Origin of the sequence: Nonomuraea sp. NPDC052116, from assembly GCF_040680035.1 — a bacterium.
Classification (GTDB): domain Bacteria; phylum Actinomycetota; class Actinomycetes; order Streptosporangiales; family Streptosporangiaceae; genus Nonomuraea; species Nonomuraea angiospora_A.
In genome coordinates this window covers 113859-163814 of sequence record NZ_JBFAWA010000019.1, presented here as the reverse complement: position 1 = coordinate 163814, position 49956 = coordinate 113859, and the positions used below count along the sequence as shown (strand labels likewise).

The 49956-nt window shown below is 67.6% G+C and carries 82 protein-coding genes, 1 tRNA gene and 2 pseudogenes (1 of these 85 cut by a window edge); 8 read left to right on the top strand and 77 right to left on the bottom strand.

All coding sequences use genetic code 11. From position 1 onward, the window contains the following. The 28 genes from AB0L65_RS33060 to AB0L65_RS32925 form a co-directional block, all read right to left on the bottom strand. Nucleotides 1-1390 carry the 5' portion of a hypothetical protein gene (locus AB0L65_RS33060; protein WP_364253262.1) on the bottom strand. It extends 74 nt beyond the left edge of the window, so only the first 1390 of its 1464 coding nucleotides appear in the window; it begins with the start codon at nucleotides 1388-1390; its stop codon lies off the left edge, out of view. 13 nt (nucleotides 1391-1403) lie between these two features. After that, entirely contained in the window at nucleotides 1404-1550 is a 147-nt protein-coding gene (locus tag AB0L65_RS33055; RefSeq protein WP_364253259.1) for a hypothetical protein, read from the bottom strand. A gap of 23 nt (nucleotides 1551-1573) precedes the next feature. Next, a complete protein-coding gene (locus AB0L65_RS33050) occupies nucleotides 1574-2659 on the bottom strand; it encodes a hypothetical protein (protein ID WP_364253256.1) in 1086 nt (361 codons plus the stop codon). A gap of 3 nt (nucleotides 2660-2662) precedes the next feature. Beyond that, nucleotides 2663-4357, bottom strand: coding sequence for a hypothetical protein (locus AB0L65_RS33045; protein ID WP_364253253.1), 1695 nt, complete (start codon nucleotides 4355-4357; stop codon nucleotides 2663-2665). A 14-nt stretch (nucleotides 4358-4371) separates the two neighbouring features. Then, the gene (gene terL, locus AB0L65_RS33040) at nucleotides 4372-5619 is read right to left on the bottom strand and encodes a phage terminase large subunit (protein WP_364253566.1); all 1248 of its coding nucleotides are present in this window, start codon (nucleotides 5617-5619) and stop codon (nucleotides 4372-4374) included. Then, on the bottom strand, nucleotides 5616-5921 hold the full coding sequence (locus AB0L65_RS33035) for a hypothetical protein (protein WP_364253250.1): 306 nt from the start codon (nucleotides 5919-5921) through the stop codon (nucleotides 5616-5618). The genes terL and AB0L65_RS33035 overlap by 4 nt, the downstream gene beginning before the upstream one ends. A gap of 14 nt (nucleotides 5922-5935) precedes the next feature. After that, complete coding sequence (locus AB0L65_RS33030) at nucleotides 5936-6454, bottom strand: hypothetical protein (protein WP_364253247.1); 519 nt, start codon at nucleotides 6452-6454, stop codon at nucleotides 5936-5938. Between the two features lie 110 nt (nucleotides 6455-6564). Beyond that, nucleotides 6565-6798: a hypothetical protein gene (locus tag AB0L65_RS33025; protein WP_364253244.1), complete on the bottom strand. Its 234-nt coding sequence runs from the start codon at nucleotides 6796-6798 to the stop codon at nucleotides 6565-6567. A 117-nt stretch (nucleotides 6799-6915) separates the two neighbouring features. Continuing rightward, a complete protein-coding gene (locus AB0L65_RS33020) occupies nucleotides 6916-7170 on the bottom strand; it encodes a hypothetical protein (RefSeq protein ID WP_364253241.1) in 255 nt (84 codons plus the stop codon). A 285-nt stretch (nucleotides 7171-7455) separates the two neighbouring features. Then, complete coding sequence (locus AB0L65_RS33015; RefSeq protein ID WP_364253238.1) at nucleotides 7456-8055, bottom strand: hypothetical protein; 600 nt, start codon at nucleotides 8053-8055, stop codon at nucleotides 7456-7458. A 119-nt stretch (nucleotides 8056-8174) separates the two neighbouring features. Further along, nucleotides 8175-8705: a hypothetical protein gene (locus AB0L65_RS33010; protein WP_364253235.1), complete on the bottom strand. Its 531-nt coding sequence runs from the start codon at nucleotides 8703-8705 to the stop codon at nucleotides 8175-8177. Between the two features lie 495 nt (nucleotides 8706-9200). Beyond that, on the bottom strand, nucleotides 9201-9389 hold the full coding sequence (locus AB0L65_RS33005; protein WP_364253563.1) for a DUF6011 domain-containing protein: 189 nt from the start codon (nucleotides 9387-9389) through the stop codon (nucleotides 9201-9203). 124 nt (nucleotides 9390-9513) lie between these two features. After that, the gene (locus AB0L65_RS33000; protein WP_364253232.1) at nucleotides 9514-9687 is read right to left on the bottom strand and encodes a hypothetical protein; all 174 of its coding nucleotides are present in this window, start codon (nucleotides 9685-9687) and stop codon (nucleotides 9514-9516) included. Beyond that, a complete protein-coding gene (locus AB0L65_RS32995; protein ID WP_364253229.1) occupies nucleotides 9680-9880 on the bottom strand; it encodes a hypothetical protein in 201 nt (66 codons plus the stop codon). The genes AB0L65_RS33000 and AB0L65_RS32995 overlap by 8 nt, the downstream gene beginning before the upstream one ends. 59 nt (nucleotides 9881-9939) lie before the next feature. Continuing rightward, nucleotides 9940-10263, bottom strand: coding sequence for a hypothetical protein (locus tag AB0L65_RS32990; RefSeq protein WP_364253226.1), 324 nt, complete (start codon nucleotides 10261-10263; stop codon nucleotides 9940-9942). Next, nucleotides 10256-10504: a hypothetical protein gene (locus AB0L65_RS32985; protein WP_364253223.1), complete on the bottom strand. Its 249-nt coding sequence runs from the start codon at nucleotides 10502-10504 to the stop codon at nucleotides 10256-10258. The genes AB0L65_RS32990 and AB0L65_RS32985 overlap by 8 nt, the downstream gene beginning before the upstream one ends. Before the next feature lie 3 nt (nucleotides 10505-10507). Then, nucleotides 10508-10783, bottom strand: coding sequence for a hypothetical protein (locus AB0L65_RS32980; protein ID WP_364253220.1), 276 nt, complete (start codon nucleotides 10781-10783; stop codon nucleotides 10508-10510). 4 nt (nucleotides 10784-10787) lie between these two features. Further along, nucleotides 10788-11093: a hypothetical protein gene (locus tag AB0L65_RS32975; protein ID WP_364253217.1), complete on the bottom strand. Its 306-nt coding sequence runs from the start codon at nucleotides 11091-11093 to the stop codon at nucleotides 10788-10790. Between the two features lie 132 nt (nucleotides 11094-11225). Continuing rightward, nucleotides 11226-11354: a hypothetical protein gene (locus AB0L65_RS32970; RefSeq protein ID WP_364253214.1), complete on the bottom strand. Its 129-nt coding sequence runs from the start codon at nucleotides 11352-11354 to the stop codon at nucleotides 11226-11228. A 3-nt stretch (nucleotides 11355-11357) separates the two neighbouring features. After that, on the bottom strand, nucleotides 11358-11597 hold the full coding sequence (locus AB0L65_RS32965) for a hypothetical protein (protein WP_364253211.1): 240 nt from the start codon (nucleotides 11595-11597) through the stop codon (nucleotides 11358-11360). A gap of 83 nt (nucleotides 11598-11680) precedes the next feature. After that, the gene (locus tag AB0L65_RS32960) at nucleotides 11681-12295 is read right to left on the bottom strand and encodes a hypothetical protein (RefSeq protein WP_364253208.1); all 615 of its coding nucleotides are present in this window, start codon (nucleotides 12293-12295) and stop codon (nucleotides 11681-11683) included. 41 nt (nucleotides 12296-12336) lie between these two features. Next, on the bottom strand, nucleotides 12337-12540 hold the full coding sequence (locus AB0L65_RS32955; protein ID WP_364253205.1) for a hypothetical protein: 204 nt from the start codon (nucleotides 12538-12540) through the stop codon (nucleotides 12337-12339). Nucleotides 12541-12603: 63 nt separating this feature from the next. Next, the gene (locus tag AB0L65_RS32950) at nucleotides 12604-12876 is read right to left on the bottom strand and encodes a hypothetical protein (RefSeq protein ID WP_364253203.1); all 273 of its coding nucleotides are present in this window, start codon (nucleotides 12874-12876) and stop codon (nucleotides 12604-12606) included. A 5-nt stretch (nucleotides 12877-12881) separates the two neighbouring features. Then, nucleotides 12882-13187, bottom strand: a complete 306-nt coding sequence (locus AB0L65_RS32945) for a hypothetical protein (RefSeq protein WP_364253200.1) — start codon at nucleotides 13185-13187, stop codon at nucleotides 12882-12884. 70 nt (nucleotides 13188-13257) lie between these two features. After that, nucleotides 13258-13545: a hypothetical protein gene (locus AB0L65_RS32940; RefSeq protein ID WP_364253197.1), complete on the bottom strand. Its 288-nt coding sequence runs from the start codon at nucleotides 13543-13545 to the stop codon at nucleotides 13258-13260. Further along, nucleotides 13542-13859, bottom strand: coding sequence for a hypothetical protein (locus AB0L65_RS32935; protein ID WP_364253194.1), 318 nt, complete (start codon nucleotides 13857-13859; stop codon nucleotides 13542-13544). The genes AB0L65_RS32940 and AB0L65_RS32935 overlap by 4 nt, the downstream gene beginning before the upstream one ends. Before the next feature lie 93 nt (nucleotides 13860-13952). Further along, a complete protein-coding gene (locus AB0L65_RS32930; RefSeq protein WP_364253191.1) occupies nucleotides 13953-14678 on the bottom strand; it encodes a hypothetical protein in 726 nt (241 codons plus the stop codon). Nucleotides 14679-14787: 109 nt separating this feature from the next. Then, nucleotides 14788-14946, bottom strand: coding sequence for a hypothetical protein (locus tag AB0L65_RS32925; protein WP_364253188.1), 159 nt, complete (start codon nucleotides 14944-14946; stop codon nucleotides 14788-14790). 89 nt (nucleotides 14947-15035) lie between these two features. Here AB0L65_RS32925 and AB0L65_RS32920 point away from each other — a divergent pair, with 89 nt between their 5' ends. After that, on the top strand, nucleotides 15036-15314 hold the full coding sequence (locus AB0L65_RS32920; RefSeq protein ID WP_364253185.1) for a hypothetical protein: 279 nt from the start codon (nucleotides 15036-15038) through the stop codon (nucleotides 15312-15314). A 4-nt stretch (nucleotides 15315-15318) separates the two neighbouring features. Here the strand turns inward: AB0L65_RS32920 and AB0L65_RS32915 are convergent, their stop codons facing one another. The 12 genes and pseudogenes from AB0L65_RS32915 to AB0L65_RS32860 all read right to left on the bottom strand — a co-directional run. Further along, nucleotides 15319-15684 (bottom strand): hypothetical protein, encoded by a 366-nt coding sequence (locus tag AB0L65_RS32915; protein WP_364253182.1) that lies wholly within the window; start codon nucleotides 15682-15684, stop codon nucleotides 15319-15321. Beyond that, complete coding sequence (locus AB0L65_RS32910) at nucleotides 15681-16115, bottom strand: hypothetical protein (protein WP_364253180.1); 435 nt, start codon at nucleotides 16113-16115, stop codon at nucleotides 15681-15683. Before AB0L65_RS32910 ends, AB0L65_RS32915 begins: the two co-directional genes overlap by 4 nt. Beyond that, on the bottom strand, nucleotides 16112-16462 hold the full coding sequence (locus AB0L65_RS32905) for a hypothetical protein (RefSeq protein ID WP_364253178.1): 351 nt from the start codon (nucleotides 16460-16462) through the stop codon (nucleotides 16112-16114). Before AB0L65_RS32905 ends, AB0L65_RS32910 begins: the two co-directional genes overlap by 4 nt. A 127-nt stretch (nucleotides 16463-16589) precedes the next feature. Then, nucleotides 16590-16856, bottom strand: coding sequence for a DUF397 domain-containing protein (locus AB0L65_RS32900; protein WP_364253175.1), 267 nt, complete (start codon nucleotides 16854-16856; stop codon nucleotides 16590-16592). Further along, nucleotides 16853-17713, bottom strand: a complete 861-nt coding sequence (locus AB0L65_RS32895; RefSeq protein WP_364253173.1) for a phage Gp37/Gp68 family protein — start codon at nucleotides 17711-17713, stop codon at nucleotides 16853-16855. The genes AB0L65_RS32900 and AB0L65_RS32895 overlap by 4 nt, the downstream gene beginning before the upstream one ends. Before the next feature lie 84 nt (nucleotides 17714-17797). After that, on the bottom strand, nucleotides 17798-18574 hold the full coding sequence (locus tag AB0L65_RS32890; RefSeq protein WP_364253170.1) for a hypothetical protein: 777 nt from the start codon (nucleotides 18572-18574) through the stop codon (nucleotides 17798-17800). Next, nucleotides 18571-18864: a hypothetical protein gene (locus tag AB0L65_RS32885; RefSeq protein ID WP_364253167.1), complete on the bottom strand. Its 294-nt coding sequence runs from the start codon at nucleotides 18862-18864 to the stop codon at nucleotides 18571-18573. The genes AB0L65_RS32890 and AB0L65_RS32885 overlap by 4 nt, the downstream gene beginning before the upstream one ends. Continuing rightward, nucleotides 18858-19130, bottom strand: a complete 273-nt coding sequence (locus AB0L65_RS32880) for a hypothetical protein (protein WP_364253164.1) — start codon at nucleotides 19128-19130, stop codon at nucleotides 18858-18860. The genes AB0L65_RS32885 and AB0L65_RS32880 overlap by 7 nt, the downstream gene beginning before the upstream one ends. Further along, nucleotides 19127-19750 (bottom strand): ATP-binding protein, encoded by a 624-nt coding sequence (locus tag AB0L65_RS32875; RefSeq protein WP_364253161.1) that lies wholly within the window; start codon nucleotides 19748-19750, stop codon nucleotides 19127-19129. The genes AB0L65_RS32880 and AB0L65_RS32875 overlap by 4 nt, the downstream gene beginning before the upstream one ends. Next, nucleotides 19737-20663 carry a hypothetical protein gene (locus AB0L65_RS32870; RefSeq protein ID WP_364253158.1) on the bottom strand — a complete coding sequence of 309 codons (927 nt, stop codon included), beginning with the start codon at nucleotides 20661-20663 and terminating at the stop codon, nucleotides 19737-19739. The genes AB0L65_RS32875 and AB0L65_RS32870 overlap by 14 nt, the downstream gene beginning before the upstream one ends. A 76-nt stretch (nucleotides 20664-20739) precedes the next feature. After that, complete coding sequence (locus AB0L65_RS32865; RefSeq protein ID WP_364253575.1) at nucleotides 20740-21396, bottom strand: hypothetical protein; 657 nt, start codon at nucleotides 21394-21396, stop codon at nucleotides 20740-20742. 60 nt (nucleotides 21397-21456) lie between these two features. After that, a pseudogene (locus tag AB0L65_RS32860) lies at nucleotides 21457-21792 on the bottom strand (HNH endonuclease); the annotation flags it as partial. A gap of 38 nt (nucleotides 21793-21830) precedes the next feature. Between AB0L65_RS32860 and AB0L65_RS32855 the strand changes: the two are divergent. Continuing rightward, a complete protein-coding gene (locus tag AB0L65_RS32855) occupies nucleotides 21831-22025 on the top strand; it encodes a hypothetical protein (protein ID WP_364253155.1) in 195 nt (64 codons plus the stop codon). 184 nt (nucleotides 22026-22209) lie between these two features. Here AB0L65_RS32855 and AB0L65_RS32850 read toward each other — a convergent pair whose 3' ends face one another. From AB0L65_RS32850 to AB0L65_RS32720, 27 genes and pseudogenes are all read right to left on the bottom strand, one after another. Then, nucleotides 22210-22389: a hypothetical protein gene (locus AB0L65_RS32850; protein ID WP_364253152.1), complete on the bottom strand. Its 180-nt coding sequence runs from the start codon at nucleotides 22387-22389 to the stop codon at nucleotides 22210-22212. Then, a complete protein-coding gene (locus AB0L65_RS32845; RefSeq protein WP_364253560.1) occupies nucleotides 22386-22628 on the bottom strand; it encodes a helix-turn-helix transcriptional regulator in 243 nt (80 codons plus the stop codon). Before AB0L65_RS32845 ends, AB0L65_RS32850 begins: the two co-directional genes overlap by 4 nt. Before the next feature lie 182 nt (nucleotides 22629-22810). Then, nucleotides 22811-23077 (bottom strand): annotated as a pseudogene (locus AB0L65_RS32840) (WhiB family transcriptional regulator); the annotation flags it as partial. Then, nucleotides 23074-23817, bottom strand: coding sequence for a hypothetical protein (locus tag AB0L65_RS32835; protein WP_364253149.1), 744 nt, complete (start codon nucleotides 23815-23817; stop codon nucleotides 23074-23076). The pseudogene AB0L65_RS32840 and the gene AB0L65_RS32835, both read right to left, overlap by 4 nt. Beyond that, on the bottom strand, nucleotides 23810-24571 hold the full coding sequence (locus AB0L65_RS32830) for a hypothetical protein (protein WP_364253146.1): 762 nt from the start codon (nucleotides 24569-24571) through the stop codon (nucleotides 23810-23812). Before AB0L65_RS32830 ends, AB0L65_RS32835 begins: the two co-directional genes overlap by 8 nt. Nucleotides 24572-24992: 421 nt before the next feature. Further along, on the bottom strand, nucleotides 24993-25283 hold the full coding sequence (locus AB0L65_RS32825) for a hypothetical protein (protein WP_364253143.1): 291 nt from the start codon (nucleotides 25281-25283) through the stop codon (nucleotides 24993-24995). Next, nucleotides 25280-25576, bottom strand: coding sequence for a hypothetical protein (locus AB0L65_RS32820; RefSeq protein ID WP_364253140.1), 297 nt, complete (start codon nucleotides 25574-25576; stop codon nucleotides 25280-25282). Before AB0L65_RS32820 ends, AB0L65_RS32825 begins: the two co-directional genes overlap by 4 nt. Further along, nucleotides 25569-25937 (bottom strand): hypothetical protein, encoded by a 369-nt coding sequence (locus AB0L65_RS32815; RefSeq protein ID WP_364253137.1) that lies wholly within the window; start codon nucleotides 25935-25937, stop codon nucleotides 25569-25571. Before AB0L65_RS32815 ends, AB0L65_RS32820 begins: the two co-directional genes overlap by 8 nt. Next, a complete protein-coding gene (locus AB0L65_RS32810) occupies nucleotides 25934-26134 on the bottom strand; it encodes a hypothetical protein (RefSeq protein ID WP_364253134.1) in 201 nt (66 codons plus the stop codon). Before AB0L65_RS32810 ends, AB0L65_RS32815 begins: the two co-directional genes overlap by 4 nt. After that, a complete protein-coding gene (locus AB0L65_RS32805; RefSeq protein ID WP_364253131.1) occupies nucleotides 26134-26268 on the bottom strand; it encodes a hypothetical protein in 135 nt (44 codons plus the stop codon). The genes AB0L65_RS32810 and AB0L65_RS32805 overlap by 1 nt, the downstream gene beginning before the upstream one ends. Continuing rightward, the gene (locus tag AB0L65_RS32800; protein WP_364253128.1) at nucleotides 26265-26708 is read right to left on the bottom strand and encodes a hypothetical protein; all 444 of its coding nucleotides are present in this window, start codon (nucleotides 26706-26708) and stop codon (nucleotides 26265-26267) included. The genes AB0L65_RS32805 and AB0L65_RS32800 overlap by 4 nt, the downstream gene beginning before the upstream one ends. Next, nucleotides 26705-27109, bottom strand: a complete 405-nt coding sequence (locus AB0L65_RS32795; protein WP_364253125.1) for a hypothetical protein — start codon at nucleotides 27107-27109, stop codon at nucleotides 26705-26707. The genes AB0L65_RS32800 and AB0L65_RS32795 overlap by 4 nt, the downstream gene beginning before the upstream one ends. A gap of 40 nt (nucleotides 27110-27149) precedes the next feature. Beyond that, complete coding sequence (locus tag AB0L65_RS32790) at nucleotides 27150-27557, bottom strand: hypothetical protein (protein WP_364253122.1); 408 nt, start codon at nucleotides 27555-27557, stop codon at nucleotides 27150-27152. Then, nucleotides 27554-27874 (bottom strand): hypothetical protein, encoded by a 321-nt coding sequence (locus AB0L65_RS32785; RefSeq protein WP_364253120.1) that lies wholly within the window; start codon nucleotides 27872-27874, stop codon nucleotides 27554-27556. The genes AB0L65_RS32790 and AB0L65_RS32785 overlap by 4 nt, the downstream gene beginning before the upstream one ends. A gap of 77 nt (nucleotides 27875-27951) precedes the next feature. Then, nucleotides 27952-28416 carry a hypothetical protein gene (locus AB0L65_RS32780; RefSeq protein WP_364253117.1) on the bottom strand — a complete coding sequence of 155 codons (465 nt, stop codon included), beginning with the start codon at nucleotides 28414-28416 and terminating at the stop codon, nucleotides 27952-27954. Nucleotides 28417-28426: 10 nt separating this feature from the next. Further along, the gene (locus AB0L65_RS32775) at nucleotides 28427-28735 is read right to left on the bottom strand and encodes a hypothetical protein (protein ID WP_364253115.1); all 309 of its coding nucleotides are present in this window, start codon (nucleotides 28733-28735) and stop codon (nucleotides 28427-28429) included. Next, nucleotides 28735-29394, bottom strand: a complete 660-nt coding sequence (locus AB0L65_RS32770; protein WP_364253113.1) for a hypothetical protein — start codon at nucleotides 29392-29394, stop codon at nucleotides 28735-28737. The genes AB0L65_RS32775 and AB0L65_RS32770 overlap by 1 nt, the downstream gene beginning before the upstream one ends. Continuing rightward, nucleotides 29391-29894, bottom strand: a complete 504-nt coding sequence (locus tag AB0L65_RS32765) for a hypothetical protein (RefSeq protein ID WP_364253111.1) — start codon at nucleotides 29892-29894, stop codon at nucleotides 29391-29393. The genes AB0L65_RS32770 and AB0L65_RS32765 overlap by 4 nt, the downstream gene beginning before the upstream one ends. Continuing rightward, nucleotides 29891-30862 (bottom strand): AAA family ATPase, encoded by a 972-nt coding sequence (locus AB0L65_RS32760; protein WP_364253108.1) that lies wholly within the window; start codon nucleotides 30860-30862, stop codon nucleotides 29891-29893. The genes AB0L65_RS32765 and AB0L65_RS32760 overlap by 4 nt, the downstream gene beginning before the upstream one ends. A gap of 50 nt (nucleotides 30863-30912) precedes the next feature. After that, the gene (locus tag AB0L65_RS32755; protein WP_364253105.1) at nucleotides 30913-31185 is read right to left on the bottom strand and encodes a hypothetical protein; all 273 of its coding nucleotides are present in this window, start codon (nucleotides 31183-31185) and stop codon (nucleotides 30913-30915) included. Further along, nucleotides 31182-31490, bottom strand: a complete 309-nt coding sequence (locus AB0L65_RS32750) for a hypothetical protein (protein ID WP_364253102.1) — start codon at nucleotides 31488-31490, stop codon at nucleotides 31182-31184. The genes AB0L65_RS32755 and AB0L65_RS32750 overlap by 4 nt, the downstream gene beginning before the upstream one ends. Continuing rightward, nucleotides 31487-31762: a hypothetical protein gene (locus AB0L65_RS32745; RefSeq protein WP_364253099.1), complete on the bottom strand. Its 276-nt coding sequence runs from the start codon at nucleotides 31760-31762 to the stop codon at nucleotides 31487-31489. Before AB0L65_RS32745 ends, AB0L65_RS32750 begins: the two co-directional genes overlap by 4 nt. Next, nucleotides 31759-32166, bottom strand: coding sequence for a hypothetical protein (locus AB0L65_RS32740; protein ID WP_364253096.1), 408 nt, complete (start codon nucleotides 32164-32166; stop codon nucleotides 31759-31761). Before AB0L65_RS32740 ends, AB0L65_RS32745 begins: the two co-directional genes overlap by 4 nt. Then, on the bottom strand, nucleotides 32166-32558 hold the full coding sequence (locus AB0L65_RS32735) for a hypothetical protein (RefSeq protein ID WP_364253093.1): 393 nt from the start codon (nucleotides 32556-32558) through the stop codon (nucleotides 32166-32168). Before AB0L65_RS32735 ends, AB0L65_RS32740 begins: the two co-directional genes overlap by 1 nt. A 207-nt stretch (nucleotides 32559-32765) precedes the next feature. Then, nucleotides 32766-33617 (bottom strand): phage antirepressor N-terminal domain-containing protein, encoded by an 852-nt coding sequence (locus tag AB0L65_RS32730; protein WP_364253090.1) that lies wholly within the window; start codon nucleotides 33615-33617, stop codon nucleotides 32766-32768. Next, a complete protein-coding gene (locus AB0L65_RS32725; RefSeq protein WP_364253087.1) occupies nucleotides 33614-33940 on the bottom strand; it encodes a hypothetical protein in 327 nt (108 codons plus the stop codon). Before AB0L65_RS32725 ends, AB0L65_RS32730 begins: the two co-directional genes overlap by 4 nt. Nucleotides 33941-34007: 67 nt before the next feature. Continuing rightward, on the bottom strand, nucleotides 34008-34268 hold the full coding sequence (locus AB0L65_RS32720) for a helix-turn-helix transcriptional regulator (protein WP_364253084.1): 261 nt from the start codon (nucleotides 34266-34268) through the stop codon (nucleotides 34008-34010). Between the two features lie 90 nt (nucleotides 34269-34358). Between AB0L65_RS32720 and AB0L65_RS32715 the strand changes: the two genes are divergently transcribed. The 3 genes from AB0L65_RS32715 (at nucleotide 34359) to AB0L65_RS32705 (ending at nucleotide 37985) form a co-directional block, all read left to right on the top strand. Continuing rightward, nucleotides 34359-34970, top strand: a complete 612-nt coding sequence (locus AB0L65_RS32715) for a hypothetical protein (protein ID WP_364253081.1) — start codon at nucleotides 34359-34361, stop codon at nucleotides 34968-34970. 285 nt (nucleotides 34971-35255) lie between these two features. After that, on the top strand, nucleotides 35256-35654 hold the full coding sequence (locus AB0L65_RS32710) for a hypothetical protein (RefSeq protein WP_364253078.1): 399 nt from the start codon (nucleotides 35256-35258) through the stop codon (nucleotides 35652-35654). 843 nt (nucleotides 35655-36497) lie between these two features. Next, nucleotides 36498-37985, top strand: coding sequence for a hypothetical protein (locus AB0L65_RS32705; protein WP_364253075.1), 1488 nt, complete (start codon nucleotides 36498-36500; stop codon nucleotides 37983-37985). Between the two features lie 6 nt (nucleotides 37986-37991). Here AB0L65_RS32705 and AB0L65_RS32700 read toward each other — a convergent pair. The 7 genes from AB0L65_RS32700 to AB0L65_RS32670 all read right to left on the bottom strand — a co-directional run bounded on the left by AB0L65_RS32700 (nucleotide 37992) and on the right by AB0L65_RS32670 (nucleotide 41398). Further along, nucleotides 37992-38063 (bottom strand) — tRNA-Val (locus AB0L65_RS32700). Nucleotides 38064-38080: 17 nt separating this feature from the next. Further along, complete coding sequence (locus tag AB0L65_RS32695) at nucleotides 38081-39082, bottom strand: ROK family protein (RefSeq protein ID WP_350723248.1); 1002 nt, start codon at nucleotides 39080-39082, stop codon at nucleotides 38081-38083. A 337-nt stretch (nucleotides 39083-39419) separates the two neighbouring features. Continuing rightward, nucleotides 39420-39743 (bottom strand): hypothetical protein, encoded by a 324-nt coding sequence (locus tag AB0L65_RS32690; RefSeq protein WP_350723127.1) that lies wholly within the window; start codon nucleotides 39741-39743, stop codon nucleotides 39420-39422. 14 nt (nucleotides 39744-39757) lie between these two features. Further along, nucleotides 39758-40213, bottom strand: coding sequence for a peroxiredoxin (locus AB0L65_RS32685; RefSeq protein ID WP_364253072.1), 456 nt, complete (start codon nucleotides 40211-40213; stop codon nucleotides 39758-39760). 36 nt (nucleotides 40214-40249) lie between these two features. Further along, the gene (locus tag AB0L65_RS32680; protein ID WP_364253069.1) at nucleotides 40250-40681 is read right to left on the bottom strand and encodes a DUF3052 domain-containing protein; all 432 of its coding nucleotides are present in this window, start codon (nucleotides 40679-40681) and stop codon (nucleotides 40250-40252) included. A gap of 117 nt (nucleotides 40682-40798) precedes the next feature. After that, the gene (locus AB0L65_RS32675; RefSeq protein WP_355194151.1) at nucleotides 40799-41206 is read right to left on the bottom strand and encodes a secondary thiamine-phosphate synthase enzyme YjbQ; all 408 of its coding nucleotides are present in this window, start codon (nucleotides 41204-41206) and stop codon (nucleotides 40799-40801) included. 9 nt (nucleotides 41207-41215) lie between these two features. After that, the gene (locus AB0L65_RS32670) at nucleotides 41216-41398 is read right to left on the bottom strand and encodes a DUF1918 domain-containing protein (protein WP_350723120.1); all 183 of its coding nucleotides are present in this window, start codon (nucleotides 41396-41398) and stop codon (nucleotides 41216-41218) included. A gap of 730 nt (nucleotides 41399-42128) precedes the next feature. On the opposite strand from AB0L65_RS32670, the gene aceE reads away from it, so the two are divergent. The 3 genes from aceE to AB0L65_RS32655 all read left to right on the top strand — a co-directional run bounded on the left by aceE (nucleotide 42129) and on the right by AB0L65_RS32655 (nucleotide 47300). Beyond that, a complete protein-coding gene (aceE, locus tag AB0L65_RS32665; protein ID WP_350723118.1) occupies nucleotides 42129-44876 on the top strand; it encodes a pyruvate dehydrogenase (acetyl-transferring), homodimeric type in 2748 nt (915 codons plus the stop codon). Nucleotides 44877-45061: 185 nt separating this feature from the next. Next, entirely contained in the window at nucleotides 45062-46555 is a 1494-nt protein-coding gene (locus tag AB0L65_RS32660) for an alpha/beta hydrolase (RefSeq protein ID WP_364253065.1), read from the top strand. A gap of 10 nt (nucleotides 46556-46565) precedes the next feature. Next, the gene (locus tag AB0L65_RS32655) at nucleotides 46566-47300 is read left to right on the top strand and encodes a maleylpyruvate isomerase family mycothiol-dependent enzyme (RefSeq protein ID WP_364253062.1); all 735 of its coding nucleotides are present in this window, start codon (nucleotides 46566-46568) and stop codon (nucleotides 47298-47300) included. A 161-nt stretch (nucleotides 47301-47461) separates the two neighbouring features. Here the strand turns inward: AB0L65_RS32655 and AB0L65_RS32650 are convergent, their stop codons facing one another. From AB0L65_RS32650 to AB0L65_RS32640, 3 genes are all read right to left on the bottom strand, one after another. Further along, entirely contained in the window at nucleotides 47462-47818 is a 357-nt protein-coding gene (locus AB0L65_RS32650; RefSeq protein WP_350723113.1) for a VOC family protein, read from the bottom strand. Nucleotides 47819-47904: 86 nt separating this feature from the next. Continuing rightward, nucleotides 47905-48636 carry a YafY family protein gene (locus tag AB0L65_RS32645; RefSeq protein ID WP_364253059.1) on the bottom strand — a complete coding sequence of 244 codons (732 nt, stop codon included), beginning with the start codon at nucleotides 48634-48636 and terminating at the stop codon, nucleotides 47905-47907. Nucleotides 48637-48962: 326 nt separating this feature from the next. Next, nucleotides 48963-49940, bottom strand: coding sequence for an aldo/keto reductase (locus tag AB0L65_RS32640; protein WP_364253056.1), 978 nt, complete (start codon nucleotides 49938-49940; stop codon nucleotides 48963-48965). Nucleotides 49941-49956: the final 16 nt, after the last annotated feature.

The following is a 49956-nucleotide window of genomic DNA, read 5'->3' as shown; positions in this document are numbered from 1 at the left end:
AGGTGAACGCAGCCTCGGACAGGCCGTGCTGGTCGGTGTCGCCAAGCCCGCGGACCCTTCCGATCCCGGCCGCCTCGGCGAACTTGGTCAGGTAGTCGCGCTCACGGTCGATGGCGGCCTTGATCCGGGTGACCAGGGCCGCCTCGTCGAGCGCCCCGTCCTCGTTGAGGGGCACGTTGGCGCCGGTCACCGACTCGATGACCTTGGCATGGGCGACCTCGGGCAGCGTGGACTCAGCGAGAGTCTCGACCGCCTTATCCCGGGCGGTGTTGTTGGCGATGAGCCGCAGGTTGGTGCGCTCGGCCTCGGCCAGCTTGGTCTTGGCTTCGGCCAGTTGCCGGGACTGGTCGCCCAGCTTGGCGATCTCCAGTTCGGCTTCGGCGAGCTTCTGCTTGGTCTCGGCGAGAGAGGTGCGCAGTTCCGCCTCGCTCAGCTCGATCGGGCCGCCGTTCGGCGTGCCCTGTGCGGTGCCTCCGCTCACGGGGGCTCCCTCCTTCAGGGTGGTGACCGGCGGCGCCGGTACGTCAGGGGCCGACGTCTCAGAGACTTCGGCAGGCGCGGCCTCAGGCTCTTGCCAGGGGTCGCGCTGGTATAGGTGAGGGGCGTCGGACTCGACACGCGAGGTGAATGCCTGCAGGGCGTCGCCGATCGCAGACGACAGCGTGATGCGCTCGTCGCGGCTGAGCCTGCCTTCGCCGTACATGCCGTCTGTGATCTCGGTGAACATGCAGTGCAGGCGAGACTCCAGCCACGCGCCAACGTTGCGCGCCTCACGCAGAAGGTCGCGCTGCTCCCGCCAGGACAGGATGTCGCCACCACCGGGGCTGTCCGTGAAGGCGCGTGCCTCGGTGGCCTTTCGCAGCAGGTCTCCCGACTGGGCGCGCGCTGACTCCAGGAGGGCGACGACCTTGCCTCCAGCACCGGCGGCGGTGACGAAGTCGACCGATGCGGCTTCGGTCAGCGAGGTGACGATCGGTCCGCGGATGGCCTCATCCTTCGACGCCTCCACCGTCCCGGACGCCCGGATGCTCATGCCAATATCCCCGGCCATGGCTTCGACGACGGGCGCCCAGTGCGGGTACACCTCGACGTCGGCGTACAGGCCATCCCGCTCGTACACGGCGGTGGTGGCGAGCTTCCCGGCAAGGTCCCGCACGGACCGTTCGGGCCGGTCGTAGGACTCGGTTGCGCCCGGGTGGTCGAGAAAGACCGGCAGCCCCTCCCGGAACACACCAGCGTCGCGCTTGAGCATGTCTGCCGGGTAGAAGCCGCTGGAGCCCTGGATGTCGCCAGCGATGATCCGAGCGCGGAACCGGCGCCCCTTCGGAGCCTGCCCGCCGGCGGCCTCAGCGAGCGGCACGCGCTCGGTGAGCGCCTGCTGTTCGGGCATGGTGACCTCCAGGTCAGGTGACGTTCGGGATGAAGCCGGCGAACACGAGCAGGCAGCCAGCGAGGCAGACGAGCGCGGCTATCCACCCCTTGTGGACGGCGGCGTACACGGCAACCGCGAGCAGACAGAGGGCGGCGACAATGACGAGCAGTTCGGACACGGACATCAGGTCCTCCGAGGTAGTCAGGCAGCACGCTGCCGGCGCTGCCGAGCGATGCGCTCCAGGTCCTTGACCGGCCGGACGCCCCAAGAATCGCGCCAGTCTGGTGTGGTGCGGAGCTCGGGCAGGTCCTCCCACTCGATCTCGCCTGAGCGGAGGAGTTCCAGGCGGCGGCGGCCCATGATGGCTACCTGCTCAGCCTCAGGCAACGCGTCGAAGATGGCGCGGGCGTCGGGGATGAGGTCGTCAGGCTCTTCGATGTCGAATCCGAGATCGGCCCAACTCTTCGTGCGTGGTGTGCGACTGCACCTTCCCTGCTGGTGATCTATCGGCCCTGGCTCGCTGAGCGGATGCAGGGTGCCGTGGAGAGCGAAGCAGCTTGGGCACGTCCTGCTGCGGCTGCTGTTGAGCTCGCAATGCCACACCCAGCCATCGAGGACGTCTTCGTGTGTCTCCTGGCCGATCTCGGCGGACTGCCGGTGTGCATCCAAGATCTCGGTCCGTGACAGGTTCAGCGCTCGGGTTAACCCGCCGTTGAACTCGCCTTCGAGGTTCTTCACCATGCGGGCTGCTGCGGTGCGCGGGTTGTCCCCGACGACCACGCCGCGCACCAGTTCCTGCTTCATCCGGCGAGTCGCTGCGTCCGCGAGTGGCCAGTGGCGGGCATTGATCTGCTCGGCGGTACGGCGGACGATCGCGTCAATGGCGTCAGGCTGCTGCACGCCGTAGCGGGCCCTGAGCGCCTGCGTGGACCCGTACGGGAGCTGTGAGGCAATCAGGTCTCCCTGTGCCTGGATCCCTAGCCGGGCTGCTTCTGTGGCTCCTGTGACCGTCTGAGAGCGGGTAAGGGCCGCGAGGCGTTCGAGTGTCGCCCCGATGAGGTCGAGCGCCCGAACTGCGCGGGCGGTGCGTTCGATCTGCCGACGTGATGGCCACTTCCCGTCGCCGATCTGGAGAAGTTCGCCGATCGCAGCGACGACCTCCCACACCACCTCATCCCACGCCCGCACCCAGGCGGACACCAAGGAGTTGGTGACGTTGTCGACGATGGAGCCGACCTGACGGCGAAGCTGCTCGGCGATTCGCAGCGTCTCTGCTGTGATCGCCATGGCCTACTCCTCTTCGTCGCCGTCGGAGGTGTCGGCCTGCTCGTCATCGGGCTGGTCTTCTTCGCCGTCCGGCTCGGGTTCGGGGTCGCCTCCGCCGAGCATGCGCGCTGGATCTTCGCCCCTTCGGAACGCGTCCACCGCCGCTTGGCCCGCTGCGCCGGCCGTGCCTTCGGGAGGCTTGAAGTTGCCTTCCTCATCGGTGAGGCCATCGATGATGGACTCGGCATCTCGCACGCCCAGCGCCTCCAGTAGCAGCCTGACCACGGTGAGCGGCGGCAGGTAACCGGTGGCGTCGGCCTTGACGATCGAGTCGATGATGACCGCAGGATCGAGATCGTCGATGTCCGGCCACGAGATGTCCACGGTGCGGTCGGTGTCCTGCGCCAAGTCGACGACTTCGAGGCCGTCATCGTCGCGGGACACCTTGCCCTTGAGTGGCCCGGATGGTGCCTTGGCGGCTTGGTCGATGACGTAGTCGAGGATCTGCCGCCATGCTTCGCCCCACACCGACCGGCGCAGCTCCATGCTGCGTTCTGTCGGGGTGTCCAGGGTTTCAGCGGTTGCTCTGGCGCCGGTGGTGCCGGGGTCGCCCAGCAGCATCGTCACTGGGACGTCCAACGCCGCGGCCACCATGGCGGCGAGCGGCCTGCCCGACTCACTGTCGATGGTCGCCCCGCTCTTGGGGATGGCCTCGAGCGCCATGTCTGGGGTCATGAGGGCGGTGGCGCCGGCACGCTGCGGTTCGCCGCTGAAGCGATCCGTTGTGGGAGCGGTGGCCATTTTGGCTCGCGCCTGAGCCTGCTTGCTGCCCTTGCTGGTGAGTCGCCAGGCGAACCGACTCAACGCCTTGATCAGGGTCGCCCAGTCCTCAAGGAACGACTTGTAGGCTTGAGCCCAGTCGATCGCCGCGTACGAGTCGGGAATGCCAAACTTCCAGCCGAGCTGCGAGTTTGCCCGGACGTGGTAGACGGGCGCGTCCCAGATGACATCGGCCAGGCCGGAGTCGCCGTACATCGGGAAGGTGAGCCGGCGCGGTCTCAGCGCCGGCCGGTAGCCGAGCGCCGGGTAGTAGGCGACATGGCGCTCCTGGATTACGCCCGTTTCGGTTCTGCGGTCTTGCCACCACTCCCGCCTGTAGAACCACGGCTCACTACGGTCTTCCGGGTTGCAGATGACGTCGGTGATCTCATCCCACGGCAGTGTCCTGACCTGGACGCGTCCAGTGCGAGGTGACGTGAACAGGGCGAAGAACACGTTGCCGTCGGAGAACAGGGCACGTTCGAGTTCCTCGTGCGCTTGGTCCCCGGAGAAGGTGCGCCGGTTGCCGGGGTCGTCGAGGAACGCCTGGACCACCGAGTTGACGTCCTGCCCCTGCTCGCCTGTCGCTCTGGCGGAGATCTGGACGCCCTGCCCCCACACGTAGCCAGTGCGGAGGGATAGGCCGCGGCGAAGCAGCGGAGACTTGATCGTCATGATGCGGCAGACCGCGGTGATCTGCTGGAGCCCTTCGCGGGTGAACTCCCGCTCGGCGTACGCTGTGAGCTTCTGCCAGCCCGGCTCATACATGCGGTGCTCGAGGTCGGCGAGAGACTCTTGCAGGTGGGCAACCATCTGCCGTTCGGCGCGCACCGCTTCGGCCATTTCGGTGCGGCCGGTTACCCGATACAGCGTCTCTTGCAGGCGGGAGGCGATACCCACGGCGGCCTCCTCGCTCAGTAAGGGCTGATCGCGTACGCGTCGAGTTCATCGTCGAGTTCGGTTGCGTCGATGATCAGGTCTCCTGCGAGGATCGGCGCCAGCAGCATGCGGTTGATGGCCTGAGTGCAGGCATCGACGCGGTCGTCATGGCTGCCATTGGGGAACGCTGCGGCCTCGTCGAGGAAGCCGCCGACCCATGGCGCGATCTCCGGAGCGGGCAACCAAATCTGGCCGGCCTCGATGAATGGCGTTACCGCCCGGGCGCGAGCCTCCTTTGAACCGTCCGGCTCAACTGGGACCAGACCGGGCACCTGACGGGACAGCGAGTTGATGACCGCCGTGCCGTTCGCTTTGTCCTCGACCAGCTTCAGCGTGGCCTGGGGCCACTTCGCAGCGAGCCGGCGCAGCGCCGAGCACGTCTCGGTGAAGGAGAGCCGGTCGTGCACCTGGTCGAGCAGGAACAGCTCCAGGCCGTACCGCGCCCAGACTTGGCCCACCACATAGTCGGAGCCGTCGGTGTCCTTGAACGCCATGTCCCACGACATGCACACCTCGTCGGCACCGGGAGCCCAATGGCTGCCGTCGTCGCGGACGATCCACCGCGACGAGGTGAACTCGCGCCACCACTCACGTTGGAAGATGTCACCCGCCGCCGGCGCGGGACGACCCTGATAGAGGGATGCCCATGTGCGGCTACCGGAGCGAACCTTGATGGCCTCCCACTGCGCCCTGGTCCGACCACGGGCGGACCGCATGAACTCGCCAGGCTCGCGGCCGAGAGGATCGGTTTCGCCCTTGTTCGGATCGTGGTCGGCCTGGGCTGGGATGTTCACCACGCGCCACAAGTGGCCGTCCTCGGCGGCGAGGAGACGGCCGGCAAGGTCGTCCTCATGCCATCGGGTGAGGATCAGCACCACGGGAGCGCCCGGGGCGAGTCGGGTAGCGGCGACGTCTGTCCACCAGTCCCAGGCGCGCTCGCGGTAGGTGGGCGAGTCCGCCTGGGCGCGGTCCTTGATCGGGTCGTCGATGATCATGAGATCGACTGGGCGGCCGGTCAGGGCTCCGCCGATGCCTGCCGCATACACGCCGCCCTCGTGGCCTTCGAGCTGCCATTCATGCTGCGCCGACAGGTCGTCCCGTACCGATAGACCGAGCTTGGAGCCGTGAACGGTGATGTCATCGCGGATCGCTCGGCCCCAGCGCCGAGCAACGCCGTGCTCGTACGAGGCGATGGCTACTCGCGTGTCGGGCCTCTGCGTCAGCGCCCACAGGGGGAACCGGCGAGAAGCCCGCTGGCTTTTCCCTCCTGAGGAGGCATCGACAGAACAAGACGCCCATCTGGCGTGTTGAGCAGCCGTACGAGCTCGGTGTCGATCAGGTCGAGCGCTGGCGTTTGCCGGGTCTTCGAATCGAGCGCTTTCGCGAGTTCGCCCGGGGTCGCCCAGCGCGGGCGGAGATGGCCGAGCGTGGCCACCGCGGCGTTCCGCAGCGTGGCGAGAAGTTGTTCCTGTGCCTCCGGCGGCCAGTCGCGCCAGCCGCGAGGCAGCGTAGCTGACGTACTCATGGTCACCTCGCTGTCTACGTCTCAGACGGCTCGGTGTCGTCCGTCATACCGAGTTGGGCCGCCAGTTGCTCGATCTCAGAGGTGATGGCGTCGGAGACGGTGACGTTCGTCTTCGTCGGCGCGTCCAAGCCGAGCAGCTTCGCGCGCCGTTCCTGAATCTTCAGCAGACGGTCTATCGCCTGCAAGACAGGGCCGTCGTCGGCAAGCGGTTCGCCGCCCTCTTCGAGGCAGATGACCTTGCCGTGGGAGATGGCGTAATGCTCGGTCTCCAACACCTTCAGAGCCGCCTGGTACATCTGGTCGAGGCGGTCGAGTTCGACGGCGCGGAGGTCGTCGGCGGCGTCCTGAACCGTCTCCTTGAGGACACGCTGGACCGCTTCGTGTGCCTTGCCTGGCCCCGCCATGCCGAGTTCGGCGGCGATCTGCCGGTAGGTGAGGCCGCGGACTCGCAGACGTGCGGCTTCGGCATCTCGGGCTGCCGTATCTACGTTGCGCTCGAACCGGCCGCGGCCTCCGCGTGTTCCTCTGGCCATGAGCGTTCCCCCTCAGGATGGATCGCGGCTCCTGGCGAAACTACGGAGCGTCGTTGTTTCGCGGTCTCCTGCCAGTGACAAGTTGTACCGAGAGTGACGAATCGGGGCGCTCAGGCTCTGATGCGGGGCACCTGGCTGTAGTCCTCGCCCTTGATCTGCTCGACCTGGTCAGCGGGGAACCACGTCATCTCCGGTTTGCCGAGCCCGCCGCGGTAGCCGGGCAGGATGGGCACCCATTCGACCAGGTACTCCTTGCTGCCGTCGTCGGTCTTGCGCCAGGCGTGGAGGAGGCCGGCGTCCGGTTCGTGGCCTGGGAGCTTGATCGAGGGAGGCAGGTCCTGCATGGGTCAGATGCTACCCAGGGGATCGAACGGGTATTCGAAGAGGGTCCGGGCGGGCGGCGGCGTGCAGTACAACCGACCGCCCGGAGGTCTAAAGGCCGGCCGCCTGCTCCGGCGTCATCACACGCGCTCCGGCCAGTGCCAGGTGCCCGGCACGTTCTGCGGGCTGTAGTCCACCTCGTTGAAGAACATGCCCGTCGGGTTCATCACGGCGATGTGGCATCTTGCCTGCATGTCGTCGTCGGCGTGCTCAGGCGGCGCGTAGCCAGCGACCTCGGTGATGATGGCCGCTCGGCAGACGCTCTTGTACTCGCCTCCGGGGGTGCCGTAAGACACGTAGTGGACGATGCGGCCCACGGTCGGGATCTGGGACATGGTGATATCTCCTTGAGGGTGCTTCGAGAGGGTTGAGGTCGCCGAGCCTGGCCTGCGCCCGTGGACCCCTCATGTCCCACAGACCAGACTCGGCGACCTCAAAGGCTCTACACGGCGGGGCATCCTGGGGGAAGCGACCGCGGAGCCGGCACGCTCCTCCGCAGCGGGGAGCGTGCGTCTTGGGGAATCTAGGGGTGTCTAGGGCCGAGCCCGGACACAAGGAAAGCCCTCCGCACGGGGGCGACGGAGGGCTTATCGACGGCTTTCGCCGAACCTATCGAACGGTCATTCTGCCATCTGATCGGGGATCTTGCCAATACGTCCTTGCTCGGTGAGTATTCGCGTGATCAGTTCGAAGGGCTTGCCGTGCTTGGCGCGGAGCTGAGCAATGTGCTCCATCAGGTCATCACCGGGACTGAAGTCCTCCCGATAGTCACCTGTCCGTAAGTGAGCGAACTGATGATGCCGGCGCGTCTCCTCCTGGTAGCTGCCAGGCTCGGCGGCGAGTACGTCCTCCTCTCGCACGCGGAAGGCTTTCAGGCGCCGGGCAAGAAAGTCACTCTTCCCGATCTTGATGCGATCCTCACTCAACCGGATGTAGTAGACGACCGGGCATGGCGGACGCCGTTCGGCGCGCTCCCTGGCGAGCCGCTCTCGCTGTTGACTCCAATGGTCTCCCCATGCGTTGACTTGGGCGCTGATCTGGTCGGCGATCGCTGAAGTTGCTAAGGAGTCCGCGAGCTTGCTGCGGACCTCTTCTTGCCGAATCGCCCACTCTCCAATCTTGATCGCGTGGCGTTCACAGACCAGCAGGTGCTCAACCCTGAGGCCCGTGCATCGGCGCCCCTTCCACACGATGTTGCACTGGTCGGGAACCACGACCAATGCGGGGATGGAGACTGTGACATGGAAGCGACAGCTTGGGCACCGGTAGCGGCCCGGCCCCATAGATGCGATGGGGACCATGCTTCTGCCGCACGAGCACGAGACGTCAATGCCTTCCATCAGCTCGCCTTCCTCCTGGCCTGCTTGGTGTTGAGTGCAACCTCCACGACGTCACCGAGCCTGTAGAGCATGCGCCCTCTCTCGTCCCGTCCTCTGGTCAGGATGAGCCCCTTCTTCGCCCACTCGTAGACGGTCGAGTCGCCGACTTTGACGCCGAGCATCCGGGCCAGGCTCGAAACGCGCACCGCGGGGGCGGTTAGGTCCTCGGCCTTTCGCAGCATCCACTCGCGGCGGTCGTGAACGTCGTAGCGGAGGCGCTGCCCCTCGTCATCGACGCACCAGCGGCAGGCCACTGTGACGGCGTTGGGGCGGGCGTACAGGTCGGCCTCGCACATGTCACACGGCCCGGCGTACACGAGATCGCGGGGTGGGGCGTCGGTTGCCCAGCGGGCTTGACGTACCGCGACCAGGATCTCTTCTACCGCGTCCGGTCCGGCCGGGTGGGCGATGAGGGCACCGGCGTGGCGGTGGAGCCAGTCGGCGACGTGGGCGGGGTGGTGGTGGGGTTCGCGGCCCAGCCCGGCGTACATGCACGAGGGGTGGGCGCAGTTGAGGCAAGCCGGACCATGCAGAACCTGAACTGAGGCAACCAGGACGCGCGCCCAGCCCAGCAGGATCACGGCGAGATGGTCGGCAGCCTCCGAGGCGCGCTCGTTCCACGGGAGCGGCTTTTCGGGGCTGCGACCACCGACGCCGCCTGAGGTAAGGCGCGTCTGCCTGCTGATGGCGAGGTCGAGATCCGCGACGAGCCCAGGGACAGCCTGGAGTTCGCGGTGGAGTTCGGCGGTGCAGGCTCCGCAGATGCGGAGAGAGCCGGGCATCGTACGGTCACACATGCTGACCGGGCAGTCCAGAGCCAACGTGTCCCCCTGACGTGCTAGTACGCTTGCGGGAGACTCGTTTGGGGCGATTGAGGCGCTTTGGGTCGTGGCGAGGGTAGTGGGGTCGAGGGCGGTCCTCCGTTGGTGGCGGAGGGCCGCTTTCGCGTTCAAGATCGATCTATCAGAATCGTTGCAGGTCGCATTCTAGCGACCTGGCGTTTCTTGCTCGGCCAACAAGTCGCCTTGCCCGTCGCAGTCTCCTCCGTCACGCCGGCGGAAGCGCGGCGACGACGGCGGGATGATCCCCAGCTTCTCGGCGCACTCCGGGCCGAAGCCGCGCCTTCTCGACTCTGGGGCTGTCAGGTGACGTCCGCAGCCGCCAAGACAGAGCATCGGCGGCAGAGGCGAGGGCTCGAGGTCGAGGAGGTTCACGGCTCGTCCGGTAGTGCCGCCCTGGCACAGCAGTCGCACGGCGCCTGCTCTGAGCATGTCTGCTGGCAGATCTCGCAGGGCACGGTCAGGGCTCCTCGGTGGCTGGCGTCTCAGGCGGCAGGCTGGACAGGGCATCGCCGCCCGCTCGTTGGAACGCTGCTGCCACATCGGCGAACGCGCCGCCCACCTGCCGGATGTACGCCTCGGCGGCGGCCTTGGCTGCGTCGTGGATTGGCTGCAGGCTCGTCTTCTCATCCATGAGGCTCAGTCTCCTCCGTGATGCTGTCGAGTACGGCCAGAACGCGTTGGGCTACCAGCCACATGCCGGGGGCGTCTTTCTCTGCCATCGCCTTGTAGCAGACCGCGCGGGCCTGGGCGATGCGCTGGCGTTCTCGACCCAGCGCTTCCTCGGCGAGCCGCAGCTTGAGTTCGATGACCCTCTCAGCGGCCATGCTCAGGCTCCGCGGTGTCGTCGAGATCTACGAGCAGGGCGTAGCGGTGGCGGAGGTCGTCACCCAAGGCGCTCAGCCTCCTCGACCATGAGCGTCGGGTCGACGTCCTCGGGTCCGCCCAACTGGTAGCCGACGTAGTCGAACCTCATGTACGACCACGAGCGGCAGCCCATGCAGATGAAGTACACGTGGCCGTCGTTGATGGCGGGCTGACGGACATCGACCCGCCCCCACCCGTCCAAGAGTTGGGTCTCGAACCGGAACGAGACGGGCAGCCAGTTGTGCTCTGCCCCTTGGAGGCATTTCGTGCCCGAGCTGCGCGGCAGGCCCTTGAAATGGGCGTTCATCTGCCTATCGGCGTAGCTGCCACGGTCTTCAGGCATTCTCGGTCCTCTCGGGTAGGGCGGCACGGAGGCGCTTGGCGGCTGCCAGGACGTTGGGGCCTCGGAACAGGTACTCGCGAAGGTCTTCAGCGGAGACGACGACCATGCCCCGTTCGTCGAGGAGTCCCAGAACGGCTGTCGCTCCGTCCTCGGGCTCTTCGACACCGAACAGGCGGAGAGCCTCCTCGATCACGTCAGCGGCTTGTAGGGCTTCCTCGGGAAGGTTCAGGGTCTCAGGCATGGTTCAGCCCTCCTCGGGCTCGGACGGGCACAGGAACGCCAGACGGTTGGCCATGTCCAACGCTGCGGCGTACGCGATCAGGTCAGCGACCGTCCTGCCGAGTTTGGCCGCCGTACCCGAGAACGTGGTCGCGGTGTCGTCGCCCGTAAGGTCGGTGGTCAGTTTCTCCAGGGTGGAGGTAGCGTCTCGAAGCTCCTGGCGAAGCAGCTCCGTCACGCGGGTGCGTTCGCTGGCGTAGCCCTTCACCAGGAGGTGGTTTGGTAGCCGGTCGTCGGGCACCCGGTCAGCCCTCCTCTCCGAGCGCGAGGAAAGCGCACCGTAGGGCGTACTTGTCGGCGTAGTCGGAGTGGCCGGAAGCGGACTGTTCGATGCGGAGCACCTGCTCCAGGGTGACGGGCGCCAGGCCGTTCTTCGCTCGGAGTTCGTTGACGAGTGCGAGCATTCGTCCGGCCTCGTAGCCCACCCAGGCGAACTCTGGGCCATCTGGTCCCTCCACGATCTGCTCTCGTTCGGAGCGTCGGTGGGCGAGGTAGGCGAGCTTCGCGCGGAACAGGTCACGGGTCTGCGCCTGGGTGATCAGATCGGCCACGGGTCAGACCTCCTCTCCCGGAGAGGCGGCGGACAACTCCGCGAGAGCGTCGTCCGTCACGACCGCAGCATTCGTCGCGTTCCGGATGGGCGGTGGTTCGCCCATGCCGTCTCCCCAGCGAGTCATCATGGCTCAGCCCTCCCCAGAGTCGACGGAGCGTCGCCGGTTCCACTCGGCGCAGTGCTCGCAACCACAGGTGCTCTCGTCGTGGCCGTCTATCGCCAAGATCAGCGCGCCGGACTTCATCGTGGTCAGGTCCATCGCTCAGCCCTCCTCGGAGGTGGAGGAGTCCGCGAAACGCGACAGGAGTGCGATCCCTAACGTGGTGACGACCAGCCGCCTGCCCTCGCCCGGCTTGAAGTCGCCGAACACGATCAGGCCACGGTCCTTGAGGGCGAAGATGGTCGCCTCTCGTACCCCTTCGTCCTGCGCCTTGAAGGCGTACACGTCCCCCTGCTTGGCCCGCCCGAGCAGAGCGAGCATCGTGGGCGAAGTGGTCGGCATCGGGTCTCCTCTTGTCGTTGCTGATCTTTCGGTCTTGGGGATAGCGCCCTGTCCCGGCCGTACCGGGGAAGACAGGGCTGGGGTCAGTTGGTGCCCGTCGCAATCACGGTCAACGTGGCGGGATCGACGTCCGCGTCATGGATCACCCTGGATGCGGAGTTCCAGCACGGAACCCCATCGCGAGTGGCGGTGCGGATCATCGTGTCGCCCGTCTCGGTGCGCACCACGCACCCAGGCGTGAACTGGCTGAACGCCTCGCGGCGTGCGTCGCGTAACTGCCGCGCCTCGGCCATCCGCTCACCGAACGCGTCCTGAGCTTGTGTCAGGCTCCAGGCGACAGCGTTGACGTCCCACCCGAACGGGACGTACTCGGAGACTTTGCTGCTCACCGCGTCGAGCGGCACCATCTCCCCGTTGCCGATCCCGGGGAACTCCGTGTACTCGTCAACGATCGGCGTGGGCTCGCTGCTGGGGTCGTACTTCAGGCGAGCGTGGATCATGTACAGCGTCCGGGGCTCCGGCAGCAACCGGATCACTTTGATCGGCTGGATTGAGTAGCCCTCGTTCGACCACTGCCCGGCTATGTACCTCTCGGCAAGGTCTCTGGTTGTGGCGACCACCTGGACCTCGTCGTGCTTGTCCCAGAGCATGACGGCGAACATCTCGTCGAACTCGACGTATCGGGGATCACTGGCCATGTTGGGGTCTCCTTTGTCGTCGTCGAGGGGGTTGAGGGTGGTCAGCGCCAGCCGAATCGGTCGGCCAGGGCGCGCTCGCGGGCGTGTCGCTGCCGCGCGTCCTCGATCAGGCGGTCGGCGATCTCAGCTGCAGTGCGGGGGTTGTGGATCCCGCATGCGTCGCCCGGCTGGCAGCAGTCGGTCTGCGTCTCGTCGGGTCCCATCAGGGCTTCGAGTTCGTTGCTGGCTTCGAAGTAGGCGGGCATCTCAGGTCCTTGGTCGTCGAGGGGGTTGAGGGTGTCCCCGGGAGATCTCTCCCGGGGACGGGGTCAGGCGTGGTCGTCGGTCATGTGCGGCAGACCGGCGGCGAGGAGGACGTTCTGGGCAGCCTTGTACGCGCCGAAGAGGGCGGCAGAGTCGGAGTTCGCGCCCACCGTCCGCAGGTGGTCTGCCAGCCCGACCGGGTTGGTTCGCCACTCGTTGCGGAGCCTGATGGACGGGTCGGAGACGAGTTGGCGGACGACCTCATCGCTGGGCGTGTCGTCCAACCACGCGACAGCGCGAGCGATCAGGGCGAGGCGCGCTTCACGAACGAAGGTCATGTCATTCACCCTTTGGTCTGGTCGAGGTTGGCAACGAACTCTTCGAGGAGTCGGACCGCCTTCTCGGCGCTGGCCTCCGCGTCGCCCTCAGGGCGCACGCAGCCGTGCCCGTTCTGGAGGACAGCCCAGGTCCAGCCGTTCCAGAAGCCGTCATCGTCGCGGCTGGGAAAGATGAAGCCCCGGACGTCGTCGCTCGGCGAGTACATGGCCTTCAACCTGGGCGTCCCAAGGTAGGCCAGCGTCCAGTTCGGGCGGCCCTCAACGGCGGCGGAGAGTTCGGCGTTGAGCCTCTCGGCGGTCGCGAGCGTCATCACGTCTCCTACGTCTGGGGCGGGGAGGGGCAGGGAGAGGGGCGGCCCCGGGCTTGCCGGGGCCCTAGGGTCAGGCGATGCGGCGCAGCCAGTCGGTCTGCACGTCGGCGAGTTCCTTGGCACACTCCGGCGTGACGTCGGTGTGCTGGTCGTTCCAGCAGCCGGGGTCGCGGGTCCAGTCGTTGAGCCAGCCCCGGTTGGTGAAGGCCGTGAAGTCGGCGCCGATGGCCTCCTCGCGGGTCATGGCGCGCACCTCACCACGGTGGTGGTCCCAGGCGAGGACGTCGCCGCCCGGCTGAGCGAGAGCGTGAATGTCGTCGGCGGTAACGACCAGCGTCGCGGCGTCGAAGGGGATCATGCGTCAGCGCCGATCGGGGCGGACTGGGCGTGCTCCACCTCGTCCGCGAGGGTCTCCACCGACCAGCCGGCGGCGAGCAACTTGTCGGCGGCCTTCAGCGCCGCCTCGTGCACGTCGTCCCACCCGGGGGTGTCGCACCCGTCGGCGAACTCGACGACCAGGTTGGTGACGCCGGTCAGCGAGTTGGTCGCCTCCTTCACCGAGGAGGTGACGGCGGCGTAGTCGAAGTCCCAGTCGTCCGGCGGGGCGATGAGGGACTCGCGGAGTTGGTCGGCGAGGGCGGCCATCTGGGCGGCGATCTCGGTCGGGGTCATCTCATCCTCCGTGGGGGTGCTGGTCTGCTCGGGCCGTTCAAGCTCGTTTAGGGGGAGGGGGTGGGCCCCTTCCGGGGCCCTGACTTCTGCGGTCTAGTCGGCGGCCCAACCGGCGTACTCGGGGGCGACCAGGCTCACCACGCCGGACTCCAGCAGGCGGATCTCCGTGTGACGGTGCACGTAGCGCTCGCCCCCGCTGCCGTCGATGACGAGCAGGTGGGTGTCGGAGCCGTAGTCCTGGACGTCGGCGATCTCATGGCCGCCCGGAAGCGGGGCGCCCTTCCGCAGGGTGTGCACCTGGTAGCCAAGCAGGCCGTTCCGGGCGAGCACGGTGCCGACGCTGTCCGGGTTGACGGCGGTGCATGGGCACTTGGGGGCACCAGCCCGGTCGTCCAAGCACTCCCCGTTCTCGCAGTCCTCGGCCGAGCAGCAGGGGCAGGTGCTGCACTCGCCGTTGTCGAGGGGCAGCGGCTGCGGCTCGTCCTCGCTCTCCTCAGGCTGGTCGTCGCCGAGCGCCCGGTAGATGATCCCGGCGAGGATGTTGAGCGCGTCCTTGAGTTGGCGGCCCCATGCCTCGAATGGGCGTCCGGCGAGCCTCTCGGTGTGCATGTTTTCCACGTCGGCGGTGGCCTTCAGCCACACGTGCGACCAGTCGGTGATGTCGAGGCCGGGGATCTGGTCGGCGATGTCGTCGAGCAGGTTGAGGGTGTGCGTGAGCGGCTGGTGGGCGCCGTCGGTCAGCGCGTTGGTGGCCGACATGAGCCGGTCGAGGCGGTCGCGCAGGCTCGCGGTCTGCGTGGTTGCGATGGTGATCGTCAACGTGGCTCCAAGGTCGAAGGGACTTGGTTGCGTGCCCGCCCGGGTCTCGCACACCGGGTGACTGCTGGTCGGACTGGGGTGGCCCGGGATCTCTCCCGGGCCGATCGGGCTACCAGTCGGGGCAGAGGGTCGGGTTGACCTCCCGGACCGCCGCCCAGAACTCGTCCTCGCTCTTGGTGTCGAGGCCGGCGGCGTGGGCGGCCAGCTCCTCAACCGTGAGGTTCGGGTTGTCGGCGAGGAGGGCCTTGGCGGTGAGGGTGGCGTTCATCTCGGTCTCCCTGACATCTCATTTAACCTTGTGGCCACAGACTATCTAGAACCTTGTGGCCACACAAGAGGTTGTGGCAAGATTTCTTCGTGGCCACACAACCCCCGTCGCCCGAGAGTCGCGACCACACGCCGTATCGGAAGTTCCGCCTGCCAGACACGCTGTGGGAGGCATACGGCAGCGTGTGCGCCCGCGTCTTCAGCCGAGAGCGCTCCGAAGACCTGGTCGAACACATCCGCACGGTGATCAGCGAGTACGGAGATGCCGACGAACTCGCGAAACTGGAGACCGCCGAGCAGGAGATGGCCGAGCGCCGAGCCCGCAAGGGAGGACGACCGCGCAAGCAGCCCGCCAGCGAGTCGGAGTAGCCGTTCACCGGGACTCCCCAGACCGCACGTCGGCCAAGACCGCGACCGGTTCGAAGCTGACCCACCAGTGCGCCGGCAGCCGACCGGTCTCCAGCTCGGCGCGGACGGCCTGCGAGAGGCGCAGGAGGCGGGCGGCTTTCGGCCACCACAGCAGCGACTCCGGGTCTGCGACCTCGAACCGGTGGGCCATGCGGTCGCACTTCAGCGTGTCCGAGGTCAGCCCCAACTCCAGCCGGTGGGCGCGGTCGAGGTCGGTGAACCAGGCAACCGGGACGCCGAGCAGCGGGTGGAGGTTCGGCTTCACCATGCCGTCACGGACGATGCCGGTTGCCCCGTGGTCGCAGGTGTAGTGCCACAAGACGGCGGTCACGCGGACGCTTCCCCGGACTGCTGGACGAGCTTGGCGATCCAGTCCCTGCCGGGAGCGAGCGCGCGACGCTTGAGCTCGTCGAGGTAGCGGAGCATGGAGGCGGGATCGATCGTCCCGCCACTGGCGTCCGCCTCAGCAACGTAGCCGCGCAGTTCGGTCCACGCGGACGCGTAGTCCGCGCCGGGGATCGGGTTGACGATGTCGATCCACTCGACGCGGGTGGAGCCGTTGTGGCCGTGGACCTTGACCACGCCCTCATGGCCCTTGTTCAGCCACGTCACGATCGACGGCTCGTTCATGGGCTCACGGTCCAGCCAGTGAAGGACCGTCCACCCATCGGAGAACACCACGCCTTCGGCGACGACGCCGGTCCCGGACACGCCAGAGACGTCCTCGACACGGTGCAGGCGGAAGCGGCGAATCTCGCTCATCGGGCGGACACCTCGCGGTCCTGCTCGGCAGCCCGGCGCTCGGCGATGGCGTCCTTGGTCGCTTCCTGTGCTCTCGCCGCCATCCGCTCAGGCATGTGCCGCAGGTCGTCCACGGAGAACTTGTCCTGGTCGTTCTCGGGCGCCGACACCATGACCTCGGGTGGGGGCGAGCCGCCCCGCCAGCCGTACGCCGCCTTCCGGCATATCTCGGCAGCCTCCGTCTCGGTGTAGCGGCCCGCCTGCCAGATGTCGCCCGTGTAGCCGCGCCTGTTCGGCTTCCACCAGGCGCCGTGCTCGTTCGACCACACCAGCCAGACCTTCACGGGCGGCTCTTGGATGTCTCTCATTGTTCGATTCCTCTCTCGAACATGGATCTTTAGACCGAAGATCGGTGATCTTTCTAGGACTGACGTTCCCCAAGAGGGCCGCAGAAGCCCTCTGGAAGTCATGGACAGGCAAAGGGACGGGAAAGCCCTACAAACCCGCGAGCGTCGATCCTGGGGCCACGCAGGCGGCATCCACGCCCGAGCCGTCCCCCGCCGAACACGTGAGCGCCTCCAGATCGAAGTCGCCCTCACGCACTCCCGCCGTGAAGGCCGCCCAACGCTCCGGGTCGAACACCAGCACCGCCTCGTACGGCCTCGCTGCGTCCCGTACCGTCACCACGCCCTCGATGACAGCCACCTCAACGCCCGTGGCGTCGGCGTCGGAGCTCGACTTGCGCCAGACCGGGCGGCTCATGAGGCGGTCCCGTTCAGGACCCGAGCCTCGGGGAACTCGTCCCAGGTCCGGCCGTCGAGCTCGCGCATCTCGGACTTCTTGGCGACGCGGGCCATCTCGACGCGGTGGCCCTGCTCATCGACGGGTTCTCCGACGAGAATCGAGCCGGGCAGAGCGCGGCCTATCCCGAACCAGCCTGTGGGCGCCCATGATCCCCACTGTTTGAAGAAGAACGGGACTCCGGCGCGGACGCACTGGTCGCGGAGTGAGCGTGCCCAGTCCGGGTGCATCGGCCGCACTCGCGGACCCGACTCACCTCCGACGATCACCCAGTGGATGCCTTCCAGGTCCAGATCGCCCAGCGGGCCGATCAGTGGCTCGCAGGACAGGAACGCGACCTTGGCGGGCACCTTCCGGAGGTCATCGATCCGGTGCAGTTCGTCGGCGCTCTCCACCGAGACGCCCATCCACAGATTCGGCGGCCATGGCAGCTTGTCGGCGACCTTCGGCAGCCGTGACGCTCGTTTGGTGAGCACCTGGTAGGTGTGCTGCGGAGTCGCCTCGATCACCTCGAAGACGCGCCGTACGAAGTCGAGCGGCACCTTGGCGTGGAACAGGTCGCTCATTGAATTTACGAACACCTTGCGAGGCTTCCGCCACGTGAACGGCGTGGTCAGCGTGTCCTCGTGGACTGCCAGGCCGAACCCCGGCCCGGATGTGCGCGGGTCTCCGTCGGTCTGGTACTTCTCCTGACCCATCGCCTTCAGGCGCCGAGCCATGGTCAGCGCGTAGCAGTTGTCACAGCCAGCCGAGATCTTGTCGCAGCCGGTCGTGGGGTTCCATGTGGTGTCGGTCCACTCGATGCTCGTGTCAGCCATTCGGCTTCTCCTCGCTGATCTTTGGGTTGGTGGGGTCCGGCTCCTCCCCCGGGTCGGGGGGAGGAGAGACGGAGAGGCGGCGGGTCACGCGATCCGCCTGTCCACAAGCTGGTCTTTCGGCCCCGGATGGCAATCGAAGGGCCCGCGAGCGTGACAGTCGGGGCAGCGACACACCGTGTAGCCGTTGTGTTCGGCCTCAGGACCAGGGCATTCGCTGAACTGTGTGCACTCATAGGTGCCGTCGTTGTGGTTGATCACTTTTCCGGGGCAGGTCAACGTCGCCTTGCGCCGCTCCGAGTCCAGTTCCACCCACCGCTGCTCGTACCAACCGGCTGTCCGCCGGCAACTCCATCGGCCGACGTGGAACGTCACCGGTGGGCCGCCCAGCACTTCGAGGTTCTCCGGGAACGTCAGCGACCGCTGCCGGGACGTGACCGGCTCGGCACACCCAGGGCACACGCCCGGCATCTCGTAGCGGGACATCCGCTCAGCGGCAGCCTGGGACACCCTCTCGGCCATGCGCTCACGGCACGGCAGCGGCTCCGAGCAGGACGCGCACACCGCGTAGTGCTCATCCTTGTACACATCCCAGTAGTGGCCGCGAGACTCCAGGTGCAGGTCCCGACCGCGGTCTTTCGGGTCGTCGCTCGCGTCGACTGGCCGCAGCACCACGGCGTGCGGTGCGCAGGACTGGCCCATCCTCGCTACGCGGGTGCGGGCTTCCTCGCTCCACAACTCCGGCGGGCGCGGCGTGAAGCTGACGAGCCGGTACACCTGATGCTCCCAGGCGACGAGAGCACCAACAGCGGGCCGCAACTCCGTCGTCGTGCCGAACGGGTGCCAGCGGTAGGGCAGGGTCACATCTCCTCCTGAAGATCGGGTCCGGTGGCGAACGCTGGCATCGTCAGGTCCTCAAGCAAGTCGGGCGGCCCATAGACAGCGGCCAGCAGGGTCGCCCTGTTCTGGTCTGCCTGCTTCCGGGAGACCGGCAGATTCGCCGGGTGGGAGGGGCGGCGCGGCACCTCCTCAGCGAACAGGCGCCGCATCATGTCCCCTTCGAGGCACTCCCCGCACGCGGGCTCCCCGGCGGCCTTGTGGAGCAGAAGACCCATGTGGGTGCCGCAGCGCAGGCGGTGGGTAGTGGTCACCACGGGCCGTCCTTCTGGCCGTGCCGCGACGGGCGAGGCAAGTTCGGCAGTTCGGACCGTAACCGGCGCGGCGTGGCATCCCGCCGGCGCAGGTGCGCGGCCACCTCGGGGCGGCACGTCGGGCACGGGATGGCGTCCTCTACGTCGTTCCGGTCCACCCAGCCGTTGGTGCAGCCGACATGAGTGCACTGGCAGGAGTTCCACGGACAGGGCTTGAACTCGTCGCGGACGTCAGCGGCCTGCTGCGGGTCCGGTGGGAAGCGAGTCACTGCGGCCTCCTGCGGTCCGAACCGGTGAGCGGCACGAGCTCGCACATCTCGGCGAGGCGGGAAGCCGTGCGCTCGCCCACATGGTCCGCAAGGGACTTCGGCGGCAGGTTCGACGTGACGATCAGCGGACGGCAGGCCACGTACCTTTCGTCGATCACCTCGTAGAGACGTTCCTGCGTCCACTCGGATGGCTTCTCGGCGCCCATGTCGTCGATGTACAGGAGCCGGGCACGCTGGCAGTCGGAGACGATCTCGCGTGCACCATCAGCGCCCGGGCGCAGCTGGTCAAGCAGCGTGGTGGCGCGCACCACGTGAACGGTCGGCCCGTAACGGTTGGTCACGCCGTAGTTGTGGTCGTAACCGGCCATGAACGGGGTGGTGTTGGTGGCGCGGCACCAGGCAGCGAGGGCTGCGTACGCCGTGTGGGTCTTGCCGACCCCGACCGGACCAGTCAGGTAGAGCCCGCCAGCGTTGTGCCCGTTGGCGGCCCACTCCACGGCGGGCTTCGGCAGTTCGATCTCAGCACGGAAGCGGGGCGGGATGAACCCCGCGATGGAGTTCTCCAGGTGGCGGCGAAGCTGCTCATCCGGGTCGTCGCCAGGGTAGTTACCAACCTGCATGGTATTCCTCCTCGGTGAATTGCTGCGGGGTTGCGCCGGGCGAGCGGGCCGCCTGAGGGCGTGTCGCCGGGGCCCGGTTGTCGCGGTCGTGGATCTCTTGCGCCTTGTCGATCCAGTTGCGCCATGCGGCGATCCAGTCGCGACAACGACGGTCGTTCTGCTGGGCGTGGTTGATGAACCGGAACGTCTCTCGGTCGAGATCGACGGTGTACGGCTTGGACTTGGCCCACGCCCGCATTTCCGGGGTGATCGAAAAGTCTTCGGGGATGGCGGTCTCTGGCTTGCGTCGCGGCTTGCGCGTCCGCCGCGAAGCGGCGTCTACAACAAAGAGATGAGCGCCTTCGGAGAGATCGTCTTCAGCAACCTCAACAACACCAAAAGATAGGTGGGACCCCCGGGGGTCCTGCTGAGAATCGTCAGGGGGACCCCCGGGGGTCATCCTGAGATCGGCCCCCTGAGTCTCAGGGGTCTTGAAATCGGCCCCCTGAGAATTCGGCTCAGGGTCCTTTGAATCGGCCCCCTGAGAATCCTCAGCAGGACCCCCGGGGGACATGCTGAGCGGAGAGTCGTCCGGCGTCTCAGGGGGACTCCCTGGGGGCACGCTGAGAATGACGCCATCCACTGCCGCCTGGAACACAGCGGTCTGGTGCTTCTGCCCGCGAACGGTCCGAACGAGGAGCCCGGACGCCAGCGCCAGCTTCACCTTCTCTCCCACCTTCCGTTCAGCTCGACCGAGCACGATCGCCAGCCGTTCGCGCGGCACACAGACACGGCCATCCGCATCCATGAACAGCGCCAGCGTCATCAGGAACACGCGCACCGAATCGGTGATCTGCGTGGACTTGATGACGGTCTTCAGCCACCAGGCGCGGTATGTACCGTCACCCAGCAGGCCGGCTTGTTCGTCGTTCACCTACACGGGCCTTCTCTCGGGTGTTGCTCGGGCTGGGACTACGAGAGACGGGCCGGTCTTCGACGCTGCTCGGTCGTCACGTCGGCACCTCCATGAGTGCAAGTGCGATGGCATGCTCAAGGACTTCGTTGCGGCATTCGAGTGCGGCATGCCCCGCACGCCCGCGCCAGGCGTCATCCCATTCCGCGGTCGCCATCACCAGGTATTTCGACCCCTTGCCTCGGGGCAAGAGCCCGTCCAACCACCGCTCCAACAGGTCAGAGTCGCGGCCCTGCTCCTCTTCGTGACGACGTAAGGTCTCCGCGACTCCGATGAGGGCGTCGGCGAAGGTGTTGAACCATTCCCCTCCGTTCTCTCCGATTGCTCGCCGCATGGCGGGCACGACTTCGGCGGCGATGAACCGATCGAGAAAGTCTGTGGCTTCGAGGAATGCCTCACGCTTGCCAGGCTCTAGCTCGGGGTCTGGGTCCAGGAACTCCAGCAGGTTGGGAGTCTTCGCCTTGCCAGCTTTCAGCGCGGCCCGGAGTTGAAACTCGTCATCGACGCCGCAAGCGTCCGCTTGTGCACGAGCAATCGCGAATTTGCCGACCGTCACTGTCCCCGGGTGCTCGTCGAATCCGCTGAGCCATTGAGCAAGCACCATCTCCCACCGCTCGGACTCGATGGCCGCTGCTTCGCTGTCGGTGACTTCCGCGTCTACATCGTTGGGGTTATCAGCGCCGTTCTCGATCACTTGACGGAGATCCAGCTTGGGGAGGTCCTCTCGAACTCGGAGAGGTGCATCACTCTTGCCGGAGTTGCAGTCCGAACATGCGGTGATGAGGTTTGACGGATCGTCCGACCCGCCTTTAGCTCTTGGGTGAATGTGATCGACTTCCAGGACCGCCCCATCCTGAGCAGTCAGACCGCAGTAGCCGCACGCGAAGCCGTCGCGGCGAAAGACTTGCCACCGTTGGCGGCGATTGACGGCCACTACGACCTCGCCGCCGTGCTGGCGTCTCTGCTGATTTTGAGCATGCGAAATAGACCCCCGGTCTTGCGTGCACAAACGCCTGTCTGCCAGGAGACTTGCCCCCGGCGTGGATATACACGACGATAGCGGGTGTGGATATACACGGCAACCTTGCATTGAGCGGCTCTGTATATACAGCGCCTACCATTGACCTTGTGAAAGACACCCACACCAGGCACAGACCCATCAGGGTCGACGCTGAACTGTGGGATGCCTTCGGAGCGCTCGTCGGCGACCGCAACCGGTCGGCCGTGATCCGCGAGTTCATCCGCTGGTACGTGGGCGAGCGAGGCGCAAAGCTCCCCCGCCCGCCGAAGCCTTCGGCTGAGCTGCCCGAGCAGGGCTCCTGACGTCTTCACCGCTTCGTCACCCACCTGCGGTTCCCCACATGCCAGCAACCGCATCGACGGCACCTGTACACGCTCAGCAGAGCCTTGGAAACGCCCTTGACACGGACCAGGGCAGCCCGGTGGGCCATCGCTGCTGTGCGAGAGGAGTGGCGGATCTTCGTTCCGCACTCGCGGGCTGAGGTCTTCACGCCGTCTCCCCCAGCCAAGCCTCGACCCGGGAACGCAACCCAGCCGACACCTGGCCCTTACGCATGAGCCGGATCCGTTCGGCGGAGATGTCCAACTGGATCGCCACCCTCCACCACGGCAGCTTCAGGGCCTGACGGCGGGTGTCCACAGCGGCGTAGAGTTCCTGAGGGGTCACGACGCCTCCCCCAGTTCGTCGGCGGACTGCTGCTCAGCCGGGACAAGCGCCAGCCGTAGGCCGACAGCAGCCGCGTACGACTCCAGCCGGTCTATCGGCGGCAGGTTCCTGCCGGACTCCCACTGGGCGACCGTGCCCTGCGCCACGTTGATGCGGCGGCCGAGCGCCTGCTGCGTCCAGCCGAGCTGGTGGCGGCGAGCAATGAGGTCAGCGACCAGGGCGTGCGGGTACCTGGCCATCACGCCACCGCCTGCTTGGCTTCACGATCCCGACGTGCCTTGTTGGAGCAGCTACGGCACCAGGCGTGGAGTCCGTCCGGTTTGGTGATGTCCCTGGAGAAGACGGTTACCGGCAGGCTGGTGTCACAGCCGGTGCAGTACTTCTCCGCCTCCGCGATCCGCTCAGGGGCGGCCGGGACGCCGGCCATGGCTGCGCGGCGCATCCGCCGGCGCCGCTCGGCGGCCCGCTCGTCCTCGTTGAGATTCCCCCACGTGCCGTACTTCTCGGGCACGGCGAGGGCGTACTCAAGGCAAGGATTACGTACCGGGCACTGAGCGCAGATCGCCTTGGCCTTCCGCTCACGCACCTCTCGTTCGGGCTGGCGTTCGCCGTGCGGCCCGAAGAAGAGGACCAGGTCCTCGCCGCGGCACAAAGCGTCGTTCTGCCACGTCCAGCTAGGCATGCTCATCGGGCGTCTCCGTCCGTGTGGGAGAGGACAGGGGGGTGGGGGGTGGGCTCGTCCGGAACCGTTCGGACGTGTCCGGCAGCTTCCGGAGACTCCAGTACGGGAGGAGCCGCAGCGAGCCGGTATCGGCGCGCGGGGCACCTCCGGTCGGTTGGGTAGCGGACGCCATCCACAACCTCGACGACGCCCTGGGCGGCGAGTTGCTCCAGAACCGACCGGAAGGGGCGGTTGTCGGTGAGGTCGGGGCGGCCCACAGCGGGAGCGAGGACGCGCACCAGGTCATGAGAGGAGAACAGCGAGTGCGGCCACCGGCGCAGGTGCTGCAGCACGGCCACCCGGTAGCGGGACGGCTGCTGGGGTGTCTCCCTCTTGGGCGGCATCTGGCCGTCGTGGCGGAGGGCGTACTCGTACCGCCAGGCGTTACCTCGGCCGCCTGTCAGCCCGATCCGCGCCAGGGCGTCACCGGGAGGCACTCCGCCGGCCCGTAGCGTCGCGTACTCCTCGGCGCGGGCCTGGCGTTGCTCCATGCGCGCCTGCCGAGCAGGTGTGATGTCGGGCGAGATCGGCTCGATATCGCCGTGGTCCCGCAGATGCCGCGCGTAGTCGGCGACCGCGCGCGGGGATACGCCCATCTTCTCCGCAGCCTCGGCGTAGGTGAGGCCGCTTTCGCGGAGCACCTTGTACTCGGCGGCTCGCTGAGCCAGGCCAGGGCCATTGCGAGGGCGGCCGGGACGGTTAGGCATGGGACACCACCTCGGGACGACGAGAGCCGGGATGTAGCGAACGCAGGTAGCCAGTGCTGACGCCGAGACGCTCGGCCGCCTGCTCCAGCGAGTAGCCCTGCCGGGTCAACTCATCGGCGTTCTCGGCCAGCGCCTGCGGACGCGACACCTTCTCTCCGAGGTCGGGTCGAGTGTCGGGATCGTCGATGGTGTCGTCGTCCCAAGCCATTGGCGACACGAAGCCCAGGGATCGGGCCTTGCCCGCGGCAATCTTCGATGGGCCCGGCGTCAAGCAGAGTTCGTCATAGACCACGGCCACCCGCCGCGCCAGCGCGATCGAGATCTGCCGTGTCGGCAGGATCAACGTCTGCAGCGTGTTCGCGGTCGTCCCGGCGCGTCGAGCCACCTCCGAGGCTGGCCAGCCCATCCAGGCAAGCGCCTGTACGCGCCGCCGTGTACCGGTGGAGTTGATGCCGCGGTGCGAGGCGGCAGAAGTCAACGGCACCGCGAGGAGCGCCTTAGCCGATTCGGTCCGCAGCCGCGTGGTCTTGCCTGTGCCAAGCTGGTGCGGCACGTAGGTGGACAGCCCGGCCGCGGCGGCGATCTGCTCCCACGTCCACCCGAGGTCGCGCAGCACGGCCACGTGAGCGCGGGCCTCACTCGGGTCCACCCAGCCGTAGATGCCCATCCTGATCTTCTTGCGGTAGTCCGACTCACACAGACCGCGGGTCTTCGCTTCGTCGGTGCAACCGCGGGCGGCACAGAGATCAGCCACGGGACACCGCCTCCCGGCGTGCGCGTCGCCGAGCAGCCTCATAGTCTGCGCGTGCACGGCAGCAAGGCGCACAGGGAACCGTGCTGTGAGCCCGGTGGTAGGAGTAGCCCGCATAGGTACCGTGCTGGACCTGATCGGGACGGAGGCGTGGTCGACCTCTAGACATTGGTGGCCTCCTGAGCGGGAGAAGCAGCAACGAACGCAGGGCACCCGCACGGCTCAGCCTTCGCCCCAGTCGAGACCGTGCAGGCGCCTCTGGAGCCGTTGCAGCGGATGCTGTGGAGCACCTCAGAATGCGGGCACGCCCGGCACTGGCGGACGCCGGAGGTCGGCGCCGGCGGCTGGGTGTCGCGGCGGGCGTCACAGTCCGGGTAGTGGTCTATGAGGACTCGCTGGCAGCAGGAACGCAGGTCGATGGCCATCACCGACCCCTCCTGCGCATCTCGTCGTCCCAGTCGATGGCCAGGCCGTCCAGGTCATCGTCGGAGGGGATGCGGTCGGCTTCCTCGCCAAGCGCCTCACGGAGGATCCGCTGGTGGCGGTCCAGGTCCGGGTTGTAGGCAGGGTCTGCCATCTCCTCTACAGAGCGGAGACGACGGAACACCCAGGCCAGGACAGCGACGATGAGGACGACCAGGATGATCGCGACAGGCGCCACCCACGAGCCGTGGGAGGTTTCGTCAACGAACGCGGCGATGTCGGAGAGGCTCACAGCGTCACCGCCTTGAGGAAGGCGGCGATGACCTCGTCCACGACGCGGGCCGGAGGGAACACGCCGGCGACCCCTGCCGTGTGGATGCGGGCGATGTCGTGCCGCAGGGTGTCCCAGTTGATTGCTGCGGCGACCTTGACGCGGGTGTCGGCTTCCATGGCGGCAACGTGGTCTCGCAGGACGGCCAGCTCGCCAGCGAGGTTCGCGCGTTCGGTGTTGAGTTTCCACAGCTCCATGTCGGTGGCGTCGGCGATGTCCCGGAGGAGGTCGAGATCCTCAGTCTGTTCAGGCACGGGTGTCGCCTCCGTCCTGGGGGTCAGTCAGGACCGGCGGCAGCATTCCGGCGTCCGACAGGTAGCCGACGATGACGTCCATCCCTGCGCCTGCTCCGTGTTCTACGGCGGTGCGGGCGGCGTTCTGCATGACGATGCCGACCTTGGCAAGGGCGTCGCCCATGTGCTTGGCAGCCTCGTCCAGGCGGTCCCGCTCGGCGGTGAGGCGGTCCACTTTGGCCATCAGGTCGCTACGGTCCGCCTCGGCCTGGCTGAGCGGCCAGGCGGGGTCCTCTGCGCGCTTCAGGCTGCGCTCGTCCCGCTCCCGGATCTCGGCGAAGCTGTTGGCGAAGAGGGGGGCGTTCTCGTCGAGGGCGGTCACTTGGAACCACCGCCCCGACCGACCAACGCCAGCGTGAGCGTCAGGAAGAAGGACGCGAGCAGGGCCGTGCCGTAGCCCATCGTCGGGATGACCGGCCACCACTGGTGGTGCAGGACGCCGATGAACATCATCAGGGCCCACGCGGAGGCCAGCCAGCCGCCGATGGCGACCGCGATGACGAGAAGAACAACCCCCATCACGCACCGCCTCTCGGGTCGGCGAGCATGGCGTCCCACAGGTCCTGCATGTGGTCGCCCGGCCAGGGCTTGGGAGTGTCCTGCACCTCGTCCGGGGAGGCAGCGGCGACCCTCTCGGGGGTGATGTCGCTCATGCGGCACCGCCGGCCACGTCGTCGGGGCAGTACGCGCCGTCTCCATGCTCGGGATCGTCAAGGAGAAGCAAGCCCAACGGCTCAGCGAACTCCGTCCCGAGGTCGATGTGTACGGGGCCGTCGGGCGTGTCGATGTTGAGGACGACCTCACCCGTGGCGTCCGTGGTCGTGGTGCCGATCCCAGTCGCCGCATACTTCGCCGGCACCTTGGAGAGGTCGGGGCCGCCGTGCGCGGCCAGCAGCTTGAGCGCTGCCCGGCCGCCGCTGTGGCGCTTCACCTGACGGAGGATGTCCTCCGATACGCCGATGTGCTCGCACAGGGCCAGGCGGCTACCGGCCAGCAGGTTCACCAGGCGGGACACATCATGGGTGCCCGTGGTGACCAGGACCACGACCGGGTCGCCGTGCTCGTTGTCGTAGGCGCGGCTCTCGTAGCTCATGCGACACCCCCGAAGAGGTGGTCGGCCAGGGCGAGCTTGAACTCCATGTCGGTCGCCGGGCGGACCGTCGGCTGCCTCTCCGCGTACTCGTCGGCGGCGCTGAGGGTCAGGAACAGGTCGGCCGCCTCCTCCGCGTCCAGCAGTCCGGACGACCGATCCGAGCCAGGCAGGATTGGGGCGCGCTTCCCGCCCACCTCCACGACCCACTTGCCGTGTCCGGTCGAGCGGGGCAGCACGATGAGGTCCTCGTCCATGAGCGCGTCCTCAAGGGCCTCGGCGTTGGCGAGCGGGCTGTCGTTCTCCGGGTCCGCCGGATCGTCCTGCCACGCTGCGATTGCGCGACTGAGGGCCTCACGGCGGAGCTGGTAGGCGCTCTTCGTCTCGGGGGTTTCGGTGCTCATCAGGTCTCTCCTGAAAGTCGTAAGGGGTTGAGGTCGGCACTCAGGCCGGGGTCTTCTCGTACGGGTGGTCGCCGGCGGGCTCGACAACGGCGGGGATGGCGATGGTCGAGACGTTGTCGCCGTGCATGACGGGCGGGCGAGAGTCCGACTCCGCTGACGGGCGGGTGGACCAGTGCGGCAGCTCCACGACGACCCAGCCGAGAGGGCCGCTGGCGCAGTCGGGGCAGATGAACAGGCCGGCAGTGGTCTGCTTCCAGCCGTGCTCTGCGGCGGCGGCCTGCTGCAACTGCTGGCGCACGGGGGCCGTGTATTCGCTGTCGAGGTCCACCGGGTGGCCGAAGATGACCTTGCAGCCTGCGGTGTCACAGGACATCTGCCCGTTGAAGAGATCGTCGAGGGACTTCGGAATCTTGACGGCTTCGGTCTCGGTGTCGACTGTGACGGTCATGATTTCTCCTGGTCGTGGGAGTGGTCGGGGAGGAGATCGCCGCGGCGGCTGTAGGTGCGGCGCAGGGCAGCAGGCACAGGGGACGGCACGCGCTGTAACTCGTAGGTCCATCTCCACGGGTCTTTTGGGAGGCGTTCCTCCCACTGGCGTCCGTCGTCCCAGCCGCGGACCCGAGGGGCGTAGACGCGGTCCCAGAAGGCGTTCCAGCGCTGACGCCACTCCCACACGTGGGCCCGGAAGTCCCTTGGCAGCCGCCTCCACGTCCTGTGCAGGGCGGTGTTCCTGCGCGGTGCCGGTGCCGGTCTGTGGCGTCCCATGCGGTCTCCTGAGTCAGAAGTGATCGGGATAGGCCGGTGGGTGCCCCCGATAGGTCACCCACCGGCAAGTCAGTGGGTCAGAACGGGGCCTTCTCGTCGATCGGCTCCCACGGGCGGACCACGGCGCGGTCTAGGACGACCTGGCGCCACGCCTGCTTGCCGTCCCGGGCCGCAAAATTCATCGCCGCGTCAGCGGTGAACCGGAGGTCGCCCGACCTCGGGGGCCTCGACTGGCCGGAGGTGACTGTCCACTCCTCGCGGGTCGGCAGCGCCTCCCACTCGGCGATCCGCTGGCGGGACTCGCGCACCTCCGCGATCAGCCCGTGGACCTCCTGGCCGATCAGAGCGGCCAAGTCGTGAAGGTCTTCCGTGCCGTTCAGCTCCGCGCGAGTGGCCACCATGCCGAACGGCGGGGCGAGGAACTTCAGCCGCTCAAGGCGCTGCTCGACCTCGTCCAGGTTCACCGGCTGCTCGTCGGACACGTCCGGCTCTCCGGGCTCTCGGCCGTCTCCCGGCTCGTACAGGTCGTCTACGTGAGTCATGGGGGTCTCCTCAGGAGGGATAGAGGTCAGACGGGGAGCCGTACCGGGGATCGGTCGACTGCAGGGCCACGCACGGCTCGCAGACGCCGCACCGCTGCAACTGGGTGCGGGATAGACAGGAAGTGGCGTCCGGGTAGCAGGAGTGGCCCACGGGTCGGGTCTCCCGGCAGGTGTCGCAGAAGGCCATCTCCAGGACGCCGGCCAACAGCTCGGAATCGACCTCGCGGATGGTGCCGCACGCCAGGCACACCGCGTCCTTGCCGTCCACCTCGTGCGGGCCAGTGACGTCGCACCCTTGGCAGTACAGCTCCAGCCTCATCACGCCACCACCAGCACGACAAAGGGCGACGACCCGCATCCGCACGTGAACAGTCCCTCGAGGGGAGCGCTCCAGCCGGGGCACTGGATGTGGCCGAACCTGTCCATCGCCTCGGCGAAGGCGCCGGACTGCTGGATCAGCTCCCATGTCGTGCATGCGACGACAGGCAGGAGATCCCCGGGCCGGCACGCCATCGGAGGTGCGGCCCTCAGGCCGCCCTCGTCATCGAGGAGCACCCACCCGTAGCGGAAGTGGAAGACCGGCACCTCGGACGGGAGGGCCACGCCACGGCGGACCTTCAGCCCGAGCCGTTCCGCGTCGGCGACCTCCGCGTTGTCGATGCGGTAGTGGTCCTCACTGCACGCGTCCAGCAGGTTGGCCGCCCGGTTCGAGACGGTGTTGCCCTTGCCGACCCCGCCCGACCCTTTGCCCATGCGGTGCGCCCGCTGCGTTGCCGGCGCGGCACCGAGGCAGAGGAGGCCGATCTCGCACATGCCGCCCGAGCGCGCCTTGACCAGGTCCACGACGGGCTTCGGGGCCGTCTTCGGGTTGGACTTTGGCTTGGGCGTGTTCGTGGTCTTCGTGAAGCCCTTGCCGCGGTTCATCGGCGTCTTGGCCTTCAGCTCCGTGTACCGCTTCAGCGGTCCGCCGGCCTTCACTGCTCGTCCCTGCGGACGCCGAGCAGCGCGGCGAGGTCGATCCCTTCGATCTCCGGCAGGTCCTTCGCCTCAAGGGTCGACAGGAAACGCTCCGCGCCGTCGTCGGGGAAGAAGCGCTGCGACGGAGACGAGCCGTACCCGAGTTCCACGCCGGGGATCTCCTGGCCGTTCGCGTCCACCGCGGCGCCCGCCTTCAGCGCCTGCTCCAGCAGCTTCACTTCGTAGGCGGTCCGGACGGTGGGGATGTCCTCAACCTCGGTCGGCGCGGTCTCCAGCACGAACGCCGTGAACTTGGCGCGGTCGGTGACGAGCGCCTTCACCTCGGGCTCGCTCATTCCGACCTTGCCCAGACGGGCGGCGCCGAGCTTGGCGGCGTTCTTGTCGCCGGGCTCCTGCTCGGTGAATGGCTGCACGTACTTCACGGCGGCGGAGATCTGTGAGGCGCGCATCTTCAGCAGGGCGAAGACGAGACGCGCTTCCTTCGGGGTGAGGTCGCTCATGCCGCCACTCCGTTCGCCTGGGTCATCTGCGTCTTCAGTGCCTGCACGCGGGCCCGCACCAGGTCAGCCTCAGGAGCCGTGATCTCTCCGGCTTTGCCGAGGGGATTGATCGCGGTCCACACGCTCTGCAGGGCGTCGATGTTGGGGGCGTCTTCCGCCTCCGACAGCAGCCGTTGCGCGGCCTCAGAGAGGTCGTCCAGGTCTGGCGCTTCGCTGCCGGCCTTCATCTCGGTCATCTCACGCACGTGAGAGGCGTTCGGGTCGCACCTGAGCGCGTCGAACACCAGGCGCTCCAAGGTGAAGTCCGGCATGGGCTCCGGCTTGTCCACGCCCGGTTTGATCCCCGAGTGCACGGAGCGGGCACCGACCACGATCGGCGGCTGCTCGCGGGAGAGCCGCACCCAGACGGAGGCGTCGTAGGCGAGGTTCTTCTGGCCCTCGACCTTGTAGTCCTTGGAGCCCTCGATGGGCTTGCCGGCGGCGTCCATGGCGGCCACCTCTTTGCCGCGGGCGGTCACGACGACGATGCCGGGGAACGTCATCAGGATCGTCATCAGGCGGCGGTGTCGGGCGTTCGCGTCGTTCCAGAAGTTCGTCGAAATGTTGATCTCGGCGTTCGGGTCTCGCGCCAACCGGGCCTTGTTGGACTTGGAGTCTTTGGCTCGGTTTGTGGTCCAGTCCTTCAGCAGCTCCCATTCGGCGGTCATCGAGTCGATGACCAGCACCACGGGCGGTTCCTTGGCCTGGGCCGCGCGGGCGGCTTCGTCGCGGATCTCAACCACCTGGGCGAGGATCGACTGCCATGTCCCGTCATGCTCAACCACGAGGTAGCGGGCTCCCGGGATGGCGCCGTACTCGTCGGCAGCCCCTTCTCCGAGGTCGATCCAGTACGTCTGTCCGACCTTCTCCGACGCGGAGAACTCGGCGCACGCCCAGCTCTTGCCGGCCTTCTCCCCGCCTTCAAGCAAGACCAGAGGCCAGGGGACTGCTCCCGTTGGCTTGCGGGTCCTTGGTGCCATCAGTGCTCGTCTCCCTCGTCTTTGGGGGTGGCTCGGTCGTTGAATGCGTCGGGGTCCTCAGCGCGGGTCCACGGCGTGAAGGCCGGCCCGGCGGTCTGGTCGTCGCCCCCGTGGGCGGCCAGCACGTCGAGAACTGACGCCTCAGAGATCGAGTAGTGGTCGCCGATCAGCTCCCGCTGCAGCGCACCCGACGCCACGAGGGCTTTGAAGTCAGCCCACGTGATCCCGAGACGCTCCCGCGCCTGGTTGTAGGTGAACCAGCGGCCCGTCACAGAGCCTCACCGCCGAAGTCGAACCGCTCCCCGGCGAACTCCTCGCCTCCGGTCACCAAGCGGATCGCCCGAATGTCGTCTTCCAGCGCCGACAGCACCAGCAGCCAGCGACCGTCGAACTCGCCGTGCATGTGGATCCGCCGGTCGCCCTGGTTGGTCCTGATGCCGATCAGGCCGAATGCGTCCGCCGCGCTGCCGGGGTGGGTGATCTGGTGGCACTGGACGCGCTCGACGTGGCCCGACTTCCAGGTCACCTCGTATGTCTGCAGGGGGCCGTAGTCGTAGTCGTCGCCGCTGGTCGTCATGCGCTCGCTCCCGCCTGCTCAGCGAGACGGGCAGCCTCAGTCGGGCTGTCCCACCGGCGCCACGCGCACCCCTTACCGGGACGCCACCAGATGGCGGCGTCGTCAGGCAGATCCCACCGGTCCTGGTGCGCCTGCAACTGCTCCAGCACCAGGTGCGCGTCAGCGATCCCCTCACACGGGTCGGACGCCATCGGCTCGTCACCCAAAGAGTCCAGGCAGGTGCCGCGCACCTGGAACTCGGCGACCAGGACCACACTCATGCTCGCGCTCACCACGACACCTCCTCATCCACGGAGGGCGCCCGTGCGGACTCGGGCTCTGGGTCCTGAATGAGCGGCGTCAGCGGCGACGACACCAGGAGAATGTCCGCAACCGGGTATTGGGAGCCTTTGCTGGTCATGAACTTCGGATTGCCGTAGGCGTCGACGACGACGAAGTAGCGCTGCTCGTTGCGGTCCTGCCACACCTCGCCCGGCTTCGGCATCCCGGCAGCAGGCACGAGACGCTCAATGCGGGTGTTGACCCAGCCGAGCGGGATCCGGACGGCCATGCCGCCTTGGTCGTCGTCCAGGTCGAGGCTCAACTCATCCCAGTCGCCCTCTTCGACGCCGGGGACGACCTTGCCGACCTTGCCGGTCATGGTGACGCGGACTGTCTCACCAGGCAGGTAGGTCATCAGGCCACCGCCTCAGCCTGGTTGGCGTCCACCTGGATGACCCGGGTGTACGACATGCGGGCGGAGTGCTCGGCCATGGCCTGGTCGCTGGAGTGAACGATCTCGACGGTCAGCCCGTCCAGCGTGATGGTCACCTTCCACTGGCGGGGGTTCACGTCCTGCGTGAACGGGATCCCGGCCTCCGCGAGAGCGGCGACGGTCGCCTCGAAGACGGGGCGGGTTACGGCGTCACCACCGAGAGGGAACTGCCACCGAAGGGACTCGAACGTCGGGATCGGCACCTCAGGCACGCACTTCATCAGGCGGGCAAGCGCCTGGAGCCCGGAAACGAACTGGGCACGTTGGGCGTCCTCCGGCGTCACGCCGGTCTGCTCGGATGGTGTAATGGTCACGTCTACCTGCTCTCTGATCAGTCGGTCGTTGTCGTGAGCGGGTGGTCTTCGCGGGGCTCGGCCGGCCAATGGCTGGGCCCTGCGGCATGTGTCAGGGGGTGGCGATCTGGAACTCGGCGGCCACTTCGAGCGCGTCGTCGAGATCCAGGCGTAAGCAGTGGACGGCGAACGCCTCAGCGCAGGCCTGGTTGAAGCGGTCAGCGGCGGTCATGACGCGCCGCCCTCGATGGCGAACAGGTGGCCAACCGTGTGCTGGTTGCCACGCAGCCCGTCCTTGACGAGAGCCGCCTTCAGCAGCAGTTCCGGGTCGCCCGGGCGGACGCGAGTGTTCTCCCGCCGCCGGTTCCCGTGCACACCGCTGCCGTGCAGGTAGAAGAACGGCTTGCCCTTGAACGTCGGGTGCCGGTGTTCCGGACCGTCCCGGAACGTTCCGTCCTCACGCTGGGAGCCCTTACCGCGCTGGTCGATCAGGTAGCCGCGCGAGTACAGGTGCTCGAAGAACGTCCGTTCGGTGACCTCGGAGAGGTATTTCTTGTGGAACGCCGTCAGTGTCAGCCCGTCGCCGGCCTCGATCGCCCGGAACTTGCCTTCGGCAACCTCAGCGCGGACCTCTGCACGCTCGGCCCGCTCCTCCGCCTCGTACCAGTACTTCGCCAGTTCCTTGCGGGTCGGCTCGGCGGGCAGGTTCGCCGCGACGGCAGGGTTGATGGCCATGCCGGTGGTCCAGTACTCGCGGAGCCGCTGAGCGGACTCCTTCTGGTAGCGGACAACGAGGTCGCGGACGCCCTCCTTGACCTTGTTCTCGTCAATGTTGGCGAGCAGCATCGACCACGTGTCCAGGTCGCAGGTGGCCATCTGGTACGTCTTGCCATCCGGGCCAGTTGTTGGGGTCTGCCCAACAACTGCCCATGACCTGCGCTGAAGCTTCGTCCACTGGGCCGACCAGTCCAGCCCCATGCCCTTGATCGTGGGCTTGAGGACCACGACGGGCTGGCCGTCCTCGTCGAGCGTGGTGTGCAGGAAGGTGCCGTGGAACGGAATCTGAACGATCTCGTTCATGCCGTCCCCCTGTAGGACCGGGCCCTGTCCGGGCGTGCACGTAGCGGCGTGACTGCGGCGTTCGCGGCCAGGTCAGGCTTCGGCTTTGCCGGCCGGGGCTTACCAACGCCGGCCGTCTTGCGCGTGGGCTTCGGCTGCTGGGCGTCGACCGCCTGCAGTTCGACCAGCTGCTCAACCTGGGGGAGGGTGTAGACCCGCTTGCGGCGGATGATCGTGCCGATGTTGTGTCTGCGAGCGGTCCGGTTCACCCAGTACTCGGACACTTCGAGCTCTGGCGGGAACATCGCGACCACCTGTGCGGCGGTGTAGACGAGGGCGTTCATGCGTGGCTCGCCTTGTTGCGCGAATACGGGCTTGTGGCGGGAGCGCTATTGATCGCTCTAGTGCGCATCAGGCACACTCCGCCTGAGCCGTTCCCTCAGGCTTGGTCAACAACGCGTCAATGTCGACGTCGAGGGCTCTGACTAGAACCCTCAGCCTCGGTGCTGTCGGCAGGAACACCCCGGATTCCCATCGACAAAGGGTGCTGACCGTGATCCTCATGCCCGCCCGCTCGCAGCGGACTTCCAAGTCCGCAAGGGTGAGCCCTTGGCGCTCCCTTACTTCTCTGGCGCGCTTGCCATCGAAAGGAAGCTGGAGTCGCTTCTTCATGAGCGCAACTTAGCGCAAGTCTTCAGATGACCGCAACATAGCGCTCATTCTTTCTTTAAGAAGACCCCCAAGTCAGGAACTCGGCAGCCCATGACCAGCGACATTGCGATACATTGCGTTCAGAACCGCGAGCTGAACCGGAGGCCCAGCATGGAGCGAGAAGACCGCACCCAGCACCTCGCAGACCTCATGGAGCGGCGCCGCATAGCGCTACACCTCAGATGGGACGACGTCGCCGAAGCCGCCGGCATCTCTGCGGCCTTCCTGCGGAAGATCCGTTCAGGCACGGGAGCCAGGCCTCTCACCATGGCCAAGTTGGAAGCCGCTCTCAACTGGGCTCCCGGCAGCATCGACGCGATCCTGGCCGGGGGGGAGCCGGCCGACTTTGAGGCGTCCGTAGCCTCGCGCGCCCCCGTCGGCCCCGATGGTGCGCTAGGGCGCACATCCGAAGACCTTGAGGCGACCATTCGAGACCTGGCTCAACAGCTCGAGCCCGAGCGGGTGCGTGTGCTCTTGGCTGGCATCTCGCGGTCCGAGCGCCGGTACGAGGATGAGGCGGAGCAGAAGATCTGGGAGATCACTGAGATCCCACCTGTAATCCGAAGGCAGCTGATAGGCGTCTACCGTGCAGCGCTCCAGGTGGCGGAGGAAGAGGATCGCCGGCCTGACGCGGAAGTGCACGAGTTTCGGCCTCGAGGCTGATCAACCCTTGATGGCTCAAAACTAATTACGGCGCGTGCATATGTCGTTTTTGTCCTGTCGAGCTTGTGAAGCGTTTCAGGCTTTCTTGCGGGAACCTCATGGTCATAGGCATGGCACTGCATGCCCTGGTGTGACCTGAATGAACAAGTCACGATCGAATTACGGCCCCTAATTTAGGGTGGACTACGCGCGTTTATGGACGTGAAATGACCAATACAGCTTTCTGGGGCGGGGGTCCACGTAACGGCACGTCTGCGCACAATGCGCCCTTGGGGGTGGAACCACTTGATCGCCGACACGCACTCCGACGATCGCGAAAGAGACCTGATCAACCACATCCTCGCCACCATCGAGGAACGCATGGTCATAGCCAAACAGCTCAGCACAGTCCACGTGCACGACGACAGGTTCAACCAGCAGCGTTTCGCCGACATGGCCAACCAACTGGAACTAGCCCACAAGACGATCCAAAGGCTCAGCGCCATGATCGAGACGCTCACCGCCGAACTGCCCCCCAACGAGGTCATTCAGGCGCTGCGCAGCCACAGCGGCAAGATGCACGCTGTCAGCGTGGAACTCCGTGGCAAGATCCACACCTTTCTCGTTCCGTCCCTCGGAACTGAGAACCCAGTCGACTGGGTGCGGTGGTGGCAGCGCTTCACAGCGCGCTATGGAGTCCCGTGATGGGTGTCTTACCGGAGATCCGTGAGGTGAAAGATCCAGTTTCCCCCGCGGTCGCCTACACCGAGAACGGCCGCATCGTGGTAGAGGTCGACGAGAACCTCAAAGGAAGGGAACGGTCCGCCGCCATCTTTGCCGCGTGGCGGGCGCACGAGCGAGGTGTCGCAGCGTTGCTGCCTGTGGCGGGCTTCGTGTACCTGTGGGATCCACTGAAGAGATGGGCATCCCAGAATGCGGGCCAAGCCACCTCAGCAGCAGGCGGGGGCGCACTCATCGTGGCAGTCGGCGCCCTCGCCATCTTTCTGGGCGGCGATGGCGAACAGCCTCCAATGGTGACACCTTCGCCCTCATACGTTGCCCCTCCGTCGCCCACGCCGCGAACAACTGTCACGCCCTCCGGCCCAGCGCCCTCAGCCAGCACGCCAGGTGCGACAACATCGGCGGCACCTACAAGGGGGAGAGGTTCGAGGGAGCCGACCGGCAGTTCAACGCGCACCACGCCTGACCGTCAGCCTGAGCCCACAAGCTCGACGCCGGCAGGGCATGCCAGCACATCGCAACCTCAATCCACCACAGTCCCAACGCCGTCGCCATCAGACCTGAAGGAGACGCCGAGTGCGCCCCGTGGCGGCGGTCCCATAGAGTCGCCGGCGGTGGATCACATGGCGACGCAGATCGTCACGCCTCCCCCCATGGTGGAGCCGCGCCAGAAGTGTCTGCTGGATATCGACCTGAAGCTGCTAGATCTGTGCCTGCGGCTCTAGCGAAGACCAGACGTGATCTTGCCTGTCCCTATGGTTCACTAGCCAGCGACCCCCAACCCTCATCTCCCACGGGGAATCCCTCATGGCATATGCGGAGAAGCGCGGCCAGTATTGGCGCGCCCGATTCAAGAGAGCCGATGGCACCTGGGCGTCCGCCCCGTACGGCGACGACGGGAAGCGCTTCGAAACCAAGCAGGCCGCCATCGACTACGGCGACGAACAGGAAGCCGACATCCGCCGCAACCTTTGGCGCGACCCGCGAGCCGGCGACATCACCCTCACGGACTGGGTGAACCGCTGGTTCCCGGCCCAGCACCTGGAGGAGACCACCCTTGAGGGCTACCGCTGGCACATAGAGGTCCACATCCTGCCGTACTTCGGCGACCACGCCCTGAGGACCTTGAACGCGCTGGACATCGCCGCGTGGGAGCTGGCGCTGTGGCGCAACGGCATCTGTGGGCAGACGTCGGCGGCATCAGCCCGCACCCTGCTCCACACAATCCTGTCTGACGCAGTGGGCGCCGGACTGATCCCCGCCAACCCCGCGGTACGGCAGCGCAACCGCGGCCGGAAGGCCGGCAAGAGCCGAGCCCGCGGACCGGAGGAGATCTGGGCGACCCCACTCGAGGCGTTGCTCATCGCCGAGCGCGCCTCGCTGCTGTCCGGCCGGGACGACGAGTTCATCCACCTCATGACGATCGCCTACACCGGCATGAGGTGGGCAGAGACCATCGGCCTTGAGCGGCAGTACTTCCGTCTGTCGAACGTCCGCGTCGAGCAGCAGGTGTACGAGCACAGGGGCCGGTGGGTGAAGAAGTCGCCGAAGGACGACTCCTACCGGACGATTCACCTGCCGCCGTTCCTGGCCGACCTGCTCTCCCAACAACTGCAGAACCACCCCAGCGGCGCCTGCGCCTGCAAGGGGCTGAACGGGTGCGGGGGAGGACAGTACGTTTTCCTGCCGGAAGACGGTACTCATGAGCGGCGCAGCAACTTCGGCCGGCGGCGCTTCCGCCCTGCTGTCGATGGCCGGCATGCCGACGCCAAGGGCCGCCCCGGCTATCCCGTGCTGGCTGACCTTGCCGACGCGCCATGGCCGGGGAACGTGCGGCGCTCCTGGCCGGCAGCGGTGGCGGGGGAGGAGTTCAATCCTCCGCTCATGAAGGGGTTCTGGCGGTACGACATAGAGCAGCACCACGTCGTGTCCTGGCTACCGGTCCGGCTGGGGCTGAAGGTCCACGGGTTGCGGCACGGGCAAAAGGTGTGGCTCGACGAGCTCGGCGTGCCGCCGGTGGCGTCGGAGGAGCGTCTCGGTCATGAATTGCCGGGTATCGCTGGCACCTACTCGCACACGTCCCCCGCGATGGTCCGTCAGATCACAGACGGGCTACAGCGGTTGGCGGAGGAGGCGTTCGCGGAGCGGGCGAAGATCTGCGGAGGGCGGTCTCCGGTGAAGATCCTTGACGATCTTCTTGAGCCGTTTCGGAAGATCGCTCCGGGAGATCATCTCCCAAATCTCTCCCACGCGCCTGTTTCGGATCTTCGGCCACGGCCCAAAAAGGTGGTCTGACCTGGGTGGGCGGTACTGGGTTCGAACCAGTGACCCCTCGCTTGTAAGGCGAGTGCTCTACCGCTGAGCTAACCGCCCCTGATCGGCACTACACCTTACGACACCACGGGGCCCGATCGCACATCCACTGTCCAGCCCGGGCCCAGTTCGGGGCGGCCTGCGGCGCGCCAGCCCAGGAGGGCGGCTCCGAGCATGCCCGCGTCGACCCCGAGTGCGGCCGGCACCAGTGGGGGTGCCTCGCGGAAGGCCAGGCGTTTGACGAGGCGGGTGCGTACCGGGTCGAAGAGGGCGGGGCCCGCTTCGGCGAGGCCGCCGCCGAGGACGATCACCGTGGGGTCCAGCAGGAGCGTGTACGTGGCCAGGGCCAGCGACAGGGCCTCCACGGCCTCGTCCCAGACCTCTACGGCGATCGGGTCGTCGGAGGAGACCACCTGCTCCGCCTTGACGCCCTCCAGGCCCGCGCGCTGGCTGTAGCGGCGGCCCACCGAGGCGGCCGAGGCGTACGTCTCCAGGCAGCCGAACTGGCCGCACGCGCACTCCTCCCCGTCCGGGAAGACCGGGGTGTGGCCGATCTCGCCGGCCCAGCCGGAGGAGCCGCCGTACGGTTCGCCGCGGATGATCGAGGCGCCCGCGATCCCCGTGCCGATGGGGAGGAAGAGGAAGTCGGACAGGCCCCGGCCCGCGCCGAGGATGCTCTCCGCCAGGCCGCCGGTGCGTACGTCGTGTCCGAGCAGGACGGGGATGTCCAGGGTGGTGAAGCTGGTGGCGGGGACGTCGCGCCAGCCCAGGTTCGCGGCGTAGACGGCGGCGTTGTCGGAGACCAGGCCGGGGACCGCCAGGCCCACGCCGGCCGGGGTGCCGTCACCCGAGGAGGCCAGGTGGCTGATGAAGTCGGAGATGGCGGACACGACCGCCTCCGGGCCCTCCGCCCGGGGGGTCGGGCGCCGCTCGCTCAGCAGCACCACGCCGGAGTCGCTGACCAGGCCGCCCTTCATGGACGTGCCGCCGACGTCGAGCGCGACGACGAACGAGCTCGGAGCCGGGTTCGGGCTCACGCTCACACTCGGGTTCGGGCTCTCGCTCACGCTCGGAGTCATCTCGGACACGGAGGAGACGATAGCGCAGCTCAGCAAATGTCTGGAAAGAGTCTCTTCGCCGACGGGGATTCGCTGCAGGGTTCGCTGCGGGGATTCCCGGAGCTTGGACCCAGCTTGACCGGGCCTGGCTTGGACCTCCGCCCGGCCAAGCCCTGCCCGAGCCCTGCCCAAGCCCTGCCCAAGCCCTGCCCTGTGCCGAGGGATCCAGGATTCGGGTCCCAGGGCAGCCTGCCGAGGGCTCAGAGCGGCTCACGGCGCTGTGAAGGCCCCCGTGTCCCCGTCCAGGCTCCCGTGCGTGCCTCTGTGTCCGTGCTCAGGGCTCCGTGCGTTCTGGGGCTCAGGTGCGGCCCAGTACGCGGTTGAGGGCCGCTTCCACCTCCGCCGAGAGGCCGGGTGGTGAGGACGGTGGGGAGACGGGAGAGCCCGCGAGCGCGTCCGAGCGCGCCAGCCGTACGTCACCGCACGACCGGCACTCCACCTCACCCAGCCGGCAGATCAGCGCGACCGACCCGCAGGCCGCGCACGAGTCGAGGTCGAGGTCGTGCAGCCGCTGACAGTCCGGGCAGATCAACACCTGCGTTTCGCGGCGCACCCCGCGCTGCCACGGGCTGGCGCCGCGCACCGGGTCGGTCTGCCGGGCCCCGCATCGGTAGCAGGGCATCGTTCCCTCCGAGGTCAAGAAATGTCGGCGAGTGCCTTGATGTAGTCGGCGATGTCGCGTGCGGCGGAGGTCGGATTGACCACCGACCACCGGATCACACCCTCGCCGTCGATGATGAAGGTCCCCCGAAGAGCGAACCCCTTCGCCTCATCGAACACACCGTACGCCCGCGCGACCTGTCCGTGTGGCCAGAAATCGGAGAGCAGCGGAAACGTGTAACCCTCGCGATCGGCCCACGCACGGTGCGTGAACAGGGAGTCGACGGACACGGTCAGCAGTTGTGCCCCGTCGAGCGGCTGGTCGCGCAGCGCGGACAGCTCACCGTGACAGATCCCGCTGAAGGCAAGCGGGTAGAAGACCAGCACGACCTTCGTGCCCCGGAACTGAGCCAGGCTCACCGGGGTGCCGTGCTGGTCCTGCAGCTCGAAATCCGGAGCCAGGGCGCCGACCCCGGCAGGATGTGCGTTCACGGCTTCATCCTGCCGTACGGAAGGCGCTCCGGCTCCCTACCGTTTGCTGCCCTTGGGCGTGACGAGCCTGGTCCCGGACCAGTCCGGTGCGGCGGAGATGCTGCTGGTCTGCGAGAGGCCCGCGGTAGCGGCATCCTCCCCGATGTCGCTCGGCTCCACGTGGCCGTCGCGTCCGGCCTTGGGAGTCAGCAGCCAGATCTGGCCGCCGTCGGCGAGTGCTCGCATGGCGTCGCTGAGGGCGTCGAAGAGGTCTCCGTCGCCGTCGCGCCACCACATCAGCACGACGTCCACGACGTCGTCGCTCTCTTCGTCCAGCAGCTCGTTACCGGTCAGGTCCTCGATGGAGTCGCGAAGCTCGTCGTCGACGTCCTCGTCCCAACCGATCTCCTGCACCACCTGACCCGGCTTGAGGCCGAGCCGTTCGGCCAGGCCGCGCTCGCCCTGCGCCTGACCCGCGGTCGCGCTCACGTTTATCCCTCCTGCTTGAGTGGCCCCGCTTATGCGGTTTATCGCTTCGGCACAGTCCACACGCTGTGACCCTCAGTCGTCAACGGTCGCCACGGGTACGGCCGTAGTCGGCCAGAATCAATCCGACAAAAACGACAGGCGAACCTGGCGTTGCCGATTGTCGACGTTCAGGTCGACGAGTGCGATCGACTGCCACGTACCGAGTGCCAGACGCCCGCCCAGCACGGGAACCGTGGCGTAGGGCGGGATCAGCGCGGGCATCACATGTGACCGTCCGTGACCGGGCGAGCCGTGGGCGTGACGCCAGCGGTCGTCGGGCGGCAACAGGTCGCGCAGCGCGGCGAGCAAGTCGTCGTCGCTGCGCGAGCCCAACTCGAGCAGGGCGACACCGGCGGTCGCATGGGGCACAAAGATATGCAACAGCCCGTCTTCGCCCTGCCTGCGCACGAAATCAGCGCATTCAGCGGTGATGTCGTGCACTGTCTCTCGTGACCCTGTGGCCACGGAGATGATTTCAGATCTCACAGGGAAATCTTACTTATGCACCACGACGGCGTCCGGGCCGGGAAACACCAGGCCGGTGTGCCCGTCGTCGAAGCGCACCATGTAGGGAGGCCCGCCTTCGAGGCCCTGGACCTCCACAATCACACCACTCCGGTCCCCTTCGCCTACGGCATGCCCGTGCACCAGGAGCCGGTCTCCTACTGCAGCATTCATATAACCCACATTGGTACGCGGGAGGCCGTACGAAAAGGGTGATTCGCAAGTTTTGCTCCCCCTCCAGAGGGGCGGAGAAAAATGACCGAAACGTTACGCTGCGGTGAGGCGGCAGTGCCCGGGCGGGGTGGCGAACGGGCGAGGCGCGGAGAGGGCCACGAGATGGTGGTGGGCCTTGGGGGTGGCAGGGGTGCCGAGATGAGCGGGAGACGCGGGATCTTAAGGGGCATGCGCATCTGAGGGGCGTCATGGATCGGAAGGGGTGGCATGACCCCATGGGTGGTGAGGGGCGTCACAAGTCGTGAGAGGTGAGCGGGTCGCAAGTGGCGACAAGGGGCATGATCAGCGGCGATGCGCTCCCGGCCGACCCTCCGCCGGACGGCCCCCGTCGGAGCCGGGCTGGGAGGATGGCCGCTAGACTCGCCCGTCACGTCGCGCCCTCGTGGGTGAGAACCCCCTCCCTTCGGGGGAGAGTGGAGGGTGCGGGGACCAGGAGTCCAGAGACATTCGAGCGAAATTTCGTTCGTTTTCCTGTCTTGTTAAATTGCTCCCGGGATGTAACCTTTGGTGGCGATTCGTCCTACCATCGGTGGTCTAGGCCATCTGATCTGTCTCTGCCAGCAGGGACACCACTGGTTACCGGTCAGTAGAGATGCGTTTTCTACGGCTAGCGACCAGGATGGAAGGCGACCCAGACCAGACATCAGTCATCCTCGGAAGGCGAGACCCAGTGGCTTCCGGACGCCAGCGATTCTCGATCATCAGCGACGGCCTACCCAGCCAGCTGCCTGATGTCGACCCCAGCGAGACCAACGAGTGGCTCGAGTCTCTCGACAACGTCGTCAAGACCGAAGGCCGCACCAGAGCCCGCTACCTCATGCTGCGCATGCTGGAGCGGGCCCGCGAGCACCAGGTCGGGGTGCCGGGTTTGCGGAGCACCGACTACATCAACACGATCCCGCCGGAGCGCGAGCCCTGGTTCCCCGGTGACGAGCACGTCGAGCGCCGCATCCGCGCCTACATCCGCTGGAACGCGGCCATCATGGTGTCCAGGGCCAACGCCCGCACCAACGTCGGCGGCCACATCGCCACCTACGCCTCCGCCGCCTCCCTCTACGAAGTGGGCTTCAACCACTTCTTCCGCGGCAAGGATCACGGCGAGTCGGGCGACCAGGTCTTCTTCCAGGGGCATGCCGCGCCGGGCATCTACGCCCGCGCCTTCCTCGAGGGCCGCCTCAACGAGGCCCAGCTCGACGCGTTCCGCCAGGAGCTGTCGCACGGCTTCCACGGCCTGCCCTCCTACCCCCACCCGCGCCTCATGCCGGACTTCTGGGAGTTCCCGACGGTCTCCATGGGTCTCGGCCCGATCGGCGCGATCTACCAGGCGCGGTTCAACCGCTATCTGCTCAACCGGCAGATCAAGGACACCAGCCGCAGCCACGTGTGGGCGTTCCTGGGCGACGGCGAGATGGACGAGCCCGAGTCGCTCGGCGCGATCGGCCTGGCGGCCCGCGAGGAGCTCGACAACCTCACGTTCGTGATCAACTGCAACCTGCAGCGGCTCGACGGTCCCGTACGCGGCAACGGCAAGATCATCCAGGAGCTGGAGTCGTACTTCCGCGGCGCCGGCTGGAACGTCATCAAGGTCGTGTGGGGCCGCGACTGGGACCCGCTGCTGGCGGCCGACGTCGACGGCGTGCTGGTCAACCAGATGAACACCACGCCCGACGGCCAGTTCCAGACCTACTCGGTCGAGTCCGGCGAGTACATCCGCGAGCACTTCTTCGCCGGCGACCCGCGCCTGCGCAAGATGGTCGAGCACCTGACCGACGACGACATCCGTAAGCTGTCGCGCGGCGGCCACGACTACCGCAAGGTCTACGCGGCGTTCAAGGCGGCCCGCGAGCACGTCGGCCAGCCGACCGTGATCCTCGCCCAGACCATCAAGGGCTGGACGCTGGGCAAGGACTTCGAGGCGCGCAACGCCACCCACCAGATGAAGAAGCTCACCAAGGCCGAGCTGAAGGAGTTCCGCGACCGGCTCTACCTGCCGATCCCGGACTCCGCGCTGGAGGGCGAGCTGCCCCCGTACTTCCACCCGGGCGAGAACGACCCCGAGATCCAGTACATGAAGGAGCGCCGCGCGGCGCTCGGCGGCGTGCTGCCCAAGCGCGTCATGCGCGCCAAGCCGGTCAAGCTGCCCGCCGACGAGGTCTACGGCGGCTTCGCCAAGGGCTCCGGCAAGCAGCAGGTCGCCACCACGATGGCGTTCGTACGGCTGCTCAAGGACCTCATGCGCGACAAGGAGATCGGCCACCGGTTCGTGCCGATCATCCCGGACGAGGCGCGTACGTTCGGTCTCGACGCCATGTTCCCGACGGCCAAGATCTACTCCCCGCACGGCCAGACGTACGAGGCCGTCGACAGGGAGCTGCTGCTGTCGTACAAGGAGGCCACGCAGGGCCAGATCCTGCACGAGGGCATCAGCGAGTCGGGCTCGATGGCCTCGGCCATCGCGGCGGGCAGCGCCTACGCCACGCACGGCGAGCACATGATCCCGATCTACATCTTCTACTCGATGTTCGGGTGGCAGCGCACCGGCGATCAGATGTGGCAGATGGGCGACCAGATGGGCCGCGGCTTCCTGCTCGGCGCCACCGCGGGCCGCACCACGCTCAACGGTGAGGGCCTGCAGCACGAGGACGGCCACACGCCGCTCATCGCCTCCACCAACCCGGCCGCGATCTCCTACGACCCGTCGTGGGCGTTCGAGGTGGCCCACATCGTCAAGGACGGCCTGCGGAGGATGTACGGCGACCAGCCGGAGGACGTCTTCTACTACCTGACCGTCTACAACGAGCCCTACCTGCAGCCCGCCCAGCCGGCCGACCTCGACGTGCAGGGCCTGCTCAAGGGCCTGTACAAGTTCGCCGACGGGCCGCAGACCCAGGGTCCGAAGGCCAACATCCTGTCCTCCGGCGTGGCGGGCCCGTGGGCGATGGAGGCGCAGCGGCTGCTGGCCGAGGACTGGGGCGTCTCGGCCACCGTGTGGTCGGCGACGTCGTGGTCCGAGCTGCGCCGCGACGCGCTGGCCTGCGAGGAGCACAACCTGCTCAACCCCGACACCGAGCAGCGCGTCCCGTACGTGACCCAGGCGCTCTCCCAGGCGCAGGGCCCGTTCGTGGGCGTCAGCGACTACATGAAGGCCGTGCAGGACCAGATCGCGCAGTGGGTGCCGGGTGACTGGTCCTCGCTGGGCACCGACGGGTTCGGCCTGTCCGACACCCGCTCGGCGCTGCGCCGCCACTTCCACGTCGACGCCGCCTCGATCACGCTGGCCGTGCTGACCAGCCTGGTCAAGCGGGGCGAGCTCGACGGCGAGGTGCTGCGCGAGGCGATCGCCCGCTACCACCTCAAGAACGGCGTCACCGAGGCGGGCGGCGCGGAGAGCAACGACACCCAATCGATGGGCGTCTGAGTCATCCAGGAGCGGCGCTCCCGCGAAGTACTTCTCGCGGGGGCGTCGTCGTTTTCGCCGCCCGCGGCGTTCGGCCTGTGAGGCGGCACGTTCAGGAGGGGTACGTGCCGCCTCACCCAGGTATGGTGCGGCGTCACGTATTGTGGGCACTACTTCCCCCTGAGAGACGAGGGAGAAGTCTGTTTATGCGACGCGTCCTAGCCGCCCTGCTCATCCCGGTCGTCGCCGGTTGTTCCACCGTGCCGGCCGAGCCCGCCACGCAGTCGATGGCGGACACCGGCACGATCAGCTGGGGGCCGTGCACCGACATCAAGCGTCCCGGCGGTGAGCCACCGGCCAGCCAGGACAGTTCGGTACGGTGCGGGAAGCTGGCCGTTCCCCTGGACTACAACAAGCCCGACGGCGAGAAGCTGGACCTGGCGCTCATCAAACTGCCCACCACCGGCAAGAACCGGCTGGGCTCGGTGGTCTTCAACTTCGGCGGTCCCGGCGCCTCCGGCGTCGACACGCTCGACCAGGCCGCCAAGGCGCTCACCGGGCTGCGCGCCCGATACGACCTGATCAGCTTCGACCCGCGCGGCGTGGAGCGCAGCTCCGGCGTGCGCTGCGGCGACACCGTGGAGATGGACAGGTTCACCGCGCTGGACACGCTGCCGTCCGACAGCCAGACCCACCAGGAGACCGCGGCGGCCAACAAGCAGTTCGCCGCCCTCTGCCAGCAGCACTCCGGCAAGATCCTCCCGTACATCGGCACCGTGAACGCCGCCCGCGACATGGACCGGATCCGCGACGCGGTCGGCGACCCCAAGCTCAACTACATCGGCATGTCGTACGGCACGCAGCTCGGCGCCGTGTACGCCACCGAGTTCCCGAAGAAGGTCGGCCGCATGGTGCTCGACGCGCCGCTCGATCCGACGGTGACGTTCGAGCAGCGCACGCTGGTGCAGACGCGCGGGTTCCAGAAGGCGTACGAGAGCTTCCTGCGCTCGTGCGTCAAGAACAAGTGCGACATCGGCAAGGACCAGGAGACCGCCAACGCGAACGTCGACAAGCTGCTGAACCAGCTCACCACCCAGCCGCTGAAGGTCGGCACCCGCGAGCTCACCCAGGGCCTGGCCGCCACGGGCGTGGCGGCGGCGCTGTACTCGGAGCTGACCTGGCCCTTCCTGGAGCAGGCGCTCTCGGAGGCGATCAAGGGGCGCGGCGAGGCGCTGCTCTACCTGGCCGACTCCTACACCGGCCGCTCCCAGGACGGCAAATACTCCACGCAGATGACCAGCTTCCCGGCCATCACCTGCGTGGACACCTCCGAGCGGCCCAGCGAGGCCGAGCTGCGCCGCACCGAGGCGGCCGCCATGAAGATCTCGCCGCTGTTCGGCAGCGAGGGGTCCGGCGGGCTGTGCCGGGTCTGGCCGGCCAAGGGCAGCGATCAGGCGCGGCACGTGAACGCCACCGGCTCGGCGCCGATCGTCGTGATCGGCGGCAAGGGCGACCCGGCCACGCCGTACGAGTGGGCGCCCAAGCTGACGGCCCAGCTCAAGACCGCCAGGCTGGTGACGTACGAGGGTGAGGGGCACGGCGCCTACCTGTCGGGCAGCAAGTGCGTGCTGGAGCTCGTGGACTCGTTCCTGATCGACGGCAAGCTCCCGCAGAAGGGCGCGACCTGCCCGGCGGCCTAGGGTGGGGCCTGTGACATACGACTCGCTCATCGACGCCGAGACCGCCCGCCTGGCGGCCCTGGCCACGGACCTGTCCGTCCCGGTGCCCACGTGCCCGGGATGGACACTCGCCGAGCTGATCACCCACGTCGGCCAGACGCACCGCTGGGCGGTGCACGTGCTGCGCAACCAGGTCCAGGAGCGGATCTGGTCGCGCCAGGTGCCCAGCGGGCTGGCCGAGGGGCAGAGCGGCGACGCGGCCTGGCTGGCCGCCGGGGCGGCGGAGCTGCTCGGCACGCTCGGCGACACCGACCCCACGCTGGCGGTGTGGACGTGGGGCCCGGACCGGCAGGCGTCGTGGTGGCCCCGCCGGATGCTCTTCGAGCTGGTGATCCACCGGGTCGACGCGGAGCTCGCGCTCGGCATCGACCCGGTCGTCCCGGCCGAGGTCGCGATCGACGGCATCGAGGAATTCCTGCACAACCTGCCGTACGCGACCTGGGTGACCCGGTCGCTGGCGGAGCTCGAGGCGGAGGGGGCCACGATCCACCTCCACGCGAACGACGCCGACGGCGAGTGGACCATCACCCAGGGCCCGGCCGGGACGGTCGACTGGGCGCGCGGGCACACCAAGGGCGACTGCGCCGTCCAGGGGACGGCCCAGGACCTGCTGCTCATGCTCTACGGCCGGCGCTCGCCCGAGGCGCTGACCGTGTACGGCGACGCCGACCTCCTCAAGCGCTGGCTGTCCAAGGCCGCCTTCTGACACGGGGATGGGCCCTGGACGCGCCGCCGCTCGGCGATCGGCGGCGTGCCCAGGGCAAGGGGTGAACCGCTCCTAGGAAGCGGCCCGTCCGTACGCCGGGGGTCTGCGGGGAAGGCGTTCTCCCCGGCCCTCGAACGGGTGATTCACCTGTGGGGGGAAGCTCACCTGCGGTGGAAGACCCCGAAGACGCTCCCGGACGTGTCACGCAGGTAGGCGAAGTCGGTGCCGGCGCCGTCGTCGATCACCTTCGTGATCACCTTGCCGCCCAGCGACTCGCTCTTCGCGCAGGCCGCCTCGACGTCAGCCACCTGCACGTGGAAGATCGCGTGCGCCGGGAACTCGCCCTTGGTGTTGAACAGCCCGCCGCCGGGCTGCTCGCCGCCCGGGTAGCCGATCATCCGGTAGTCGATCGGCCCCTCGCCGGCGCTGAACGTCCAGCCGAACAACCCACCGTAGAACGCCTGGGCGCCTTCGGGATCGTCGGTCGCGATCTCGAACCAGGTCACGGTGTTGTCCATCGTCGTCTCCTCGTCACTGAACCTTTCTCGAACAAAGCAACGATCTAACGCTGTGGCGACAACCCTATGTCGGTGTTTTCGATTGACTAGTCGAGCACGGCGGTGTCCACGATCATGTTGGGCACGTCGGCGGCGAAGCCTTCGAGCGGCCGGTCGGGGCTGCGCTCGGCGGTCACGGTCGCGGCGGCGATGCGATCGAGCCGGAAGACCCGTACGTCATCGCGTAACCGGCACCAGGCCACGAGATACCAGAACCCGCCCCGCCCGCCCAGGAACACCCCCGGCTCGACGTCCCGCGAGGTCAGCGCGCCCTTGGCGTCGGCGTATTCGAGCCTGAGCACGCGCCGCCGCAGCAGCGCCTCCTCGATGGCCCGGGAGATGCCCTCGCCCCCGAGCGGCCGGACCTCGGGGGAGCCGGGCTCCGGCGGGTGGTGGACGAGCTGCACGCGCCGCGCCAGCTCCCTGGCCAGATCGCCCTCGGAGCCCGGCATCGCGGCCACGACCTTGCGTAACGCGCTGCGGGCCTGCCGGCCGAACGGCTGGTCGCCGGCCTGGCTGAGCGCCACCGCGATGGCCACCGCCTCGGCCGGGGTGAAGTTGAGCGGGGGCAGGGACATCTTCTTGTCGATCGCGTAACCGCCCTTGCGGCCCGCCTCGGCGTAGATCGGCACCCCTGACTCCTGCAGGGCGGTGATGTCGCGCTCGATCGTGCGCACGCTCACCTCGAACCGCTTGGCCAGCTCGCGGGCGGAGCGGCAGCGGGGCGCGATGGCGCGCAGGTCTTCGACGAGTGCGTAGAGCCGGTCGGTGCGATTCACAGCCGCGACGCTACGCGCCGCCACCGACAATCATGGTCCGCGCGCCGTCGCGGCCACCCGTGCCTCACCCCGCCGCCACGCGGGTCTCACCGCACCGGCCAGGCCGTGCTGCTCCCCGATCGGGTGGAGGACGACCTGGCGGGAGGCCGCGCCCAGCGACTGCCGTGCGGGCGAGGCCCGGGATCCGGCGCGGTCACCCTCGGGTCTCGACCCAGAAGCCGACCGTGGTGTGCGGCGAGATGCCGGTGTAGGAGACGGTGCCGACGGCTCGGCCGTGCAGCCGGAGGGGAGGCGTGGGCGGCGGGGACGGCGCCCCGTCAATGCGCCTACCAGCGGTCGTGGACCTGCGGCCGGATCAGGTCGTCGTAGACGGCCTCGACCGCTTCGAGCGTGGCCGGCGGGAGCGGCGCGGACGACGCGGCGGCCGCGTTCGCGGTGGCCTGGGACGTGTTGCGGGCGCCGGGGATCACCACCGACACGCCGGGCTGGTCGAGGATCCAGCGCAGCGCGAACTGGGCCATCGTCAGGCCCTCCGGCACCAGGGGAACCAGGCGGCGGACCGCCTCCAGGCCCGTGCGGAAGTCCACGCCCGAGAAGGTCTCGCCGACGTCGAACGCCTCTCCCCGCCGGTTGTAGGTGCGGTGGTCGTCCGCGCCGAAGGTCGTGTGCTCGTCGTACCGGCCGGACAGCAGGCCGCTGGCCAGCGGGACCCGGGCGATGATGCCCACCCCGGCGGCCCGGGCTGCGGGCAGCACCCGCTCCAGCGGCTTGAGCCGGAACGCGTTGAGGATGATCTGCACGGACGCCACCCCCGGCCGCGCGATCGCCGTCAGCGCCTCCTCGCACGTCTCCACGCTGACCCCGTACGCGGCGATCTTCTGCTCGGCCACCAGCGTGTCCAGCGCGTCGAACACGGCGTCCGTCGAGTACACCGGGGTCGGCGGGCAGTGGAGCTGGACCAGGTCGAGGGTGTCCACGCCGAGGTTCTGGCGCGAGCGCTCGTTCCAGACCCGGAAGTTGGACATCACGTAGTTGGCGGGGATCTGCTCCAGCCGGCGGCCCATCTTGGTGGCCACGGTCAGCTCCGGCCGCCCTTTGGCGAAGCGGCCGACGATCTGCTCGCTCCGGCCGTCGCCGTAGACGTCGGCCGTGTCGATGAAGGTGACCCCGGCGTCCACGGCGGCCCCCAGGGTGGCGAACGCCTCGTCCTCCGTCACCTGGCCCCAGTCGGCGCCGAGCTGCCACGCGCCGAGGCCGACCGTGCCCACCTGGCGTCCTGTTCGTCCCAACATGCGTTGTTCCATGGGAACAGTCTCCCGG

Coding starts and splice junctions, on each gene's coding strand:
- AB0L65_RS33050 (WP_364253256.1), bottom strand. CDS start 2,659: ATGGCGATCACAGCAGAGACGCTGCGAATCGCCGAGCAGCTTCGCCGT.
- AB0L65_RS33035 (WP_364253250.1), bottom strand. CDS start 5,921: ATGAGTACGTCAGCTACGCTGCCTCGCGGCTGGCGCGACTGGCCGCCG.
- AB0L65_RS33030 (WP_364253247.1), bottom strand. CDS start 6,454: ATGGCCAGAGGAACACGCGGAGGCCGCGGCCGGTTCGAGCGCAACGTA.
- AB0L65_RS33025 (WP_364253244.1), bottom strand. CDS start 6,798: ATGCAGGACCTGCCTCCCTCGATCAAGCTCCCAGGCCACGAACCGGAC.
- AB0L65_RS33020 (WP_364253241.1), bottom strand. CDS start 7,170: ATGTCCCAGATCCCGACCGTGGGCCGCATCGTCCACTACGTGTCTTAC.
- AB0L65_RS33010 (WP_364253235.1), bottom strand. CDS start 8,705: ATGTACGCCGGGCTGGGCCGCGAACCCCACCACCACCCCGCCCACGTC.
- AB0L65_RS33005 (WP_364253563.1), bottom strand. CDS start 9,389: ATGCTCTGTCTTGGCGGCTGCGGACGTCACCTGACAGCCCCAGAGTCG.
- AB0L65_RS33000 (WP_364253232.1), bottom strand. CDS start 9,687: ATGGATGAGAAGACGAGCCTGCAGCCAATCCACGACGCAGCCAAGGCC.
- AB0L65_RS32995 (WP_364253229.1), bottom strand. CDS start 9,880: ATGGCCGCTGAGAGGGTCATCGAACTCAAGCTGCGGCTCGCCGAGGAA.
- AB0L65_RS32990 (WP_364253226.1), bottom strand. CDS start 10,263: ATGCCTGAAGACCGTGGCAGCTACGCCGATAGGCAGATGAACGCCCAT.
- AB0L65_RS32985 (WP_364253223.1), bottom strand. CDS start 10,504: ATGCCTGAGACCCTGAACCTTCCCGAGGAAGCCCTACAAGCCGCTGAC.
- AB0L65_RS32970 (WP_364253214.1), bottom strand. CDS start 11,354: ATGGACCTGACCACGATGAAGTCCGGCGCGCTGATCTTGGCGATAGAC.
- AB0L65_RS32965 (WP_364253211.1), bottom strand. CDS start 11,597: ATGCCGACCACTTCGCCCACGATGCTCGCTCTGCTCGGGCGGGCCAAG.
- AB0L65_RS32960 (WP_364253208.1), bottom strand. CDS start 12,295: ATGGCCAGTGATCCCCGATACGTCGAGTTCGACGAGATGTTCGCCGTC.
- AB0L65_RS32955 (WP_364253205.1), bottom strand. CDS start 12,540: ATGCCCGCCTACTTCGAAGCCAGCAACGAACTCGAAGCCCTGATGGGA.
- AB0L65_RS32950 (WP_364253203.1), bottom strand. CDS start 12,876: ATGACCTTCGTTCGTGAAGCGCGCCTCGCCCTGATCGCTCGCGCTGTC.
- AB0L65_RS32945 (WP_364253200.1), bottom strand. CDS start 13,187: ATGACGCTCGCGACCGCCGAGAGGCTCAACGCCGAACTCTCCGCCGCC.
- AB0L65_RS32940 (WP_364253197.1), bottom strand. CDS start 13,545: ATGATCCCCTTCGACGCCGCGACGCTGGTCGTTACCGCCGACGACATT.
- AB0L65_RS32935 (WP_364253194.1), bottom strand. CDS start 13,859: ATGACCCCGACCGAGATCGCCGCCCAGATGGCCGCCCTCGCCGACCAA.
- AB0L65_RS32925 (WP_364253188.1), bottom strand. CDS start 14,946: ATGAACGCCACCCTCACCGCCAAGGCCCTCCTCGCCGACAACCCGAAC.
- AB0L65_RS32910 (WP_364253180.1), bottom strand. CDS start 16,115: ATGAGCGAGATTCGCCGCTTCCGCCTGCACCGTGTCGAGGACGTCTCT.
- AB0L65_RS32905 (WP_364253178.1), bottom strand. CDS start 16,462: ATGAGAGACATCCAAGAGCCGCCCGTGAAGGTCTGGCTGGTGTGGTCG.
- AB0L65_RS32900 (WP_364253175.1), bottom strand. CDS start 16,856: ATGAGCCGCCCGGTCTGGCGCAAGTCGAGCTCCGACGCCGACGCCACG.
- AB0L65_RS32895 (WP_364253173.1), bottom strand. CDS start 17,713: ATGGCTGACACGAGCATCGAGTGGACCGACACCACATGGAACCCCACG.
- AB0L65_RS32875 (WP_364253161.1), bottom strand. CDS start 19,750: ATGCAGGTTGGTAACTACCCTGGCGACGACCCGGATGAGCAGCTTCGC.
- AB0L65_RS32845 (WP_364253560.1), bottom strand. CDS start 22,628: ATGGCCAGGTACCCGCACGCCCTGGTCGCTGACCTCATTGCTCGCCGC.
- AB0L65_RS32835 (WP_364253149.1), bottom strand. CDS start 23,817: ATGCCTAACCGTCCCGGCCGCCCTCGCAATGGCCCTGGCCTGGCTCAG.
- AB0L65_RS32810 (WP_364253134.1), bottom strand. CDS start 26,134: ATGGGGGTTGTTCTTCTCGTCATCGCGGTCGCCATCGGCGGCTGGCTG.
- AB0L65_RS32805 (WP_364253131.1), bottom strand. CDS start 26,268: ATGAGCGACATCACCCCCGAGAGGGTCGCCGCTGCCTCCCCGGACGAG.
- AB0L65_RS32800 (WP_364253128.1), bottom strand. CDS start 26,708: ATGAGCTACGAGAGCCGCGCCTACGACAACGAGCACGGCGACCCGGTC.
- AB0L65_RS32795 (WP_364253125.1), bottom strand. CDS start 27,109: ATGAGCACCGAAACCCCCGAGACGAAGAGCGCCTACCAGCTCCGCCGT.
- AB0L65_RS32790 (WP_364253122.1), bottom strand. CDS start 27,557: ATGACCGTCACAGTCGACACCGAGACCGAAGCCGTCAAGATTCCGAAG.
- AB0L65_RS32785 (WP_364253120.1), bottom strand. CDS start 27,874: ATGGGACGCCACAGACCGGCACCGGCACCGCGCAGGAACACCGCCCTG.
- AB0L65_RS32780 (WP_364253117.1), bottom strand. CDS start 28,416: ATGACTCACGTAGACGACCTGTACGAGCCGGGAGACGGCCGAGAGCCC.
- AB0L65_RS32775 (WP_364253115.1), bottom strand. CDS start 28,735: ATGAGGCTGGAGCTGTACTGCCAAGGGTGCGACGTCACTGGCCCGCAC.
- AB0L65_RS32765 (WP_364253111.1), bottom strand. CDS start 29,894: ATGAGCGACCTCACCCCGAAGGAAGCGCGTCTCGTCTTCGCCCTGCTG.
- AB0L65_RS32750 (WP_364253102.1), bottom strand. CDS start 31,490: ATGACGACCAGCGGCGACGACTACGACTACGGCCCCCTGCAGACATAC.
- AB0L65_RS32740 (WP_364253096.1), bottom strand. CDS start 32,166: ATGACCTACCTGCCTGGTGAGACAGTCCGCGTCACCATGACCGGCAAG.
- AB0L65_RS32730 (WP_364253090.1), bottom strand. CDS start 33,617: ATGAACGAGATCGTTCAGATTCCGTTCCACGGCACCTTCCTGCACACC.
- AB0L65_RS32725 (WP_364253087.1), bottom strand. CDS start 33,940: ATGAACGCCCTCGTCTACACCGCCGCACAGGTGGTCGCGATGTTCCCG.
- AB0L65_RS32720 (WP_364253084.1), bottom strand. CDS start 34,268: ATGAAGAAGCGACTCCAGCTTCCTTTCGATGGCAAGCGCGCCAGAGAA.
- AB0L65_RS32715 (WP_364253081.1), top strand. CDS start 34,359: ATGACCAGCGACATTGCGATACATTGCGTTCAGAACCGCGAGCTGAAC.
- AB0L65_RS32705 (WP_364253075.1), top strand. CDS start 36,498: ATGGCATATGCGGAGAAGCGCGGCCAGTATTGGCGCGCCCGATTCAAG.
- AB0L65_RS32695 (WP_350723248.1), bottom strand. CDS start 39,082: ATGACTCCGAGCGTGAGCGAGAGCCCGAACCCGAGTGTGAGCGTGAGC.
- AB0L65_RS32690 (WP_350723127.1), bottom strand. CDS start 39,743: ATGCCCTGCTACCGATGCGGGGCCCGGCAGACCGACCCGGTGCGCGGC.
- AB0L65_RS32670 (WP_350723120.1), bottom strand. CDS start 41,398: ATGAATGCTGCAGTAGGAGACCGGCTCCTGGTGCACGGGCATGCCGTA.
- AB0L65_RS32660 (WP_364253065.1), top strand. CDS start 45,062: ATGCGACGCGTCCTAGCCGCCCTGCTCATCCCGGTCGTCGCCGGTTGT.
- AB0L65_RS32650 (WP_350723113.1), bottom strand. CDS start 47,818: ATGGACAACACCGTGACCTGGTTCGAGATCGCGACCGACGATCCCGAA.
- AB0L65_RS32640 (WP_364253056.1), bottom strand. CDS start 49,940: ATGGAACAACGCATGTTGGGACGAACAGGACGCCAGGTGGGCACGGTC.